Genomic DNA, 55692 nt, shown 5'->3' on the forward strand with positions numbered 1-55692 from the left:
CAGCTCCTCAGGAGCGAAATGATCCACGGCGATGACGCGCGCGGTCAGGGCTTCCGCTTCCTTGAGAAGGAGCGCCTCGCTTTCGGTAATCGTACCGGCATCTGCGGCTGCCGCAATCCAGTCGATCCCGTGATACCGGCGCACGATACCGGATCGGATCGCGCGCTCGAGCTTCTTCTCGGCCTCCTCGGCAGCGACGACCTTGGCGAGCGTCACTTCGAGCAGGCCGGTGGCATCGTCCGGATCGTCGGAAACATAGATATCGCGCGTCAAGCGGTCCCGTACCTCGCCCGGTGTGATCGCCAAACGCACGATCTTGCTGCCGAGTTCGTCGGAAGCTGGATAATAGTGGCGTCCGAAGGGGAAAACGAGAACGCGCAGAAGAATGCGTGCTGCCGGATTGGGGAAGTTCTCGATGGTGCCGCGCATGGCTACCTCGAAGCGGTTGAGCCCGTTCGCGGCGGCAAATGCAACGATGGCGCGATCTGCTTCGGGGCGCCCGTCATCTTCGAAGCGCTTCAGCACGCACGACACGAGGTAGATTTCAGACAACGCGTCGGCCAGGCGACCGGTGAGCTTCTGCTTCACCTTGAGGCCGCCGCCCAGCGTCGCGACGGTGAAGTCGGCGACGAGCGCGAAGTTGCGTGAGGCGCGCGAGAGCTGGCGATAGATGGGCTCGAGGCCCTGAACGCGCTCCGGCGCCTCAGCGAAGAGACCGAGCGTAAGGTTATGGAAGAAAGCGCCCGCGACGTTCGAAATCGAGAACGCGATGTGGCCGCAGAAGGCGTCGTCGAATGCCTCCAGCCCGCGCTTGCTGTCGGGATCCTGGACCGCCTGCACTTCCTTGTAGAGATACGGATGCGAGCGCAACGCGCCCTGCGCGAACGTGATCAGCGTGCGCGTCAGGATGTTCGCGCCCTCGACGGTGATGCCGACGGGCACGAGCTGATAGGCGGCCTGGAGATAGTTCGACGGGCCGTCGCAGATGGCGCGGCCGCCGTGAATGTCGAACGCATCATTGACCGCGCTGCGCAGGCGTTCGGTCGTCTGGTACTTCATGAGTGCCGAGATGACGGACGGGCGCTCGCCACGTGACACCATCGAGGCGGTCACGGCGCGCGCTGCCTCGTTCACGTAGGCTGTCTCGACGAGGCGCGCCAACGGCTCCTCGACGCCCTCCATACGTGCAACGGGGAGACCGAACTGGCGGCGGATGCGGCCGTAGGCGGTCGAGACGCGCAGCATTGCCTTTGCGCCTGCCGTCGCGGAGGACGGCAGCGAGATTGCGCGGCCAGCAGCCAGGCATTCCATCAGCATACGCCAACCCTGCCCGACCATTTTCTCGCCACCGATCACCCAGTCGATCGGAATGAAGACGTCCGTGCCCCAATTGGGCCCGTTCGGGAATGCAGCACCCGAAGGCAGATGACGGCGGCCGATGTTGACGCCGGGATGGTTGGCGGGGATGAGCGCGACAGTGATGCCGATGTCTTCCTTGTCGCCCAGGATCTTGTCCGGATCGAACAGGCGGAACGCGAGGCCCACGAGCGTCGCTTCGGGGCCTAGTGTGATGTAGCGCTTATCCCAGGAGAGCCGAATGCCGACGACCTCGCGGCCGTCGTGCTCGCCCTTCGTGACGTAGCCGATATCTCGCATGGTGGCTGCGTCGGACCCGGACGTCGGACCGGTCAGCGAAAAGCAGGGAACTTCGAGCCCTTTTGCGAGGCGCGGCAGATAATGGTGCTTCTGCTCGTCGGTGCCGTACTTCTCGATGAGCTCTCCGGGGCCAAGCGAGTTCGGCACCATCACGATGGTAACGACGTCGGGGGAGCGGGAGGCGATCTTACCCAGGATCAGAGACTGTGCTTGCGCCGAGAAGCCGAGACCGCCGTGCTCCTTCGAGATGAGCATACCGAGGAACCCGTGCGCCTTCACGAAATCCCAGATCTCCTTCGGCATGCGCCGCTCGGAATGGCGGATCTGCCAATGGTCGATCATGCGGCAGAGTTCGTCCGTGGGCCCGTCGAGGAACGCGCGCTCCTCGGGCGTCAGTACGATCGGCGGAATGGCGCGCAGCTTGGTCCAATCGGGGGTGCCCGAGAAAATTTCGGCGTCGAAGCCGACGGTGCCGGCGTCCAGCGCTTGCTGCTCGGTGTCGGAGACTTTCGGCAGGATGCCGCGCACCATCCTGAACGCGGGCTGCACGACGGCGCGACGACGAACTTCCGCAATCGACAGCGACCCCAGCGCAGCGAGCGCAAGCCAAGTCAAAAATCCGAAGAAGCCGATGTGGGGCCAATGGGCATGCCCGTGGAAGAACCCACACTGCCAGGCCAACGTGACGACACCCAAACCAACGGCCCACTGCCAGGGGGAAGCGCGCCACATGCCGAGCGCCAGGGAAACAGCGACCAGTGCGATCAGAAGCAGGAACAACGCCATCGATGGCTCCGCTTTCAGGTCCTTGGACTGCTCCGCGCCTACGGAGAGCCCACCCGATACAAGGGGACCGGCCTGCTTCGTGTTGCAGAGACTGCCGACCCAGGCTTAAGTTTCCGAAGGCGGACTACACACTACCTATAAAGCCCGCCCCAACAGCGGCATGGTAAGCCAAGAGTATAAAGTGTTTCTCTCTTTGCGCGCTTCCAGCGTCCGTGTGCGGTGGAAATCTCGCGCTACTCTGTCGAAAATAAGTTGTATAGCCGGGATGTTAGGCCGATAGCCGGATGGGCTCAACCGCGCTGCCCGTGAGGCAGCTTACCTGTGGCGGAAGCCGATTTTGCGAAGATGTCGTCCGTCAGCGTGCGATACCACGCGAGGCTTTCCTCATAGTTCTCCCTGCGGAGAGCCGCAGCTTCATGAGGCTGCGAGACAAAGCTGTTTTTGGGTACCAGGGCGTGCTTCCCCTTCGCGTCCCCGGGCGAATAGTCGGCGCCAATCTTGACGCTGTCGTCGGGCGCCAGCATCGACCAACAGGTGTTCCGATAAGCGGCCTGCGGGCGCTCGGCACCCGTGAGATCGGCGAGAATATTGCCCGCAACGACGCGGGCCTGGCTATTCGCCGAGAACGCGGACTTCGGCATTTCGGCCGCGATCGTCGCGTCGCCAACCACGTATACGTTGTCGATCTTCGCGGACTGGAAGTTTTCCGGCTTGATCGGGCACCAGTCCCCTTCCGCCAAACCGCTCCCGAGCGCGATTGCGCCTGCCGTCTGATCGGGAATGATGTTCGCGACCGCTGCCTTGAACGTCTCGCCTGACTTGGTGACCACCTCGCCCGTCTTCGGATCGACGCGCACGACGCTCATATCGTCGATGTCGTTGGTAAGACGAAGCTCGATGACGTCCTTGTAGTACTTCGCGAACGCCTCCTCGAACACAGGCTGCTTCGAGAAGGACATCTTGGGATCCAGAATGATGAGCTTACTCTTTGGCTTTTCCCGCTTGAGGTAGTTGGCGATGAGACAGGCGCGCTCGTAGGGTCCGGGCGGACAGCGGTAAGGGTTGCGAGGTGCCGCGATGACGACGAGGCCGCCGTTCGCCATGTCGTCAAGACGCTCGCGCAGGAGACGCGACTGGCGGCCGCCCGACCAGGCGTGCGGCATCTGATAGGCGGCGTCTTCGCTGTAGCCCTCGATCGAGCTGAACTTGAACCCGATACCGGGCGCCACCACCAGGCGATCATAGGGAACATTCGGCGCATTCTCGACGCGGACCTCACGCTTCGCTGCGTCGATGGCGCTCGCCCGCTCGTGGATGACTGTGATACCAAGCGCGAGAAGGCCGTCATATGTGTTGGTGATGCGGCTGAACGGTAAGAAGCCGCCAATGAAGTGGTTCGAGTAGAAACAAGACGAATATATGCGCTGCGGCTCGATGAGGGTGACCGAAAGGTCCGGAACGGCTCGTTTCAGCGAAACGGCGACTGTAGCGCCCGCGGGGCCTCCGCCGATGACCACAACACGCCCGCGCGCCGCGGATCTCGCATAACGCGGGCCCATCATCAGTCCCACTGAGACGGAGGCGAGGCCCGCGGTCAGCTGTCTACGGTCGATATCGTGCATTGTGACCTCGCTCAAAGGCCCGGGAAGAACCCGGCAGCCGCAAGGATGGGACGCAACTCTTCGTAGAAATAGTCCGCTCCGGGGTAGCCGGTGATCCGGCCTAGTTCTTCTCCGGATCGCATGACCACAAATGTCGGCGTGTAGACGATCGGGGCCAGTCCCTTGACCTCGGGATCTTCGCGGCGAACGCGCTTCAGCGGCGCGAACCGGCCCTCAGAGGTCTTGCGATACCCTCCGCCTATCTCCGCGTCCCATTGACGGCAGAACCGGCAGCCGGGCTCCTCAACCATGATCAGGCGGATGCCGGACGAAGACCGCACCTCGTCTCGCGACGCTGCGACTGCGCCTAGCCCAGTCAACAGCAACGCGGCCAGAAAAGCCGCGTGCCCCCACCCCAATCGCAGCAACTTAAGCTGCATATTTTGGCCACATAGTTTGCACCCTCTTTGCGGCATATGCTAGCAGTCCCTAGGATTGTCGAGAAGCACTATGGCCATGCCGGCTGTCTATTCCTATCTAGGAGTGGACGGGGCTTCGCCGCCTCAGAGGCTTCCTGTTGAAATGAATGCGAGATCGATCGTGACCTCCCGCGGCCCCCTATTCAGACGGCTGGTGGACCGGCGCACGATTCTTGCCTCTTTCGGTTTTGCGGGAGCCGCTGCGACGGGGCTGTTAGCAAAGCATGAGGCCCGCGCCGAGACTGCCCTCGACAAAGCTGCTCCCGCATCCGCGGCAGCTCCCGCTTCTCATGCTCCCACGGCTCAGTTCGAAGAGATCTTCGGGAAGATCGTCGGCAACGGAACGCCGATCGAAGGCCGCATGGTGCTTGAACTCCCGGAGGATGCCGAAAACGGCAGTATCGTTCCGTATAAGATCAGTATCGAAAGCCCGATGACCGAGGAGGACCACATCGCGCGGGTCCATCTACTTTCGACTCAGAATCCGCAGGCTTCCGTCGCGACGTTTCATTTCACGCCACTGTCCGGGAAGGCGGCTGTGTCCGGGCGCATGCGGCTGGCCAAAACGCAGGACGTGGTCGCGGTGGCATTGACCTCCAGCAACTCGCTGCTCATCGCGCGGACGAAGGTCAGCGTCGGTATCGGCGGCTGCGGAACGGAGTAAGGTTCAGATGGCCCCATCCAAGCCCCGCCTCAAATTCCCCGAGCAGGCTCAAGCCGGCGAGGTCATCGAAATCAAGGCGTTGATTACACACGTCATGGAGACGGGTAATCGCAAAGATTCGGAGGGTCACCCGATCCCCCGCAACATCATCCATACCTTTACTGCCCACTACGACGGTGCATTGGTGTTCAAAGCCGACTTGGGCTCTGGCATTTCGGCCAATCCTTACCTGTCCTTCTTTTTGAAGGTGCCGGGTCCTGGCGAGCTTATGGTGACGTGGGCCGATGACGAGGGCGGCGAAACGATCGAACGCTATCCCCTCAACGTCGTGTGATCTTCCCCAACGCGTCCTGGAACCTCTTTCGTCGGGGACTGCCCCGGCTCCTAACCCCTTGAAGGTGGCTCTCGCCCGGGGTACGCCGGAGCTGAAGGATCACACCGGAAGGTACTCATGGCCGAAGAACCCGTCGTCGCACAAACAAGCCCCTACCAAGTCGACCTCGTCGAAGGGCAAACCTATTGGTATTGCCGGTGCGGACGTTCGAAGTCTCAGCCGTTCTGCGACGGATCCCATGAAGGCACGGGACTCGAGCCCCTTGAGTTCGTGGCGCCCTCGACGGCAACGTTCAACCTTTGTGGCTGCAAGGCCACCGACGACGAGCCGTGGTGCGACGGCACCCACAACATGATCTGAGGCTCTCCGCAGCCCCTTACTCCGTGAAACCGGAGCTTCCGGCCCCTTGGACTCCCTCGGGCGCCAAAGTTTGCTCTTTTACTGCCCAAATCCACAGCAGGCTGGGCACATAGCGGCGATCATCCGGGGGCTGATGCGAAAAATCAGTTCCCTTCGCCGCCTTCCCCGCTCTAAACACCAAAGAGACGAGTGCCACCAATCGGGGGAACGGCGGCTACATGGATTATTTTGTCCAGCAGCTCATCAACGGGCTCACGCTCGGCTCGATCTACGGACTCATCGCCATCGGCTACACGATGGTCTACGGCATCATCGGCATGGTCAACTTCGCCCACGGCGACGTGTTCATGCTCGCGGCGTTCATCGCCCTCATCTTGTTCTTGATGCTGACACAGGTTCTCGGCATCGGATCGCTGGGGCTCGCGCTGATCATCGTGCTCGTGCTCGGCATGGCGCTGACCAGCCTCTGGGGATGGGCGATCGAGCGCCTCGCCTACCGGCCGCTCCGAGGATCGTTCCGGCTGGCCCCCATGATCTCCGCGATCGGCATGTCGATCTTCCTCTCGAATTTCGTCCAGCTCGTTCAAGGGCCGCGCAACAAGACGCTGGAACCTATCCTGACGAACGTACTCGTGATTCCGGTTGGTCACGGCTCGGTGACGCTGGCAGAGAAGCAACTTCTGATCATGGTCGTCACAGCGGCGCTGTTGGGCGTGCTCTGGTACGTCGTGCGCTACACCTCTTTGGGTCGCGCACAGCGTGCGTGCGAGCAGGATCGTAAAATGGCGGCGTTGCTCGGCGTCGATGTCGATCGCACGATTTCGCTGACGTTCATCATGGGAGCCGCGCTGGCTTCGGTCGCTGGCTTACTTTGGATGAGCTACTACGGGGTCATCAGCTTTTCGGACGGCTTCGTGCCCGGCGTGAAGGCGTTCACCGCCGCGGTGCTCGGCGGCATCGGCTCGCTTCCGGGCGCCGTGCTCGGAGGCCTGCTGATCGGTCTCATCGAGACGTTCTGGTCCGCCTACTTCTCGATCGACTACAAAGATGTCGCCGCCTTCTCGATCCTGGCTATCGTTCTCATCTTCCTTCCCTCGGGACTGCTGGGGCGGCCCGACGTCGAGAAGGTCTAAACGTCATGGGGATTACGGCAGAGGCAATCAAGAAGGCGCTTCTCGCCGCGCTTGTAACGTTGGGCTTGGCGTTTCCGATCGTCGCGCTCCAGACTGACGTCAATCTCTCCAATCAGCTCGTTTTGATCGGACGCTGGGGGCTCACGTTCGCGCTCGCCGGTATCGCATTCGTCGGAGTGCTTCTGTTCACGCTGGTGCGGCCGGCTGTAATCGCGCGCCGCGCGCCGTCCACGGCGGCGAAAGCCGTCAGCACTGCGCCACCCCATCCGTTTTTTCGTTTTCTGCCACGCATCGGCCTCGCGTTTCTCCTTACGTATCCTCTCCTTGCGCTCGGCATTTCATTGGCTGGGGGCCCCGGGCTTCTGAAGCTGGTCGACACGTACGGCATCCAGATCCTGATCTACGTGCTGCTCGGATTGGGGCTCAACATCATTCTTGGGCTCGCCGGCCTGCTCGATCTCGGCTATGTGGCCTTCTATGCCGTCGGCGCGTACTCCTCCGCACTGCTCACGACCACCTTCGGACTGTCGTTCTGGATCGTGTTGCCGCTTGGAGGAATTCTCGCGGCCTTGTGGGGCGTGATGATCAGCTTGCCGGTGTTGCGGCTCAAGGGGGACTACATCGCGATCGTGACCCTCGCATTCGCCGAGATCGTGCGGCTGGTCCTGGTCAATTGGGTCCCGGTGACGGGCGGATACGCGGGCGTTTCGAATATCCCGAAGCCCACTCTGTTCGGGTTGTCACTCGGGCCAGAGCCGGGATCTCTGACGTCTCTGCTGGGCATTCCCTACTCGCCGTTCTACCGGCTCGCGTTCATGTACTATCTCGTGCTCGCGCTCGCGCTCGCGGCCTATCTCGTGACGCTGCGCCTTCGGACCTTGCCCGTCGGACGTGCGTGGGAGGCGATGCGTGAAGACGAGATCGCCTGCCGCTCGCTCGGCATCAACACGACAGCAACCAAAGTCTCGGCCTTCGCGGCCGGTGCCTTCTTCGGCGGCATCGCGGGCGCCTTCTTCGCGGCTCACTACGGTTTCATCAGTCCGAAATCGTTCGAGTTCATGGAAAGCGCGATGATCGTTGCCATTGTCGTACTGGGCGGCCTCGGAAGCACCATCGGCGTCGTGATCGCGGCGACGCTCATGGTCGGGGGCACGGAACTCTTGCGCGAGCTCGGCGTGCTCAAAGCCGTATTCGGCAGCGGTTTCGATCCGGCGCAGTACCGAATGCTTCTCTTCGGTCTCGCGATGGTCGTTCTCATGCTTCTCAGACCCAAAGGTCTCATTTCCACTCGCGAGCCGACGGTGCGGCTCAAGCCACAACCGACGCGCGGCGCGCCCGCCGTCTCGGCAGCGGAGTGACCGGTCGCATGCGCTGGCACGACGAGCCCTTACTCACTGTCGATCACCTCTCGATGCGCTTCGGCGGGCTGGTGGCCGTGAACGATCTTTCGTTCACCGTGGGGCGTGGCGATATCACGGCGCTGATTGGTCCCAACGGCGCGGGGAAAACGACAGTCTTCAATTGCATTACAGGCTTTTACAAACCGACCAGCGGACGGATGGCACTCGCCCATGGCGGGAAGATGCCTGCGGAGAGCGTCGATGCGTTGACGCGTACTGACCTCCGCCGCACGCATGGCGCAAGCCCGGAGCTCTTCCTTCTGGAGCGCACGCCGGATCATGCGATCGCGTCGGAAGCCCGCGTGGCGCGCACGTTCCAGAACATTCGCCTGTTCCCCGGCATGACCGTGCTCGAGAACCTCATCGTGGCTCAGCACAAAACCCTGATGGCGGCATCGGACTACAGCCTCGGCGGACTTCTCGGCTTCGCGAAGTATCGCGCCGCCGAAAAGAAGGCCATCGATCTCGCACGTGCCTGGCTGGAAGTCGTAGGCTTGATCGACCGCGCCGACGATCCGGCGGGCGATCTCCCCTATGGCGCACAGCGGCGTCTCGAAATCGCGCGAGCCATGTGCACCAACCCCGTGCTGCTCTGCCTCGACGAACCTGCGGCAGGCCTCAACCACCGCGAAAGTGCGGAGCTGACCCGGCTTCTGCGGGGCATCCGTGCGCAGACCGGCGTCTCGATCCTGCTTATCGAGCACGATATGTCGGTCGTCATGGACATTTCCGACCACGTGGTCGTCATCGAGTATGGCGTCAAAATTGCGGACGGCACGGCCGAGGGCGTGAAGAACGATCCCAAGGTCATCGCCGCCTATCTCGGCGTGGACGACAGCGAGGTGCGTACGAACACCGGGAGCATGGCTCCATGAATACGCTCCTCTCCATCGAAGGCGTTTCGGCGTTCTACGGTAACATCCAGGCGCTCAAGGGTGTGTCGCTCGAAGTTCATCGCGGCGAGATCGTCACGCTCATCGGAGCGAACGGCGCGGGCAAGTCCACGCTGATGATGACTGTGTTCGGCAACCCGCGTGCGCGCGAAGGGCGCATCCTCTTTGAGGGGCAGCCGATCACGAACCTCTCCACGCACGCTATCGCACGGCTCAGGATCGCCCAGTCTCCCGAAGGTCGGCGCATCTTTCAGCGCATGACGGTGCTCGAGAACCTGCAGATGGGTGCGACCGTCGACGGGGGGCAAAACTTCGAGGAAGATCTGGAGCGCGTCACGCGGCTTTTTCCGCGTCTCAAGGAACGCCTCACGCAACGCGGCGGCACGCTTTCCGGCGGAGAGCAACAGATGCTCGCGATTGCCCGCGCGCTCATGAGCCGTCCAAAGCTTCTCATGCTCGACGAACCTTCGCTCGGTCTCGCACCGCTCATCGTCAAGCAGATCTTCGCGACGCTCGCCGAGCTCAACGCGCAGGGCATGACCATCTTCCTTGTCGAGCAGAACGCGTTTCATGCGCTCAAGCTCGCGCATCGCGCCTACGTGATGGTCAACGGGGCGATCACCATGAGCGGTCCCGGGCGGGAGCTGTTGGCGCGTCCCGAGATCCAGCAGGCCTACCTCGAAGGCGGCCGACACTAGCGAGAGACACGATGCTCGAAGATTTTTTGACCTCTCTCGGATATGCACCAGACGCCGCGAATGCGAGCTTTTCGTTCGTGCTGCTCACCCTGCTGATCGGGGGTGGGGCTGCCTGGCGGACAGGGCAGGCGCTCTCCGAAAGCTGGGGGCCTCTGTGGCCCGTCATCGGGTACACGGCCCTGCTCGCCGCCGCGATCCGCTTCCTCCACTACTCCCTTTTCGGCGGGGCCCTGCTCTCGTTCCCGAGCTATCTCATCGACTTCGCTGTCCTGGCTGTCATCGCACTCGTCGCGCACCGCGTGAGACGGGCGCGACAGATGGCCGAGCAGTACAAATGGCTGTTCGAGCGTGCTGGTCCGTTCTCGTGGCGGGACCGGCGCCCTTAGAGCGTGATTGTTTCTGATTGAATCGAAATCACGCTCCAGGTCTTTGATGAGACCAATGATTCACGCTTCGGACGGATAGGGTCCGAAGCGATCATGGTCTAAGGCACGTAAAGGCGTGACTTCGCCGCCATTTCGCGGGACAAACGTCATCCGGCAAACCAATTGATCGCTCGCTTCCCTCCGGGGGCCTTCTAAGGAGACACCGATGCGCTTCGTCAAGCTTGCAGCAGCCCTATTCGCCACGTTGGCGCTAGCCTCGTGTGGCGGGGAGCAGAAGCTGAAGATCGGCGTTGCCGGCCCCATTACCGGAAAGGACGCTGTGTTCGGCGCCCAGCTCAAGCATGGCGCGGAACAGGCCGTCGAGGACATCAACGCGGCCGGCGGCTTGAACGGGCAAAAGATAGAACTCGTGGTGGGCGACGACGCCGCCGATCCGAAGCAAGGGCGGTCGGTCGCCAACATGTTCGTCAGCGAGGGCGTAAGCTTCGTGATCGGACACTTCAATTCGGGCGTCAGCGAGCCTGCTTCGGATGTCTATTCCGAGAACGGCATCCTGATGATCACGCCGGGTTCGACGAATCCCAAAATCACGGAGCGTAGCCTCAAGGCCGTGTTCCGTACCTGCGGGCGCGACGACCAGCAGGGCAAAGTCGCCGGCGAATACATCGCGCAACACTTCAAGGACAAGAAGGTTGCCATCGCCCATGACAAGACGACCTACGGCAAGGGTCTCGCGGACGAGACCAAGAAGACGATGAACGGGCTCGGCGTCACCGAAGTGCTCTACGAAGGCGTAAATACGGGCGAACGCGACTTCAGCGCGCTGGTTTCAAAGATCAAGGCCTCGGGTGCCGACATCGTCTACTGGGGCGGCGTCCATACGGAAGGCGGTGCCATCCTGAGGCAGATGCGGGCTGCCGGCGTCAACGCAACGATGATGGGCGGCGACGGCATCGCCACCGACGAGTTCGCCGCTCTTGCCGGTCCCGGCACTGAAGGCACGCTCATGACGTTCGGTCCGGATCCTCAGAAGCGGCCGGAAGCGCAGGCGGTACTCGAGAAGTTCAAGGCCCGCAACTTCAAGCCGGAGGCCTATACGCTCTACAGCTACGCCTCGGTGCAGGTGATCGCGGAAGCCGCAAAGGCGATCAACTCCGTTGATCCGGCCAAGATCGCGGAAGAATTGCACAAAGGGAAAACGTACAAGACTGTTATCGGTGACCTGGCGTTCGACGCCAAGGGAGACGTAACCCGCATCGACTATGTCATGTACACATGGCAGAAGCAGCCGGACGGCACGATCGCCTACGTTCAGAATTGAGCTTGCCCGCGGGGCGACCCATGAGGCTACGCGCGCTCGCGCTTGCGGCTGCCCTCGGCATAACTGCTTCGACTCCTGCGTGGCCGGAGATCCGGGTCGGGCTCGCGGCTCCCCTGACCGGCCGCATGGCTGCAACCGGGCTCTCGATGCGGCAGGCGCTCGAGTCGGAGGTTACCGAGATCAATGCCACTGGCGGCGTTCTCGGCCAGCCACTCGTGCTCGTTGTCGAGGATGACGGCTGCGCGAGCACGACCGGAGAAGGCGCCGCACGGCAGCTCATCTCTCAGGGTGTTGCGGTGGTGATCGGGCATCCGTGCTCGAATGCCGCTGTAGCCGCTGCCTCCACATACAGCCAAGCGGGCGTGCTGCTCATCGCCGTGGGTGCACGCCATCCCGATGTCACGCGCGGACCTGCGACGGTTCCCGTGGTGCGGCTTGCAGGACGCGACGACAAGCAGGGTCATGCGGCCGCCTCCTGGCTCATCTCGCGTGCGCCTAGCCGACGCGTGGCCATCATCCACGATCGGACAGCGTATGCGCGCGGTATCGTCGATGCAGCTGTGGCAAGCCTCAAGGCAACAGGAGCGGAACCTGTCGCCATGCTGCCGATCGTGGCCGGCAAACACGAGTACGGCGACGCCGCTCTCAAGTTGCGAGACAGTCACGCCGAAGCAGCGCTGTTTGTAGGTTACCCAGAGGAGGCAGGCGTCATCGTCTCGGGTCTTGAAGCGCTCGGCGCCAGCATCCCTCTGCTCGGCTCCGATTCTTTGGCGACGCCTGAGTTCGCGAACACCGTAGAGCGGTCGCATCTCCCCATCGAGGTGCTGCTCCCCGCGGAGCCGAAAGACGAAAACACAGATGCGCCGGGCGTCCGCGTGCGCGGCGCTTTCGAAGCTTGGGTGCAGGCGGTGAAAGGAGTTGGCGAGACAAGCGGAACAGCGCTCGCAGCCCGCTTTCGGGAAGGAGCGCCATTCGCGACACGCTCACTGGGCGAGATCCGTTTCGATCTCAACGGGGATCTCGACACGCCCGGATTCCTCGCCGCATCGGCTCGCTCGGGTCGATGGGTGGTCGGGCGGTGAGGCTGCAGCCCCGATCGGGGGGCTGCAATGCTCTCGTTGAATCTACAGGGCTTAGCGGCCCTGTGACTCGATCCGGCATTCGATGGCGAGGCGACGCTCCATCAGAGCGAGCGCTTCGGGAACCTGTTGGCCTAGTTTCCGGTAGTTGCGAATGCGCTCTTGAACGAGAGCGTAAGATCGGCGCGGATCGTCGATCTCTTCCAGCCGATGATTGAGTTCGGCAATCTCGGCTTGCATCTGTTCGGTCATCACGTACCCCTAGTTCGTCGCGTTTTTGGCGAGGCTTGGCGGACTGGAACGCACCTGACCGTTTTCACGTCTCAAACTTCGGCCATTGACCCAATGCGTTCCCGAATCTCCGCCCTGATCCAAAGACGAGATTCAAGAGTATCCAATCCGCAACGACTTTGCTCTGACAATTCCGCAACAGTTAGATCATGGTTTCTACTTGCGCACCCGGCGAACAACCCTGATGAAACATCGAAATATGGCTCGATCTGGGCACTTTGCCTTCACTAATTGTTGCGTTGCCGAAATGTAACTTCGGCGGCGCAACACTGTGTAATCCTCTGGTTGATATTTGGTTTTTGAAGTTTTTTGGTTGAAAAGAACCGTGATCTCTCGCATTGCAGCGTGATCTCAACTTGAGGATGCCAACTCTCGGATTTTTGGGCTATTTCCCGGGGAACACGCCACTGTCGGCATGACACAATGTCGCAATGGCGACGCATCCACCCGCGTGCGCGCTTGGTCGCGGCGCTTTGGCGAGAATTGAAGCAACAGGCTGGGTCTGCTAGTGGCGTCGCTCGGCTCCTGCACAAGAGACTCCCATGATCCCCCGCTATTCCCGGCCTGAAATGGCGTCGATCTGGACGCCCGAAACGCGTTTTCGGATCTGGTTCGAGATCGAAGCGCACGCTGCCTCGGCGATGGCCGAGATCGGCATCATTCCCAAGGAGGCCGCGCAGGTCATCTGGGACAAGGGCTCGAAAGCGGAATTCGATACGGCTCGGATCGACGAAATCGAAGCGGTGACCAAGCATGACGTCATCGCGTTCCTGACCCACCTCGCCGAGCACGTCGGCCCTGAAGCGCGCTTCGTGCATCAGGGAATGACCTCGTCGGACGTACTCGACACGTGTCTCAACGTGCAGCTCGCGCGCGCCGCCGACATCCTGATTGCGGACATGGACCGCCTGCTTGCCGCGCTCAAGACGCGCGCTTTCGAGCACAAGGCGACAGTCACCATCGGACGCAGCCACGGCATTCACGCGGAGCCGACGACGTTCGGCGTCAAGCTGGCCTATGCCTATGCCGAGTTCACGCGGGCCCGCGAGCGGCTCGTGGCGGCGAAGCGCGAAGTGGCGACGTGCGCCATCTCCGGTGCCGTCGGAACCTTCGCAAACATCGATCCCTTCGTGGAAACCTACGTGGCCGAGAAGATGGGGCTCGTGCCGGAGCCCGTCTCGACGCAGATCATCCCGCGCGACCGGCATGCCGCCTACTTCGCAACTCTGGGCGTCGTCGCTTCGTCGCTCGAACGGCTTGCGATTGAAATCCGTCATCTGCAGCGCACCGAAGTGCTCGAAGCCGAGGAGTATTTCTCGCCGGGTCAAAAGGGCTCGTCGGCCATGCCGCACAAGCGCAACCCCGTCCTGACCGAAAACGTCACGGGTCTCGCGCGTATGGTGCGCGCCTACGCTTTGCCTGCGATGGAGAACGTCGCGCTCTGGCACGAGCGGGACATCTCGCACTCGTCCGTCGAGCGCATGATCGGACCGGATGCGACGGTGACGCTCGATTTCGCCATCAACCGCATGGCGGGCGTGATCGAGAAGCTGGTGATTTACCCGGAGACCATGAAGCGCAATCTCGACAAGCTCGGAGGGCTTCACAACTCGCAGCGCGTCCTGCTGGCTCTTACGCAGGCTGGAGCTTCGCGCGAAGAGGCCTACGCACTCGTTCAGCGCAACGCGATGAAGACCTGGGAAAAGGGGCTCGACTTCCTGACCGAACTCAAAGCCGACAAGGACGTCACCGCCAAGGTTCCTGCCAAGGACCTCGAAGCAATGTTCGATCTTGGCTATCACCTCAAGCACGCGGATACGATTTTCAAACGCGTGTTCGGCGAGGCGTAGCGCCGGGCGCCTCTATGAGTTCCTCACTCAATCGCGTCTTTGGGTACGGGTGTGCCGCGCTTGGCGCCGCCTTCTTCTCGACCAAGGCCATTTTCATCAAGCTGGCCTTCCAAGAGCAGGTCGACGCGTCGCTGATGCTGGCCTATCGCATGCTGTTCGCGACGCCGGTGTTCGTCGCCATCGGCATATGGGCCTATGCCCAGCGCCGTGCCAAGGGCTTGCCGCCACCTGACCGGAAAAGTGTCGCCTGGGCAATTCTCACGGGCTTCCTCGGCTACTATGTGGCGTCCGCGTTCGACTTCGCGGGGCTGCAGTATATCAGCGCCTCACTCGAACGCCTGGTGCTGTTCACCTATCCGCTGTTCGTCATGTTTCTCGGCGCGGCCCTCTATCGCCAGCCTATGACGGTGTTCGGGGTCGCGGCTGCGGCCGTCACCTATATCGGCCTCGCCATCGTGTTCACGGCCGACCTTCCGCACGGTGGCCGCGACACGGCGATCGGCACTTTCCTGGTGCTAGGTGCAGCGATCTCGTTCGCGTGGCATCAAATTCTCGCCAAACGTTGCCTTGCGCCGCTCGGGATCGCCCTGTTCACCAGCATCGCGCTTTCGGCGGCGGGCGTGTTCTGTGTGATGCACCATATAATCTTCGGCAGCGGCAGCTTCGCCGCATCGCCCCGCTTTCTGTGGTTGTCGTTCGGCTGCGCGATGGTGGCTACCGTGCTGCCGACGTTTCTCGTCAATGCCGGCCTTGTCCACGTCTCGCCGCAGGCCGTCTCGATGATCGCAACGGTCTCGCCGATCGTGACGATCGGGCTCGCGATCGAAATCCTCGGCGAGCCATTCACGGTTACGGATGCCATCGGCTCAGCTTTGGTGCTGGCTGGCGTTGGGCTCTTTACCTGGGGTGACAGCCGGGCGAAGCCCTCACGCGATGTGCCGCTATCGTCCGAACCCGTCCCGACGGCGGAGCGCGCGTCGCAGCCTTGAGGCTCCCGCGCGTCAGATGGCGTGTCCGGCCGGGAACAGACAACCGTTGCCAACCGCGTCCAACTCGCGGATTGCTACGAAAGCCAAAACTGCTCCCATATACGGTTTGCAATCACGATGCCTCAGACATCCGGCATGACCATTACCCATCGCCCGCTCTTACGCCGTATCGCGTGGACGCTCGCTGCGCTCGCTGTCTACCGGGCCGGCGGCTGGATCCCGCTGCCGGGCATAGACGTCAACGCATTGGCGGGGCGAGGTGACGCTCTCGGGGCAATCGATCGCATCTCGATCATGGCGCTCGGTATCATCCCGATGCTGTCGGCGATGGTCGTTGTCGAGGTGGCCCTGACCCTCATCCCGCGAGCTAGGGCTTGGGCGTCGGTGCCGCGCAACAGGGCTCGCCTCGATGGCTGGATCGTCGCCGGCGCGCTTGTGATGGCGGGGCTCCAAGCCAGCGGAATTGCGGTCGCGTTTGAAAGCCTCGACGGGCTCGTCCAGCAGCCGGGCCCGGCATTCCATGCGGGCGTTGTGGCTTCGCTCGTGGCGGGCACGGCGATTGCGATGTGGCTCGCGTCGGCGATCACGCGTCATGGCGTCGGCTACGGGGTCTGGATTCTCGTCGCGGCCCCGCATGCGATTTCGCTCCTGCAGGCGCTGATCGTGCAGGCCGCTCTATGGGGACCTGCAAGCCCCTTCACCATTGCGTTCTCCATCGGTTATCTCGCGCTGTGCATTGCGGTGCTGACGGTGCTGGCCAAAGCCGTGCCGCCGCTCGCCAGCACCGAAGACTTGCTCTGGACACCCGTAGTTGCCTACGCCGTCGCAAACTGGCTTCTTGCAGGAACTTTGCTGCTCAGGTGGCTCGTGCTTCCTGCCGGACAGACCGGCGCGTTTGACCAAATCATCATTTCCGAAGGCGCCGCACTCATGCCGATCATTGCAATCGCGCTGGTCGTCTTTCTGCGCCGGCGTAGCCTCGCCCGGCCTTGGACGCGCTTCGATAGGGCCTCAGCCGTCTTCACCGCCTTGGCGCTCATGGGGCTCGTGATCGCCGGCGGACTGCTAGCCCAGCTCCCGGCGCACCCTCTCTTCCCCTCGCCTGCAACGGCGCTCATTCTCGCGGCCGTCGGTCTTGCAATCGTTCAAGTCCTGCCGAACCGCGGGGCGAATGCCTATTCGACGCAGGCCTCCCAAATCCCTCCGGTCAAACCCATCTAATGCGCGTAAGATGGAGTGATGCTCCACCCCGCCGCCGATTTCCCCCGTCAATCCAACCTCTTTTTCGAGTTTGAGGGTTCATGCGCACGTCCGACGTCGACATCCTGATCGTTCCCGGCTGGTCGAGCTCCGGTCCGGATCACTGGCAATCGCGGTGGGAACGCACGCTCAAAACCGCCCGTCGGGTCGAGCAGGAAAATTGGGTGGAGCCGGAGTGCGAGGCCTGGGTTGGCCGCATCATCGAGTCGGCCGTGCAAAGCACCCGGCCCGTGGTGCTCGTTGCGCACAGCCTCGGCGTGGCCGCGGTCGCGCACATGGCCCAGCGCATTCCGAAGGGCTTCGTTTCAGGCGCGTTCCTGGTCGCGCCTGCCGACGTCGACAACGCGTCCGCATGGCCAGAGACGGAAGGGCTTATCCTCGATGGCGCGGCAAGCGGATTCGCCCCGGTGCCACTCGCTCGCTTGCCCTTTCCTTCAGTTCTGGTTGCCTCGTCGACGGACCCGTACTGTGGGCTCGAGCGCGCGAACGCGCTTGCAGATGCATGGGGGGCAACGCTGGTGGAAGCTGGAGACGCGGGCCACATCAACGGAGCATCGGGCCACGGCCCTTGGCCGGAAGGCGTGCTGCGCTTTGGAACGTTCCTGTCGACGCTGGCCGAGTAGTCGGCTCGTGGAAACGATTGAGGCGGCTCTTCGTGGGAGCCGCCTCAATGATGCTTACTTGCTGCTTGCCTCGATGTCGGCGACGGCCTTGGCGATGAACTCGCCCATCGTCTTGCGGATCTCCGCATCGTCGACCGCGATGCCCTTCTCGGCGAAGTCTTGCTTCACCTTGCGGAAGACATCGTCGTCGCCCTTCTCGGCGAGGTCGGCTTTGCGAACCGCCTTAATGTAGTCCTCGAGTGCAGGGCCGGTGATGCCGAGCTTCGCAGCCGCCCATTCGGCGAGCATCTTGTTGCGACGGCTCTCGGCTTTGAATTTCAGATCCTGGTCGAGCGCGAACTTCTTCTCGTAGGCCTTTTCTCTCTCGTCGAACGTTGTCATGACCGTCTCCACCAGGGTTTGTCCGACCCGGAATGTTCTATATTCGTTCCGGGTAAAAATGTGTTGTATGGGTCTCAGGAGTTGCCCCCCAGACCGGGAGCGGTAACCCGACCGGACAGACAAATCAACGACTTGTCAGCCGCATGCCCCGAGAGCACATCTGGCCCTTCGTTTAGATTGTTTCTGCCCCCTGGTTCAGCTAGTGTCCCAGGCATGATTTTTGTGCGTTTAGCCGCTCCCAACGAAGACGAGAACTCCCTAAATCTCGCTGATAGTTCAAAGGGGTCGGCTCCTCGGGACAGGCCGTCCTTCTTCAAATACAAAGTTGAGCATGAGCGTGATCGTCAAGGGACCAGGATCGATGAACAAGCGGCGCCGGATTTACGAGGGCAAAGCGAAGGTTCTGTATGAAGGACCGGAGCCCGGCACCCTCATTCAGCACTTCAAGGACGACGCGACGGCGTTCAATGCGAAGAAGCACGCGCTTATCGAAGGCAAGGGCGTGCTCAACAACCGCATCTCCGAATATGTCTTCCAGCGTCTCGGCGAAATCGGTGTGCCCACCCACTTCATGAAGCGCCTCAACATGCGCGAGCAGTTGATCCGCGAGGTCGAGATCATTCCGCTCGAGGTTGTCGTTCGCAACGTCGCCGCCGGCTCGCTTTCCACGCGCCTCGGTCTCGAAGAGGGCATGCAGCTGCCGCGCTCGATCATCGAGTTCTATTACAAGGCCGACAACCTCAACGACCCGATGGTCTCCGAGGAGCATATCACGGCGTTCGGCTGGGCTACGCCGCAGGAGATCGACGAGATCATGCAGCTCGCGCTGCGCGTGAACGACTTCCTCGTCGGCCTCTTCCTCGGCATCGGCATCCGCCTCGTCGACTTCAAGGTCGAGTTCGGCCGCCTGTGGGACAACGAGCAGATGCGCATCGTGCTCGCCGACGAGATCAGCCCGGACTGCTGCCGCCTGTGGGACATCTCGTCGGGCGACAAGCTCGACAAGGATCGTTTCCGCCGCGATCTCGGCGGTGTTCTCGAGGCCTATCAGGAAGTGGCGCGTCGCCTCGGCGTTCTGACCGAAAACCGTCCGCCCAAGGGCGTCGGGCCGGTGCTGGTGGCGTCTAACCCGACCGGAAAGCCGAACTAAGAGCTGGCAGTAGGGGTGAGGCCGTAGGCAGTGAGGATTGCTCATTGCGCTTCTGCTGTTCCTGCTGCCTTTACTGCCCATTGCCTTACTGCCTGGAGTTCCATGAAAGCCCGCATCAAAATCACGCTCAAATCCGGCGTGCTCGACCCGCAGGGGAAAGCCATCCAAAACGCGCTCGGCGCGCTTGGTTTCGAAGGCGTCAATGACGTACGCCAGGGCAAGTACATCGAGGTCGACGTGGCGGGCATGAGCGAGGAAAAGGCGCGGGCCGAAGTGGACCGCATGTGCCGAGATCTGCTCGCCAACACGGTGATCGAGAACTACAGCTACGAGCTGACGCCCTGATGATGGCGGAGGCGCGCACTGCAGCGGGGCTGATGGCGATCCTGCTTCCCGCCGCTGCGGTCGCCCAGACGCCTTCGCCTCCCACACTCGATTGCACGCTCGGATACGATGGGTTGCGCACGTATCTGCACTCGCTCCCGGGCGCGCAATGGGGCATCGAGGGTGGCTACGACATCGCATCGCTCGGCGCGGACAGCTGGCGCGTGCAGTTCGCCTTCACAGGGCCAGGACATCCGGCGCACCCGGCCGTTATGCAACGGATCTTCCGCAGACAGGTGACGGAAGTTTGGACAGCGGAGAGCAAAGGGTGCGGCTATGGCAACCCGAGCCAGTTCGCTATCCTCATGGCAGATATGAAAGCCGGGGACACGAAACTCACCAACGCGTCCCGGCAAGAAGTCGAGGCCCGGAAAGCCGAGCAATCGCCGCTCGGGCCCTGACCAGACGAAGAGAAATTTGGAGCCAAAAATGCTGCGCGCTTCCGTCATCGTGTTTCCGGGGTCGAACTGTGACCGCGACGTCAAGACGGCGCTCGAAGCCATTACCGGCTTCCCGGTCAAGATGGTCTGGCACGGCGATGCGACGGTGCCCGCGTCCGATCTCATCGTGCTGCCGGGTGGCTTTTCGTACGGCGACTACCTGCGCTGCGGTGCCATGGCGGCGCATTCGCCCATCATGCGCGATGTGATCGAGAAGGCGAAGAAGGGCACGCCGGTGCTCGGCATTTGCAATGGGTTCCAGATTCTCTGCGAGTCTGGACTGCTGCCTGGCGTTCTGATGCGCAATCGCTCGCTGCACTTCATCTGCCGCGACGTGTATCTCACGGTCGAGAGCGAGAAGACGTTCTTCACCAACTGCTATCGCAAAGGCGAAGTCATTCGTGTGCCCATCGCCCACGCCGAGGGCAATTACTTCGCCGATCCGGAGACGCTCGACCGGCTGGAAGGTGAAGGCCAGATCGTGTTCCGGTATTCGGACAAGGACGGCAACGTCTCGCCGGAGACCTGCCCGAACGGCGCTCAGCGCAATATTGCGGGAGTCGCCGATCCAACCGGGCGCATCCTCGGCATGATGCCTCATCCTGAGCGCCTCTATGAGAAAATGCTGGGCGGTACGGACGGCCGGCGCGTTTTTGAAAGCGCCATGGTGAGCGCGGTCGAGGCCTTGAGCTGACGGCCCCTCTTCGCAGTTGCGTCATCACCTGATGTAGGCAGACTTTTGCGCGGTTGCTCAATCACTCGCGCAGCCGAAGCGCGCCCTCTCGGGGTCCTATCAGACATGCTTGCCGATTTGTGAGGGACCCGCGTCCGCTCTATCGCGTTAGATCGCACAGAGCGATACGCGCTCGCGATTGCGCCCGGCGTTCAGCCCGCGCAACCGAACAGAGAACCTGAACATTGCGCAAAGTGAGTGATGTCATGGAACAGACGAAAAACATCGTCGTCATCGCCGCCGCTGCACTCATGGCGATCGTTGGTGCGGCTTCCTTCGCTGAGGCACGAGGTTTCCACGGTGGTGGTTTTCACGGTGGAGGTTTTCACGCCGGAGGCTTCCACGGTGGAGGTTTCCGCGGAGGGTTCCGCCATGCCTCGATTGGCGGCTGGCATGGAGGTCCGCGCGTAGCCGGCTGGCGCGGCAGGCGCGTCTGGCACGGAGCTGCCTGGCACGGCGGTCGCCGCGTCTGGCGCAACGGTCGTTGGGTTGCCATTGGAGCGTTCCCAGCCTTCTACGGCGGTTACTACTATGGTGGCTATGGCGGCGGATGCGGCTGGCTGTATCGCAGGGCCTCGGTGACCGGTAGTTCGTATTGGTGGCGGCGCTACCAAGCTTGCGTCGGCTCCTATTGATGTCTGAGCCGTGAATACCCTCGCCATATTGCGGCGCATCAAATGCGAATGGGGATGGACCGCTAGGTCCATCCCCATTCTGTCTCCCCGTCTAGCGGGGTGAGTATCGGGTTCGCCGGCATCTCACCGGGAGGCCGAACTCAGCGCTTCTTCGTATCCTGGCCTTCGGGGGCCCAGGTCTGAAGCAGCGCGAGCAGTACGGCTTTCATTGGAAGTTCTCTCTAGGTTTTGCTTCGCGTTGGAAAGTTTATAGCCGACCCGTTTGCCTAAAGGTAGTGCGGCACTTGCTCACCAGCAATGCAGCGGCCGCATTGCTCCCTAGGGGAATCCAGAAATATTTAAATATTCTTCTGGTTCTAAATAAAAAGAGAGCAAGTCGGAGACCTGCTCTCTTACTAGGCTGCGTAACTTGCGATTTACTTATTACGACTTGTAGGGCGCACGATCGAACACACGCGCATTCATCTCCGTGCCGTCCATCGTGCACAGGAACTCGGCAGACTGACCGGCGCTGGCATCAACCTGGATGCCCTTGCCCGGCTGGACGGGGATCACGAAGCGGGTCCCCGGGCTATCGAAGCCCGATTCGCCGCCGTTGCTGTCCGCCACGACGACAGTCAGATGGCAGGCGTCGTCCTTGACCTGGAAATAGCCGACGGCATGCTTGCCACCGAACTGCAGGCTCGTGCCGTGGCCCGGCATCATGTTCGTGTAGTCGTTCTTTGACGGGGAGTCTGCGAATACTGCACTTGCGGCCAGAACACCCATCACACCCGCTGCTGCAGCAACGGTCTTCGTCGCCTTCAACATGGTTCCACTCCTTATGAATGATGAGAAGCTCGCCGCGGCGTGGCTCTTGGTGGCCCGCATTCCGGCTTGGTGAGTATCTAACATCATGACTCTTCGAGGAGAATTCATGATGCTGCATAGCAGCGGCCGATTTTGTGCAGCGCGGTACTGTCGCATTCGGTCCGTTGTCGCGCCGGTGATCCAGGTCGCAAAAGCGTCATCCGACGTCGGTCGATTCGCGCTTCCGGAGGATGCGGTGTCACGCCCGTGGGCGAAGCGGCCGGGGTAAGCGACAAGTGCAATCACACTCGTTATAAGCACCGCGTTAGAGACCTCTTTTTTGGCGTGCTTCTTATCGGAAAACCCGCTTCCAGCCCGGCCCTCGCCGGGACAGGTTTTTCCGAAAGCACTCATGCGAGACCCGAAAGTCAGACCTGATGCAGGAAACCGCGACTTCCGCCATCACCCCCGAGATCGTTGCCCAGCACGGCCTCAAGCCCGACGAATACCAGCGCCTCCTCAAGATTCTCGGCCGGGAGCCGCGCATTACCGAGCTCGGCATCTTCTCGGTGATGTGGAGCGAACACTGCTCCTATAAGTCCTCGCGCGTATGGCTGAAGACCCTGCCCACCTCCGGCGCCAAGGTCATCCAGGGACCGGGTGAAAACGCAGGCGTCGTGGATCTGGGCGACGGCGACGCCGCCATCTTCAAGATGGAGAGCCATAATCACCCCTCGTACATCGAGCCCTATCAGGGCGCGGCGACGGGCGTTGGTGGCATCATGCGCGACGTGTTCACGATGGGTGCGCGCCCCGTGGCGAACCTCAACGCGCTGCGCTTCGGCGATCCGTCCCACCCCAAGACGCGTCACCTCGTATCAGGCGTCGTTTCCGGTATTGGCGGCTACGGCAACTGCGTCGGCGTGCCGACCGTCGGCGGCGAGGTGAACTTCGACGCGGGTTACAACGGCAACATCCTCGTCAACGCCATGTGCGTCGGCCTCGCGAAGACGGACAAGATCTTCTACTCGGCCGCCAAGGGCGTGGGCCTGCCGGTCGTCTACGTCGGCTCGAAGACCGGCCGCGACGGCATCCACGGCGCGACCATGGCGTCCGCCGAGTTCGACGACAAGAGCGAGGAGAAGCGTCCGACCGTGCAAGTCGGCGATCCCTTCACCGAGAAGCTCCTGATTGAAGCCTGCCTGGAGATGATGGCTTCGGACGCGATCATCGCCATCCAGGATATGGGTGCGGCTGGCCTTACTTCCTCCACCTCCGAGATGGCGGACAAGGGCGGCGTCGGCATCACGCTCGATCTCGACAAGGTTCCGCAGCGCGAAGAGAACATGACGGCCTACGAGATGATGCTCTCGGAGAGCCAGGAGCGCATGCTCATGATCCTGAAGCCCGGCCGCGAGGGCGAGGCGGAAGCGATCTTCAAAAAGTGGGGACTCGACTTCGCCGTCATCGGCATCACGACCGACACGGGCCGCATGATCGTGACGCACAAGGGCCAGGTGGAAGCGGACCTTCCCGTGCCGGTGCTCGCCAACTCGGCGCCGATGTACGAGCGCCCGTGGTATGCGCACGTGCCGCCGCAGCCGGTTCTGCCGCAGTGGGTGAAAGCGCCCAACGGCAATCTCGACGCCCTGAAGACGATGTTCGGCTCGCCCGCCCTCTGCTCGCGCCGTTGGGTGTGGGAGCAGTACGATCACATGGTCATGGGTGACACGGTCGGCCGTCCGGGCGGCGACGCGGCCGTCGTGCGCGTGCACGGCACGAAGAAGGGGCTGGCGGTCACGTGCGACGTCACCCCGCGCTATGTGGCTGCCGATCCCGAGATGGGCACCAAGCAGGCCGTGGTCGAAACGTGGCGCAATCTCACGGCCGTCGGCGCCGATCCCATTGCCATCACCGACAACATGAACTTCGGCAATCCCGAGCGGCCCGAGATCATGGGCCAGTTCGTGGCCTCCGTGCGCGGTATGGGCGAAGCCTGCCGCGTGCTCGACTACCCCGTCGTGTCCGGCAACGTCTCGCTCTACAATGAGACCAACGGCGTCGGCATCCCACCCACGCCTGCGATCGGCGGCGTCGGCCTCATTCCCGATACCGCGCACATGGCGGACATCAGCCTCAAACGTGAGGGCGACCTCCTCGTCGTGCTCGGCCGCGAGCAGGGTTGGCTCGGCCAGTCGCTCTACCAGCAGATCATCTGCGAAAAGCTCGAAGGCGCGCCGCCTCCTGTCGATCTCGCCGACGAGATCAAGGCGGGCCGCCTCGTGCGCGCATTGATCCGCGAAGACAAGGTGTCGGCCGTGCATGACGTTTCGGACGGCGGCTTGCTCGTCGCCGTCGCGGAGATGGCGCTTGCGTCCGGCGAGAAAGGCAGCGGCATCGGCGCCGAGCTGTTCGCCTACGAAGGCAAATTGCCCGTCCACTCGATCTGGTTCGGCGAAGACCAGGGGCGTTATGTGCTCGCCATCGATCCGGCCCGCGCCGAGGAAGTGGTCGAACGGGCTCGCCTGCTCGCGCTACCGGCCCGCATCGTCGGCCGCACGGGCGGCGACGCCATCGTGCTCAAGGGCGAGGAGCCGCTGAAGCTCGCGGAGCTTGCGGAGATCTCCGAGGGCTGGCTGCCGGGGTATATGGCAGGGGAGCTGTAGCCAGCCCGCTCCTGATGGCGACGTTTAGATTCCCCGACGAAGGGCGCGTTTGTCATCGCATGGCGGCTAAAGCTGCCTCGAAGCTACTGCCGTTCACCCTGAGCATTCCCATGCCGGGGTGGTCGAGGTCGATGGTCATCCATAGGGCGATGGCAAGGACGACCCCGTAAACTGAATCGAGGAGCGAAAAGCGGCGATTCACGCGGCCGTTGCCGAATCCTAGCAAGCCAACGCCGATGGCTATCGTTCCCAGCAAGGCCGCCAGGATCGGCAGCGGCAAGTGACGTCTTGCCATTGCGAGGTGCGTTGCATGCAAGTCGATGACGTCATTGATCGGCGGCAGGACAACGGCCATGAGCGGCGCATTATCCCGTGTCGCCTCGATTGCTGATTGCCACATACGATCGTGCAGGCCGCTCACCTTGGCAAGCAAACTGTCGATTTGCGGGTGGTCCGCGCCACCTAGCAGCTTGATCCGGTCGCGGGTGTACTCCCTGATCGCGTCCTTGAGTTCGCTTCGATAGGGTTCGGCTATGACATCGGCCCTCAAGTAGGCCGTCCCGACCGCGTTCGATTCCTTGACGATAATATCCAGCCGATCGATGAAACGGGAAGCGGCTCCAGAGAAGGTAAAGCCAATCAGAAACGCCACCAGCGCCGCCGTTGACGCTCTGACGAGCGTCACTTGCCGGTCTAGAATTTGATCGGCGGAGCGCGTCGACGATCCCAGCCTGAACCCGAGCTCATGCGCGGCCATGAGGCCGGCGATTAGCGCCGCAGCGACGAGCAACTCAGTCATGGTTGCGCCTTCCCTGCATGGTTTCGCTTCAAGCGTTGCGCTGGATGCGAGAAAGAGCCTTCGATCGTTTGGCGATGCCCTTCAGAAAATATCCGAAAAATTCTGCTCTGCGAAGCTGGCGACTTCTTTGGTCTCCGCCAGCGCGCAGCACCGCTTGCCGGCAGACGACGGAATAGGCACATTGCGGAGCGTCGCAGCAACGCTGGAGCCAGCCGTCATGAAGCGCGCGAGTTTCCTATTCTGCTTCGTCCTGATCGCATCGGCGGGACCGGTCCAGTCGGCACCCCTCGATCAGAAAAGCAAAGCGCCCGACTGGGGTCGCGCCACGCAGGCGGAAAAGGACGCTTGGATTGCGGCCTTCAAGTTCAAGCAAGCGGATGTCAAAAAGGCGGACGTCGCGGCGTGCCTCGATAAGCACGCCGGCAAGCCTCTGTTTGAGACCAACGATCTGTCGGGCGTCACCGAGATGTGCGGGACTATCGCCGCGCTTCCGTGAGATTCAGCCGCGCCGCGCGGCCTCGATGGCGGCGACGTCGATTTTCCTCATGTCCATCATGGCAGTGAACGCGCGTTTGGCCTCGTCGCCGCCGACTGCCAGCGCCTCCATCAGGACCCGCGGCGTGATTTGCCAGGAGAGGCCCCACTTGTCCTTGCACCAGCCGCACGCGCTCTCCTGGCCGCCGTTGCCGACGATGGCGTTCCAGTAGCGATCGGTTTCTTCCTGGTCGTCAGTCGCGATCTGGAACGAAAAGGCTTCGCTATGCTTGAAGGCGGTTCCGCCGTTGAGGCCAAGGCAGGGCACGCCGGCGACCGTGAACTCGACGGTGAGCACATCGCCTGCCTTGCCGGAAGGATAGTCGGTCGGGGCCCGGTGGACGGCGGTCACCGCGCTGTTCGGAAATGTCTCCGCGTAGAAGCGGGCAGCGGCTTCGGCGTCCTTGTCGTACCACAGGCAAATCGTGTTCTTAGCCATTCCGTGTCCTTTCGTAGGGCGATTCAATTCCGCTCAAGGACGGTGGGGAACGCGCCGATCCGACACTTCGATGGATCTTTTTTGGGTGGAGACCTCGACGTGAAGCTGATCACTCCCCCCAGCCACCGACGGCTTTGACTGCCCGGCCGGATATGCCATGCGACGGCACTACACCGCTCTCTGCATTCAAGCGTGCTTTCGGCGCTCAATTGTGGCGATTTTCACCGCCGCATCGTTCGGCTGATCACAGTCTTTGGCGCATCATCCGACGGGTCGCTGCGCAGCAAGGTTGCGCCCCTCGGCGAGCAGTGTCTCGACCTCTTGCTCGGTGAAGCTGCGTTCCGACCTGTTGGCTACGCCGAGCGTTCCGACCACGTCTTCGCCGTCGAAAATCGGCACGACGATCGATCCGGCAAGCCCTGTCGCACGGGCACCAGGTCGCACGTCGCCGCTGGTATCGGTTTGAATGTTGCAGGCGTCCACGGGAGCCCGCCGCTCGAAGGCAAGGCCGGCCATGCCCTTGCCGACAGGAATCTCGCGTATGATCGCTAGAACATGCGGCGGCATGCCCGCGCTCGCCGCTGCAAGATGAAGCAGCCCGTCGGGGCCGATATAATGCAGTGTTCCGCTGTCAGCCCCCACCATGCGGACGATGCGGGCCAACGCTTCCGAATGACCGGTCGGCTCGTTGTTCAGTACCATCAAGACCGCCTCCAGACTTGGAGTTGATAATGATACTTTATAGCGTTTCTTTAATGCCTTGGGAATGGGAGGCCCGTTGTCTCATCGCTCAGTGCTGCGATCATCCCCATCCAGCATCGAACAGCTACAGGTGCCGCAGCGACCGTAGCGGAAACTAATCCAACCGGAACCTCGGTCATTGCGCCATCGCGTGCCGGGCGAAGAGTGAGGTCGCTCACTCCCCCCAGCCGCCGATGGCTTTGACCTCAAGGTATTCCTCGATGCCGAAGCGGCCCCACTCGCGGCCGTTGCCCGACTGCTTGTAGCCGCCAAACGGCGCGCGGCGGTCGTTCATAGCGCCGTTCAAGTTCACGTTGCCCGCCCGAATGCGCCGTGCGACGGCGCGGGCGTGCGCGATATCACCCGAGGAGACATAGCCCGCGAGGCCATAAGGCGTGTCGTTGGCAATGCGCACGGCATCGTCCTCGTCCTTGTACGCCAGGATCGACAGCACCGGACCGAAGATCTCCTCGCGCGCGATGGTCATCTCCGGCTTCACGTCGGCGAAGACGGTGGGTCGCACGAAGAACCCCTTGTTGAGGCCCTGGGGACGTCCGGGGCCGCCTGCGGCCACTGTCGCGCCCTCCTCGACGCCGCTTGCGATGAGGCGCTGGATCTTCTCCCACTGCGTGCGGTTGGCGACGGGCCCCATGTCGGTGTCCGCGGCGCGCGGATCGCCCAAGCGGATGCTGTTGGCCATGGCAGCAGCGATCCCGGCCGCCTCCCTCATACGGGTTTCCGGCACGAGCATGCGGGTCGGCGCGTTGCAGGACTGTCCCGAGTTGGCGAAGCAATGGCGCGCGCCGCCAGTCACCGCCTTCTCGAAGTCGGCATCCGCCAGAATGATGTTGGCCGACTTGCCGCCCAGCTCCTGCGTGACGCGCTTCACGGTCGGCGCCGCCCTCGTCGCGACGTCGATGCCGGCGCGGGTCGAACCCGTAAACGAAATCATATCGAGGCCGGGATGGCCGCTCATGGCCGCGCCGACTTCCGGGCCCAACCCGTTGACGAGGTTGAAGACGCCCGGGGGCACGCCCGCATCGTGTAGAACCTCGGCGAGGATCAGTGCGGCCGTGGGTGTGTACTCCGAGGGTTTGAGCACCATCGTACAACCCGCCGCGAGGGCGGGAGCGATCTTGCACGCCATCTGGTTCATCGGCCAGTTCCAGGGCGTGATCTGCCCGGCAACGCCAATGGGCTCGCGCACCACCATCGCGGCGCCGATGCGTTCCTCGAACACATAGGTCTTGAGGGCTTCCTGGGTGGTCATGAAATGGCTGAGGCCGGCGCCCGCGTGGACGCGCTCGGCAAATGTCAGCGGCGCACCCATTTCATCCGAGATGGCGCCGCCGACGTCCTTCATGCGCTTGCTGTAGAGCTCCAGGATGCGGGCGAGCAGCGCGAGACGGTCTTCGCGCGTCGTGGCGGCGAACTTGGGCCAGGCTTCGCGCGCGGCCGCAACGGCACGATCGACGTCAGCAGCGTTGCCGAGCGCCACGTTGTAGAGCACCTCCTCGGTCGCCGGATTGACCACGGGAAGGTTGCGGTCCTCACTCGGCGCAACCCAATTGCCACCGATGTAGAATTTGTTCCGTTCCGCCATAACTCGCCGTTCCAAAAAACCGTATGCGGCCCTCTCTTCGCACGAAGGGCGCACGATGGCCAACCCCCTGAGCGCGCGCCAGATATTCGGCCTCCTCATACCGGTAGGAAAAAAATAACTTTAATTTTGAATTTCGGGATGGAGAAAAATTTTAATTTCGATTGGGACGAATCCCCAATAGATAAAATTTTAGCTTTGGGCGGCCATACTCGTACTCAGTTTTTTGGAGTGCTTGTCATGCGTACCGCACCGATCTTCGGGCTGCTTGTAGCGGCCCTTATTCCCCTGTCTCTCGACCATCATCCGGAACCGACCAAGACGATTGCTTCCGCCGCGCCAACGACGTTGAGCACGGAGGTTCACGGAGCGATCCAGTCGGTTCTCTTTACCGCACAGCGCAACGCTGAAATCGAACGTTCGATGGAAGCGTCGCACATCGCCCGCGAGCGTTCGTTCGTGATGGCGCGCAATCGCGAGATCCAGATCTCGTCTGCCGTGAGCGCGCGCATTCGGCCCGTACTTGCCGCCGCAGCGCGCGCAGAAGAACGCGCAAAGATGATTGCCAGCATCGACAGCCTGCGCACACTGGCCTTCGCCGCGGCCCGCAATGCCGAGATCAACCGCTCGGTCGCCGTCTCGAAGCGCGCGGCTGATGAGAGCTTCGTCACTGAGCGCAATCAGGAAATCGAAATTTCTCTCGCGAATGTCGCCGCAAATAATCGGCTCATTGCATTCTCAGCCCAGCGCAATCGCGAAATCGAAACAAGCTCGGCTCGTGTTGCCTATCAGCGGGCTCAGGAATTCGCTGCAGCCCGCAATGCCGAAATCGAAATTTCGATGGCCCGTGTGAAAGGTGAATCAACGCTCGCTGCGCTTGGCCGTATTGCTCCGCTGATCACCGGTACGGACATCGAAACGGGTAGCCTTCGCGACTAGTGGCTTCCGGGGCGGCGCTCTGACGCAGCCTTTTCCGGCTGGCACCATCCGTATAGACTTCTCGAGGCCGTCCCTTTCGGGCGGCCTCAAGATTTTTTGGAGTGTTCCCTATCCATGCCTATGGACCCGACCGAGATCGAGCGGCTGATCAAAGACAAGTTTCCGGACGCAACCATCCAGATCCAGGATCTGGCCGGAGACGGCGATCATTATGCCGCGCGCGTCGAAAGCCGCGCGTTCAAGGGTAAAACGCGCGTGCAGCAGCACCAGATGGTCTATGAGGCCCTTGGCGGGCGCATGGGCGGCGTTCTGCATGCCTTGGCGCTGACGACGGCCACGCCGCCAGATTGAGGCGCCGCCGCCTGCATTGGCTGTGGGTGGATTGACAACGGTCCTCCCCACGCCACATCTACCGGCACGAATTCAGGCTGGCCCCGGGGCCGGCCGAGCACACGGACACAGGAAGGTTTCGACCATGAGCGATGCGGCGGTTCACGACGCGATCAAAAAGACCATCGAAAGCAATGACGTGGTTCTTTTCATGAAGGGCACGGCCAAATTTCCGCAGTGCGGGTTCTCGGCCCAGGTCGCGCAGATCCTCAATCACATCGGCGTGCCCTACAAGGACGTGAACGTTCTCGATGACCAGGGGCTACGCGAAGGCATCAAGAGCTACACCAACTGGCCGACGATCCCGCAGCTCTACGTGAAGGGCGAGTTCATCGGCGGCTGCGATATCGTCCGCGAGATGTTCCAGGCGGGCGAGTTGCACCAGCTCATCCACGAAAAGGGCATTCCGCACACGAACCACGGCTAAGGGCCATCGTTCGTCCGCCCTTTTGTGCGCACTGCCTGACACAGTTTCGCCGTGCCCGGCCCTTCTACTCTGGGCCGTGATTGCGGTTCGGAAGGCGGGATAGCGGATCGATGCGTTTGGGCGGCCGGCGTTTCCTGTTGAGCCTCGCGATCATCGGCGCCGCCGTCTGCCTTGCGCTCGGCATCTCGCTGCCGATCATCCGCCTCACCAAGTACGTCTTCTGGACGACCGAGCATTCGCTGCTCTCGACTGTCGAAGTGCTGATTGCCGACGGCCAGACCTTCCTTGGCGGCACGATCCTCGTCTTCTCGATCGTCCTGCCGATCCTGAAGCTTCTATACCTGCTGCTTGTCTCCACGCTTCCCGCGGTGGAGCTGACGCGTCAGAACCGGCGCCTCAAAGCGCTCGAATGGCTCGGCAAATGGTCCATGCACGACGTGCTCGTGCTGGCCCTTACGATCTTCTTCATCAAGGCACAGGGTTTCTACGACGCCGCGAGCCTCAGCGGCGTCTATTTCTTCACGGCGGCCGTGGTGTTGATGATCCTCTCCTACGCGTGGCTGCGGACGGAGGGGTTGACCGCGCGGGCAGAGATCGAGCCCGTCACGCAGACGGCGATCGCGAAGCAGATCTCGCCGTTCCGGAACTTCGTGCTCTCGTTCCTCATCATCCTGGCGACGGTGTTCTTCGCCCTCGGCATCATTCTGCCGGTGATCAAATTCACAACCATCTACGTGTGGACGAACGAGCATTCGATCGCGACCATCATCTGGGCGCTGTTCGAGAACGACGAGTACTTCCTGACGGTCGTGCTGTTCCTGTTCTCGATCTTTTTCCCGTTCCTCAAACTCTTCTACCTGCTCACGCTCGTCACCTCGCCGGATATCCCGCCCGAGTTTCGCAAGAAGTCCATTTCGACGATGGAATGGCTCGGCCGCTACTCGATGACCGACGTCATGGTGCTGGCGCTCATGATCTTCTACGTGAACTCGTCGGGCTATACGGAAGCCACCGTGCTGCCGGGCGTCTATTTCTTCGCCGCGTCCGCGCTTATCACCATGCTCGCCTATGGGTGGGCGAACTCGGTGCCCGTGGCGCGTCGTGCGGCCGCGATCGAAGTGGCTTCCCCGCCTTCGCCGCCCCCAGCCGATGTACGGCCGCTGTCTGGCGGAGACACCTCACACGTCGTGACGCTGCCGACGAACCCTGGGCGGCGGCATAAGCCGGCGTGAGGGCGTTTAGTTCACTTTGAATCCGACGATGTCGTCGCCCGCTGCATCAAGCGTGCATTGGAAGGTCTTTTCGCCGTCGTCGACGTAAGCCGTGCCGCTCACGGTGTGGGTGCCGTCAGCCTCTTGCTTTTTGTATTTGGTTTCGATGTCGGGCATGCGGAGGCCCATCTTCTCGGAGGCTTCACCCCGGCAGTTTGCCTCCATGATTTCTGGCGGCGCGGCGTTGGCAATCGATGTCATCACAACAGTGATCGTCACGGCGGCGATAGCGACGAATGCGCTGCAAATTCCCTCTTTGACCATGGCACCAACCTGCTCAGGGGAGCTTCACCCTTCAGATGATAGCGCCGTTGACGGAACTTCCAAGCTCTTGCTACGCAAGCAAACGGATTGCACGGCGCGATCCGCGCCTTCGCCGTTCAGCCGGCTTCGGCGTAGTCCGGCTTCGTCCCGGCTGCTACCTGCTCCGCGACATGCCCCCGCCAGAGCGCCGCAAGAAGATCCGTCTGCGTGATGATACCTGAAATCCGGCCCTGGCCATCGGTCACAATGGCCTCGTGGACTATTCCACCCGAGAGCATCGGGAGCAGTTCGTCGATCGGTGTTTCCGGTGCCGCAAGATACGCCGATCTTCTCATCACCTCGCCCGCCGTGCGACCCTGACCGGTCAGCAATTCGGTGTGACCGACAACGCCCAGAACACGGCGCGCGGCATCGACGACCGGAAGCGCATTCAGATGCCGCGTGGTGAGCCGCTCCTGCACTTGTTGGATTCCCTCGTCGGCATAGGCAAAGATCACATCGCGCGACATGATCCTCTCGCACCGAATCTCACTGTGCAGCCGGCGATGCGCCTGGGCTTCAACCTGCTGAAAAATGGCAGCGAGGTCGTCCCGGCTGACGTCGATCAGCTCATCGTAGCGGGCCAACACGGTATCGATGTCCGCAGCCGTATACCCAACGCGATCCTGTGGCGGAGGATCTTCGGTGTCATGGGGATTGTGGGAGATCTGCGGCGCGCGATGGGGATAGCTGTGCCGCGTCGCATTGTTGAATAGCCATGCGATGGCAAGCAGGATCACCGAGTTGAGCGCAACGGGGACCAACGCGAAAGACCAGCCCGCCGCAACAATCGCCGGCCCCCCGATGACAGCCGTCAGCGCTGTCGCTCCACCCGGAGGGTGCAGGCAGCGCGCCGCGCGCATGACGAGGATGGCTGAAGAAACGGCCGCTGCACTTGCGTAGATCGGGTCATTGATGAGAAGGCCGCATGCGATTCCCGCCAATGCGGAGAGCGTGTTGCCACCGACCAGCGACCACGGCTGCGCGAGTGGACTCGCAGGGACCGCAAACACTAGAACGGCCGACGCGCCGATCGGCGCTACCAAGAGGGGCAGGCCATCGTGCGACCCCAGCCAAGCGTGGCAGATCATACCTGTCGACAAAATCCCGATCAGGGCCCCGATGGAGGATCGCAGCCAATCGACCGGACCCGCCGACCGCGACCAGCGCCGGGTGTCAAACATAGCCTTCAGCAAGCAAATTCTCCCGTCCAGGCCCCTTCAGGCGCTCGTTTTGTCGGCGAGGTCTACACGGGATGCGCGCAATGAGAATGCGACACGGTATTTCGTCGTGGCTGCGGCCCGGCGCAGGCGTTCGCCACGGGGGATTTGCGCCTATATGCAGGTGAGCGGCTCGGCGCCGCACCAAAGCGGCCAGGGGGGCCGAGCGCAAAGGAGAAGGAGGACCACGACATGCGTACTACTCCCTCACTGGCGGCACTTGGATGCCTGGTGCTGCTGACATCCTCTGGTTCGGCCCAATCACCTCCCCTAGACACCGCCGCCATCGAGCAGGCCTCGGGACTCAAAGGGACCTTCAGCAAAGAGGAAAACGTTTTCAAGATTTCCAAACCCCGTGCAGACGTGAAGATCGCGGTCGATGGCTGGCAGATGCCGCCGTTCATGGGGCTTACGTCATGGGCCGCCTTCACCCCGGCTCATGGGGGCCAGACCATGATGATGGGCGACACCGTCGTGTTCGAGGACGAGATCAATCCGGCCATGAGCGCAGCGCTGGAGGCCGGGCTCGAGGTGACTGCGCTACACAATCATTTCGTTTTCGACCAGCCGAGGGTGCTCTTCATGCACATCGGCGGCGTGGGCGATGCGGCCACGCTCGCGGCCGGGGTGAAGCGTGTCTACGACAAGATCAGTGAGATTCGCGCAGCACAACCCGAACCGCAGACGGCATTCTCCGGCACTAAGGTCGGTGCGACGAATGCGATTACCGCAGAACCGCTGGAAGCCATCCTCGGCACGAAGGGGCAAGCCAAGGACGGCATGTTCAAGGTCGTACTCGGCCGCACGGCTACCATGCACGGCACTCCGGTCGGCAAGGAGATGGGCGTCAACACCTGGGCCGCTTTCGCCGGCACGGACCGGGAGGCTGTTGTCGACGGCGATTTTGCCATGATCGAGAGTGAGCTTCAGCCCACGCTCAAGACCATGCGTAGTGGGGGGCTCAATATCGTGGCCATCCACCAGCACATGATCCACGAGCAGCCGCGTATCCTGTTCCTGCATTATTGGGGAACGGGTGAGGCCGCGAAGCTGGCGCAATCCCTGAAAACCGTTGTCGACGCGCAAACCCACTTTGCCAATTAGGACTAAAGCCGTTGCCGTCGGCTTCCCCTAGACCGGTCGCAAAAAAAGGCCGGCTCGTGAGAGCCGGCCTTTTTGATTTGCAGCGCTAGAAAGCGAATTAGCGCGAGTAGAACTCGACCACGAGGTTCGGTTCCATCGTCACCGGGTACGGCACGTCCGACAGGGTCGGTACGCGCGTCAGCTTCGCGGTGAACTTGTTCTGGTCGACGTCGACGTAGTCCGGCACGTCGCGCTCGGCGCTCTTCACCGCTTCGAGAACGAGCGGGAGCTGGCGGGACTTCTCCTTGACCTCGACCACGTCGTTGATGCGAACGCGGTAGCTCGGGATCGTCACGCGGCGGCCGTTCACCGTCACGTGGCCGTGCGAGACGAACTGGCGGGCTGCGAAAACGGTCGGCACGAACTTGGCGCGGTAGATGATGGCGTCGAGACGACGCTCGAGCAGGCCGATCAGATGCTCCGACGTCGAGCCCTTGGCGCGGCTTGCTTCAACGTAGAGGCGGTGGAACTGACGCTCGGACAGGTTGGCGTAATAGCCCTTCAGCTTCTGCTTAGCGCGGAGCTGCTGGCCGAAGTCCGACAGCTTCGAGACGCGGCGCTCACCGTGCTGGCCGGGGCGGCTCTGGCGCTTGTTGAGGGGGCTCTTCGGACGGCCCCAGATGTTCTCTGTGAGGCGACGGTCGATCTTGTGCTTGGCGCGAATGCGCTTCGTCATGGTAACAGCACTCCAAGTTGCATAGGTTTTGGATCTGGAGCGCCCCCTCCTGTGCCGATCCTTGCGGGTTTCGGCCGACAGGCAGCCCAGTACTCCAGGCTGCCGCGGGTGCGCAAATGGAACGCGGGCCTAGCACTGGGCAGGCCCGCGTCGTGAGGGCTTCAATAGTCGAGAGCGCGTTTCTCGTCAATGGGCGCAGTTAACCAAGCGCCCCGCAACGCTTATTTCTTCTTTTCCGCCGCCGGAGCGGTCGAGCCGGTTGCAGCCGGGGTGGCGCCCTGATCCGCGGAGGCCAGGGCCGGACCCGCCTTCACATAGGCCGCGATCAGGTCCTTCACCTTCTGCTTCTGCTCGTCGGTGCAGGTCTGAGTCGGGGCCTGCTTCTCATCGACAACGACTTCCTTGTCGCCGTCCTTCTCAACGAGCTTGATCTTGCCGGTGAGCAGCATGACCGTCGTGAGGTGAAGCTGGTTGATGTAGAGCGTCTGCTGGTCAGTCCACTTCTTCTTGTCCGTCTCGCGCTTCATCAGCGAGCGATGATTGAGAACCTGATCCTCGGGGAGATTGCAGACCTGGGCATGGGCAGAGATGCGACCCACGCGGACAATCTCGCGCGCGACTTCGAGGGGAATCATGGCCTCTTCGCGCTTGTTCTTATCAACGATGATGACCGTGCCGTCCTTCTTCGAGAACTGCGCCGGCGTGAGAGACCACGCGTACTCCATAATGACTTGCACGGATTTGTCGCTGAGCTCGCCCTCGGCCGCAGAGGCCGCCGAGCCGAGCACCGCCGCGCTCGCAAGAGCAACCGCACCGACTAACGCACTTTTCGCCATGATCATCGTCCGCATCATTGCCCCTGCTGCGCTCCTTATTAATTTTTCCGCCACAAGCCCACACCCGGTCGCCGCCGGGCAGTTCGTCATGCCAGGATTGCGGGCATCGCTCGACCCAAAACCTGGCAAGATCATGGCGGTCTATGTGGACGGCTTCCGGCTGTGACCTTTGCCCTTAGACAGCGTGGCAACAATACCACGAAGGGATCGTACTTCCTGCTCGGTCAGCGCCATCCGTGTAAACATAGTCCTCAAGTTTTGGACAACAGAAGGGCGTTTCTCGATCGGATTAAAGAATCCGAGTCGATCGAGCTCATTTTCCAGATGGCCCATGAAGCCAAACAGCTCTTCTTTAGTAGCCAGACGATCCGCCCCAAGATTAAGGCCTGTGGAGATCGGCTGCTCGTAAGTCGTTACGCGGCCTAGCGTTCCCTTTCCGCTTTCACGCATCCACGCATAGCCGAGGAGCAAAACCGCCTGAGCGAGATTGAGGGACGCGAAGCGTGAATTAACGGGAATCATCACGAGAGCGTCGGCGTTGGCGAGCTCTCCGGTTTCGAGACCGTTGCGCTCGCGGCCGAAGAGAATTCCACAGCGTTCGCCTCTGGAAATCCGCTCGCGCAACTCAGATATCGCCTCCTCCGGCGTCAAGACCGGCTTTTTCAGCGGGCGCTGACGGGCTGTTGTCGCAACGACGTAGGTGAGATCGCCAAGCGAAGCTTCCAGTGTCGGATAGGCGGTTGCATCGTCGATGACATAGTTGGCGCCGGACGCGGCAATGCGGGCCTTTTCGTTGGGCCAACCGTCACGCGGCGCGACCAGGCGCAGATCGTCGAGACCGAAATTCGCCATCGCGCGCGCCACCATGCCGATATTGTCGGCAAGTTGCGGCTCGACGAGAAGGACTGCGGGCGTTTCGCCAGGGCCCGCGACGGGCTCGCCCTGGATGTGCGCGCGGCGGATGCCGTGACGCAACTTGCGCAGCACGCGACGCGCCCAGAACCAATAGTTCTCGCCCGACCACGTCTTTTCCAGTGCCGCGAGTGCAGGCGTCGTCAACGTCTCCGTTCCTTGGCCGACGAGGCGCACGGCACCGTCACCGACGACGATTTCCTTATGCCGGGCGATGAACTCGTCGAGCGTATCGATGCCATGGACTTCCGTGCGGCGCTTGCAGCCGGGGCAGGTCGCGGCGTCGCCCTCGCAACGCAGCTCGGCGCAATAGGTCAGAATGTGGTCGAGGGCCCCGCGATCGAGGTCGTTTGCGCCGAGGGCTTTGAGACCTTCGTCGATAGTCTTCTCGTGGCAGGCATGGACCAAGGTCGCGATCGGCATGGCATAGCCGGACACGACGGGTACGCGCTCGCCGTTCTCGGCAGCGATTTCGACTTCACGGGTAACGGGCGAAATGACGTTCATGGCCCCGGATTAGCACCGTCCGGCGGGAAATGTCCCGTCCAAGTTGGAGGAAGTCCGTCAGAGGCTGGGGGACGGATGTCGCGCCTCCTTGTTGCGGCGCACCCCGGCGGTTAAGGTCGGGCCCAATCGACCCTCCCATCCTGAAGGCTTTCCCATGCAAAAGATCAAGGTGACCGGCACTGTCGTCGAACTCGACGGTGATGAGATGACACGCATCATCTGGAAGCTCATCAAGGACAAGCTGGTTCACCCGCACCTCGACGTTAACCTCGAGTACTACGATCTGGGCATCGAGAGCCGGGACAAGACCTCGGACCAGATCACTGTCGACGCGGCCAATGCCATCAAGAAGCACGGCGTCGGCGTCAAGTGCGCGACGATCACCCCCGACGAAGCGCGCGTCAAAGAATTCAATCTCAAGGACATGTGGAAGAGCCCGAACGGCACCATCCGCAACATCCTTGGCGGCGTCATTTTCCGCGAGCCCATCATCGCCAAAAACGTGCCGCGCCTCGTTCCGGGCTGGACGCAACCGATCGTCATCGGCCGCCATGCCTTCGGCGACCAGTACAAGGCCACCGACTTCAAGTTCCCCGGCAAGGGCAAGCTTACGATCAAATTCGAGGGCGAAGACGGCAACGTCATCGAGAAGGAAGTTTTCAAAGCGCCGGGCGCTGGCGTGGCGCTCGCCATGTACAATCTCGACGAAAGCATTCGCGAGTTCGCACGCGCCTCGTTCAACTACGGCTTGAACCGCAACTACCCGGTCTATCTCTCGACCAAGAATACGATCCTCAAGGCGTACGACGGACGCTTCAAGGACCTGTTCCAGGAGGTGTTCGACGCCGAGTTCAAGGACGAGTTCGCCAAGCGCAAGATCGTCTACGAGCACCGCCTGATCGACGACATGGTGGCGTCGGCCCTCAAGTGGTCGGGCGGCTATGTGTGGGCGTGCAAGAACTACGACGGCGACGTGCAGTCCGACACGGTGGCACAGGGCTTCGGCTCGCTCGGTCTCATGACGAGCGTGCTCATGACACCCGACGGCAAGACGGTCGAAGCCGAAGCGGCGCACGGCACTGTGACGCGTCACTACCGCGAGCACGAAAAAGGCAAGGACACCTCGACCAACTCGATCGCGTCCATCTTCGCCTGGACTCGCGGCCTCGCGCATCGCGCGAAGCTCGACAACAATGCGGAACTGGCGAAGTTTGCCGCGACGCTCGAGAAGGTCTGCGTCGACACGGTGGAAGCGGGCTTCATGACGAAGGATCTGGCGCTGCTCGTTGGGCCTGATCAGAAGTGGCTGTCGACGACCGGCTTCCTCGACAAGATCGACGCTAACCTCAAGGCTGCGATGTCGAAGGCAGCCTAGTGCTGCGGAAAGCGATTTCTGCCTTCGCTGCGGCCCTAGGGCTTCTTTCTCCAGCGCGCGCGATCGCCGCGCCGGGCGAGGCGCCGCCCTATGCGGCGGCGTTCGACAAGGCGTTTGTACCCGGCTCGCCGAAGAAGGACGAGATCTTCGGATACGGCGTCGATGCCGGCACGGGCTCGTTCTTCGATCCCGTGGCCGGGCGCGCGGCCGCGGATCTCTTGAAGGCCGATCCGGACGCGTGGGAGTCTTGGCAGACGGACGGCGAGGTCAACGGTCCGAAAGCGATTGCCCCCTATTCCTTCCTGCTGGATCTGCCGCTCGGCGAGGCCAACGCGATCATGTTCCACAGCGGCTGGGGCGACGGATTTTACGCGTCCTGGTTCGGCTATGACGCCAAGGGCAACGTGGCGGCGCTGGTGACGGACTTCCAGACCATCGACTGGGCCACGGCGAAGTGGTGACGAGACCCAGCCGCCGACGTCAATCAGCACACGCACGTCTCACTCCCGCCCCACAAAGGCCCTGCTCGCTTGCGAGGACCCCACGCTCAATTGCGTGAGGTGCCATGAAACGATTTCTGCTGCGCGCGGCCGTTGTCGCACTCGCGATTTCCATTGGGCTCTATCTCGCGAACACCAGCCTGCTCGGCCCGGCCATGACCGGGAAGCCAACGCTGCTCGCGCATCGCGGGCTGGCACAGACGTTCCCCTCCGAGGGTGTCGAGAACGACACCTGCACGGCGTCGCGCATGCGCCCGCCCGAGCATCCCTATCTCGAAAACACCATTGCCTCTATGCATGCCGCCTTCGCGGCTGGTGCCGACATCGTCGAATTCGACGTGCATCCGACCACCGACGGCAAGTTCGCCGTCTTTCACGATTGGACCATCGATTGCCGCACGAACGGCAAGGGCGTGACGCGCGAGAAGTCGCTCGCGGAGCTCAAGGCATTGGATATCGGCTACGGGTACACGGCGGATGGCGGGAAAACGTATCCGTTCCGCGGAACGGGCGTCGGCCTGATGCCGTCGCTCGACGAGGTGCTGACGGCGTTCCCGGACAAACGCTTTCTCGTGCACGTGAAGAGCCGCGACGCGGAGGAAGGCAAGAAGCTCGCGGCGCGTCTTTCCGAGTTGCCGGAGGGCGATCGCGCACGTCTCATGGTCTATGGCGATGACACGCCGCTTGCTGCGCTCCGCGAAACGCTACCTGAAGTGCGTATGATGGGACGCGGAACATTCCTGCGCTGCCTCACGCGCTACATTGGCTTAGGCTGGAGCAGCTACGTGCCTGCCGATTGCCGCGGCACGATGCTGCTCGTGCCAGCGAACTACGCGGGCATTCTGTGGGGTTGGCCCAATCGGTTCCTGTCCCGCATGCGCGCGGCCGGAACGGATGTGTTCTTGATCGGGCCGTACACAGGCGGCGAATTCACGACCGGCATCGATACGGCGACGGATGTCGGATTGCTGCCCGGGGGCTATGACGGCGGTATCTGGACCAATCGCATTCACGCGATCGCGCCGCTCGTCGCGGGGCGGGACTGATCCGCCCGTGTGGTTGCGTTAATGAAGACGGGCGCCGGGACGCGGTCCTGCGAGACGAGCGTGGCGGCGTTGATAGTCGGCGCAGGCCCAGCCCTTGCCGTAGATCAATCGGAGAATGCTGCACCGGATAGCTCCGGCTAAGCGTTCAAGGCGCGTAATCGCGCCCACGTTTGTTTGCATGGTTCTTTCAGTTGTTTTTCTGACTTCCCCCAACAGGTGCCAATTTTAGCAGAGTCGAGAGGCACCTGAGGACATCGGAAAACTACCTATGCCCTCGTACGATGGGGGGACGGCGGCGATCTAGAGATCAGCCGACCTTCCGTCAATGGGACGCTTGTCGCGTTGGTTCCCAAACCACGGAGTGGGGTTGCGTAAGGCTTTGGATATCCCCAACCTTTCCTCTATGCAAAAAAGTTGCATATCCGACATGCACTGGAAGACGGTTCCCAGCCGCACCTGTACTTTAGAGGGGTAGATAGGCGCCGAAACTTGAGCGCAGGTTGCGGGCGTGACCCAGGCCGGCGTTCGTAATTTCGTACATACCGGCGCTGCCGAGGGGCTGGCGGATCAGCTCGAGCTTCTTCAGGCGATGAAGCTGCGAGACGACAGCTGAGGGCGTTTCGTCGCCGAATCCGCGCTGGCCCAACGCCCCCATGAGTTGCTGGAGCGAATATGCCTTCGCCTCTCGGGCCAGCGTTTCCAAGAGGACCAGCTCGCGCACGCGGCTTTTCTGGTTGCGGCCGATTTCGTCCAGCGCAGACGCGTCCGTGTCTTGTGCGTCGTGCTCAGGAGCCATCGGCGATTGGGCAGCTGCTCCCGTTTGCGCAGGAGGATACGCGCCGGCCTCCGACGTCGCGATCACCTGCTCGACGACGTCCAGCCGATTGCGGATCTCCTCAAGGAGGCGGCGGCGCTCGGAAGCTGGCACGCCGGTCATTGCCACCATCGGGTTGAAGACCTCGCGGGCAAAAGCCGCGAAAATTTGCGTGACCTTGTCGTTGAAAGGCCCGCCGGAGGTGCCATCGGCAGCCATTACCGCTACCCCATACGAATGAAATTGAATGGCTTCGCATTCGCAGGCGTGCCATCCGCATGCGTCGCGTTCTTTCTATTGCATTTCATCCGATACGTCGCAAGCGAGCGGTTCCGCATGCGATTTATTCTTTGTATTCTACTCTAAATAACTTTTATAATACCCTGTTATCATTTATTATTTTACGCACTTTTTGCGGGTAAATTCGTTTGATTGCGATGCATTCGAGCTGACCCTGCGCTGCATGAGCCGAATTCGGCACTCCACCATTCAAGCCGTTCGGAGCGCTCACTCTTTTCAGCTTCGCGCTTGGCCATCTTAAGCATGATCCGAAGCTCCTCTCCGACGGGACACAGGGAGGGCTGCCATGGCGTCATCAACACAGGATTTGCTGTTCGATCTCATTCTCGATCCGACGCTGCTCGATCTGGTGCTCGCCATGCCGGATCTGACATGGCGCGAGATCGGCACGACGGCGGCGACGCTGATGATCTGGGACGTGCTGTCGAAGCCGCTGATCGCCCTTTTCTGGAAACACTCGCGGCGGGGCGTCTCGTGGGGACTGCTTAAGCTGGCGGTGGCAATCGATCCGGCGGTCGTGATCGGCAGCGAACCACGTGCCGCCGGCAGCGCGGGTGCGCTGGCGACGGCGTGAGCCTCTGTAAGACAGTAAGCAGCAGGGTGCTGCTGCTTACTCCCGACTAAGCGCCGGCGCCAAGACGGGCTTCGATTGCGGCAAGCGCATCGCCGGCCTTGGCGCCATCGGGCCCACCGGCCTGAGCCATGTCGGGACGGCCGCCGCCGCCCTTGCCGCCAAGCGCTTCGGCGCCCGCCTTGACGAGCTCCACGGCGCTCCAGGTCTTGATGAGATCATCCGTCACGCCGACCGCAAGGCCCGCTTTTCCATCCTCGGTGACACCCACGATGGCGACGACGCCGGAGCCGACCTGCTTCTTGCCGTCATCGACGAGACCGCGGAGATCTTTCGGGTTGAGGCCTTGAACGGACCGGGCGAGCAGCTTGACGCTGCCGATCGTGCGCACGAGATCGGCTGCTGGAGCGCCATTGCCAACGGTTGTTCCGCCACTCAGCGCGATCTGTTTCTTGGCGTCGGCCAACTGGCGCTCGAGCGTCTTGCGCTCTTCGACCAGCGTCTTCAGGCGCTCGACCAGATCCTCGGGGCGCGTCTTCAGAACGGCAGCAGCTTCCTTGAGGCGCGCGTCGGCGTCGGCCAGATAGGCGCGTGCGCCATCGCCCGTCAGCGCCTCGATGCGGCGGACACCAGCCGAACTCGCGCTTTCCGCAATCACCTTCACGAGGCCGATATCGCCCGTGCGGCGCGCATGCGTGCCGCCGCACAGCTCGACCGACCACGCCTTGTTCGATCCCGGTTTGAGCTTCGCTTGCTCGCCTTCGGCAAGACCACCCATCGAAACGACGCGAACCTCGTCGCCGTACTTCTCGCCGAACAGCGCCATGGCACCGGACGCTTTCGCGTCTTCGAGCGCCATCAGGCGCGTTTCGACCGGGCTGTTCTGCAGCACGATCTCGTTGGCGAGCTTTTCGACGGCGGCGATCTCGTCGCCGCTCATGGGTTTCTGGTGCACGAAGTCGAAGCGCAGGCGCTCGGGCGAAACGAGCGAGCCCTTCTGGGCGACGTGCGTGCCAAGGACCTGACGCAGTGCCTCATGCAGCAAGTGCGTTGCCGAGTGATTGGCGCGCGTCGCGGTGCGACGCGCATGGTCGACCTCAAGCTCGACCGCCTCGCCAGCCTTGAAACTCCCCGTCTCGACCTTGCCGATGTGTACAAACAGGTCGCCAAGCTTCTTCTGCGTATCGGTGACGCGGAAGAGCGCACCCTTCGCACCCTTGATGACGCCCTCGTCGCCGACCTGGCCGCCGCTCTCGCCATAGAACGGCGTTTGATTGAGAATGAGCACGCCTTCGTCGCCCGCCTTGAGCGACTTCACGGGCTTGCCGCCCTGCACGAGCGCGCGGATCTCGCCTTCGGCTTTCTCCGTGTCGTAACCGAGGAACTCGGTGGCGCCGGTCTCTTCCTTGATCTCGAACCAGATCTCTTCGGTGGCGGCTTCGCCCGAGCCCTTCCAGGCGCGGCGCGCTTCATCCTTCTGCTTTGCCATGGCGGCGTCGAAGGTTTTCGTGTCGACGACGATGTCGCGGGCGCGGAGCGCGTCTTCCGTGAGGTCGAGCGGGAAGCCGTAGGTGTCGTAGAGCTTGAAGGCGACGTCGCCCGGGAAAGTGGCTCCCTTGCCGAGACCAGCGGAGGCTTCGCCAAGAAGCTTCAAGCCGTTGCCGAGCGTCTTCTTGAACTTCGTCTCTTCGAGCTTCAGCGTCTCAGTGATGAGAGCTTCGGCGCGGCCGAGCTCGGGATAGGCGGCGCCCATCTCGCGCACGAGCGCGGGCACGAGGCGGTACATGAGCGGATCGGCGCAACCGATCTGGTGAGCGTAGCGCATGGCGCGGCGCATGATGCGGCGGAGCACGTAGCCACGCCCCTCGTTCGACGGCAGCACGCCGTCGGCAATCAAGAAGCTGGTCGCGCGCAAGTGATCGGCGATAACGCGTCGGGCGGGCTTCACGTCCACGCCGTCGGGATTGTCGGAGGCGCCGAGTTTGCGGCTTTCCTCGCGGATCGCAGCGATCAGGTTCTTGAAGAGATCGATCTCGTAATTGTCATGCGTGCCCTGGAGCACGGCAGCGATACGCTCGAGGCCCATGCCGGTGTCGACCGACGCCTTCGGCAGGTTGATGCGCTCGCCAGAGGGGAGCTGCTCGAACTGCATGAAGACGAGATTCCAGATCTCGATGAAGCGGTCGCCGTCGGCATCCGGCGAGCCCGGAGGGCCGCCCGGAATCTTGTCGCCGTGATCGTAGAAGATTTCGGTGCAGGGACCGCAGGGGCCGGTGTCGCCCATCTGCCAGAAGTTGTCCTTGGTGGCGATGCGGATGATGCGGTCGTCGCCGAAGCCCGTGAGCTTCTTCCAGATGGCGTAGGCCTCATCGTCCTCGTGGTAGACGGTGACTGAGAGGCGCTTCTTATCGATGCCGAATTCTTTCGTGATCAGGCGCCAGGCGAACTCGATCGCGGCGTCCTTGAAATAGTCGCCGAACGAGAAGTTGCCGAGCATCTCGAAGAACGTGTGGTGGCGGGCCGTGTAGCCGACGTTGTCGAGGTCGTTGTGCTTGCCACCGGCGCGGACGCACTTCTGCGAGGACGCAGCGCGAACGTAGGGGCGCGTCTCCTGCCCGGTGAAGACGTTCTTGAACTGCACCATGCCGGCGTTCGTGAACATCAGCGACGGGTCGTTGCGCGGGACAAGCGGCGACGACGGCACGGCTTCGTGACCCTCCGCCTTGAAGTAATCGAGGAACGCCCGTCTGATCTCGTTGACGCCAGTCATATGTGGTCCCGAAGTCTTGATCCGCTGGGTCCGTTTCCGGCGGCGCCGAAGGCGCTCAAGCAGCCGGAATGACGGATTATTGAAGCCTCTCAGGGCTGCGCCGCTTTTAGCGGGCTGCCTAGGGGGTTGTCCAGAAACGCTATCGGCGCAGCCCCGGGGTCTCCCCAGGCCTGCGCCGCTATTTGGCTCCTTGCGCCTCCGAATAGAAGGCGCCGCCCTTTGCGCTCAGCGCTTTCCAGCGCCCCGCCCCGCCCCCTTCTTGGCCGAGGAGGCTTCGACATCCGGCAGTACGCCGTCCTCGTCGGGCTGCTCGCCGTCCCCCGAGGCTTCGGATTCAGGCTCGGCCAGCATCTTGTCGACGATCAGGCCGGCGCTGGCGCGGATCGCCTTCTCGATCTGATTGGCGATTTTCGGGTTTTCTTTGAGGAACAGCTTGGCGTTCTCGCGGCCCTGACCGATGCGCTCGCCCTCATACGACAGCCAGGCGCCGGACTTCTCCACGATCCCGGCCTTGACGCCGAGATCGATCAGCTCACCTGTCTTGGAGATGCCTTCGCCGTACATGATGTCGAACTCGACCTGCTTAAAGGGCGGTGCGACCTTGTTCTTCACGACCTTGACGCGGGTCTGGTTGCCGACGGTCTCCTCGCGCTCCTTGATCTGGCCGATGCGGCGGATATCGAGGCGCACGGACGAATAGAACTTCAGCGCGTTGCCGCCCGTCGTCGTCTCGGGATTGCCGAACATGACGCCAATCTTCATGCGGATCTGGTTGATGAAGATCACCATGCACTTCGATCTGGATATCGAAGCGGTGAGCTTGCGCAGCGCCTGGCTCATGAGACGCGCCTGAGCACCCATCGTCACTTCGCCCATTTCGCCTTCAAGCTCGGCTTTAGGCGTCAGCGCGGCGACACTGTCGACGACGACGACATCAATCGCGCCCGAACTCACTAGGGTATTCGTGATCTCAAGCGCCTGTTCGCCCGCGTCGGGCTGAGACACCAGCAGGTCTTCAATTTTCACGCCGAGCTTTTTGGCGTAGGTCGGGTCGAGCGCATGCTCCGCGTCGACGAAGGCGCAAATGCCGCCCTTCTTCTGGGCTTCGGCGATGACCTGCAGCGTCAGCGTCGTCTTGCCGGAAGACTCAGGTCCGTAAATCTCAATGACGCGGCCTTTCGGAAGGCCACCAATCCCCAGCGCGATGTCGAGCCCCAGCGAACCCGTCGAAACGGCCTCGATGTCCATCGAGCGCTCGTTGGCGCCGAGGCGCATGATCGACCCCTTACCGAAATTCCGGTCGATCATCTCCAACGCTTGCGCGAGTGCCTGCGCCTTGTTCTTGTCCATACTTCCCCCTTCGACGACCCGCAGCTCCGGCTTTGTCATGTGGCACCTTATGGCATGTTAACAATTGATGGGCGACTCGACGCGTGGATAAGTTGTACTTGTTTTGTTCTCATCTGTCTACACAGTGCGCGGAGTTCTTAACGCGGCTTTAGCTCCGGCTCGGCGACTGTAGGGATCGATCATTCGGTCAAGGTCGTTCCCGCGCCCATGTTTCCCGCTCTCACAATCGCTTCGAATGCGCTGCAGGTGCAAAGCCGGCGGGCGGAAGAGATTGCGGCCTCGGTTGCGTCCATGGGTGCAACGCAGACGGTCGGGAATGGCAGGAATACAGCGAGTGCCGGCGGCATCTCCCCGGTCCGCGTCGGCGCGCTGCCCATCGGCGACGAGGTCGAGACTATGGTCTCGCTGAAGGAGGTCGAACTGGCCTACCGAATGAACGCCGCCGTCATTGCCACGGCGAGCGAGATGCTCGACAGTCTTCTCGACGTGATCAACCCCGAGAAGCGCTAACCCGGGCTCGCAACACTCTTCAGCATGCGCCGGTGCTCCTCGGGCTGGAGATGACCGCCATGGAAAACGAACATTTCAATCTTTCTCTCCGCCGCTTCCTGAAGGAGGTCGGCATTTCCTCTCAGCAGGAGGTCGAGCGACTCGTGCGCGAGCGAGACCTCGCAGGCAAGGGGCAACTTAAGGTCAAGATGGTGCTGACGGCGGAGGGAACGGACCTTCACCACGTGGTCGACGGCAAAATCGATTTGAGCTGACCCTCTCAAGCCGCCGGATACGCGCTAAAGATCCCTCGTTCAGCTTAGACAGTTTTGTCTCCGGCGAGAAAGCACAGAAACAATGTGGGCGCGCCGATGCACCAGACGGCAACGAGCGCTGTGGTCAGGTAGTATTCCATTTGCGGCTCCGAGCAGCAGGCGAATTGAGGCTGAAATCCCGCACAAGCGCCCAGGTTCCTGAGTCTTTGGGTTTTTTTGTGGTCTACAGGCAAAAGGTTACAACAGTGCAACACCGCAAGCGAAACCGCCGCGCGCTCCGCTTGACTGCCTGCCAACTGATCGATGCGTAGCCTGACTTGTAGGTCGTTCCTTAGCTTGACGCGGAGGGCCCTGCGGCTTTCAAGCGCGCGAGTATCTCCTCCGCCAGCGCCTCCAACTCCGGCAAGAGAACGACGCTCTCCTGCTCGTTGGGATCGGTGCGCGCGATGACGGCAGACGCGGGCTTGCTGCTCAAGTTGATCGGGAGATGAGGCACTCCGGCTGGGATATAGACGAGCTCGCCTGCTTTGTTGATCATCTGGTGCTGCAGCCGATCGCCAAACAGCGTCAGCGTCTCGCCGTCGAGAATGTAGATGGCGGTCTCGTGGTTCTCGTGCAGATGCGCCTTCGCTCTTGCTCCCGGCGGAATGGTGAGCAAGTGCATGCAGATGCCCTTCGAGCCGACCGTCTCGGCGGCGATACCGCAGAAGTACGTCAGACCTTGCTTCCCGTCATAGGTGTCAGTGGCACGTATGACCCGGCATGTGGGGGTTTCAGGATCGCTCATGTTGTGAGGCTCCATGCAACCGCGTTGGCCCAGAGCGTAGCGCATCGGTGCGGTGGCGGCGGCGAAAAATCTGGTGGCAGACTAGCGGGGCCGGTCGTCCATCACCGCCCCAGCTGCTCCTTCACCTTGGCAGCGAGCTGTGGAAGCGAGAACGGCTTCGGCAGGAAGGCGAACTGCTCGTTCTTGTCGAGGCTCGTTTCAAAGGCTTCGTGCGGGTAGCCCGAGACGAAGATGATCTTCAAATCCGGCTTCGTCTTGCGCAGCTCTTTCAGAAGCGTGGGGCCGTCCATTTCCGGCATCACAACGTCGGAAACGACGATATCGACCTTGCCTTCGTTCGCTTCCATGACCTCGAGCGCTTCGACACCTGTCGAGGCTTCGAGCACTTCGTAACCCTGACGCTTCAGAGCGCGGACAGCGAAGGAGCGCACGACGTCCTCGTCCTCGACGAGTAGCACGCGACCGCTGCCGGTCAGATCCTGGGGACGTTCCTTCTTTACCGCCTTCTGGGCAACAGGCGCATCCTCGTTCGCCGGGAGATAACGCGGGAAGTAGAGCCGGAACGTGGTGCCGCGACCGAGTGTGCTTTCCGGATAGATGAAGCCGCCGGACTGCTTGACGATACCGTAGACGGTCGACAGGCCAAGCCCGGTGCCCTTGCCTACGCCCTTCGTCGTGAAGAACGGCTCGAAGATCTTGCTCATCACGTCCGGCGGCATGCCGGAACCGGTGTCGGTCACCTCGATGAGTACGTACTCGCCCACCGACATCCCGTGATGATTGAGGCGCTGGCTCTCACGCTCCGTCACGTTGCGGGTCGTGATGGAAAGCGTGCCGCCGTTGGGCATGGCATCGCGGGCGTTGTTGGCGAGGTTCAGAACGACGTGCTCGAGCTGAGTGCGGTCGGTCTTCACGAACCAGAGGTCGCGGGCCGGAGGAATTCGCAACTCGATCTTCTCGCCGAGCGAGCGCTTCACGACGGCCGCCCACTCCGCCAACTCCTCGCTCAAATGCAGCGGCTCGGCCTGCAGCGTCTGACGGCGTGAGAATGCAAGCAGCTTGGCCACCAACCCCGCCGCGCGCGTCGCGCTCGAGCGGATGTTCATGATGTCCTTGTGTGCAGGGTCGGTCGGACGGTGCGTCTGGAGAAGGAGATCCGAGAAGCCGATGATTGCCGTCAGGACGTTGTTGAAGTCGTGTGCGATGCCACCGGCGAGCTTGCCGACTGCTTCCATCTTCGACGACTGCGCAAACTTGGCTTCGAGCGCTTTCTGCTCGGTCGCGTCGATCAGGTACAGGATCGCAGCTTCGCGGGCATCCTTGGCCTGAGTGAGCGGCGCCAGATAGAGGCGGCGCGAGAACTCGTTCTTCGGACCGACAGTAATCTCGATTGGCGTTGGCGTCAGCGTGCCAGCCAAAGCCTGACGAATGGCGGCATCGACGGCAGCGCGCGTGTCGGCGTCCGAGAAACGGCACAGAACGTCGGCCGCAGCGGAGCCGGTCGAGGACGATCCGTCAGGGATCATGCGCGCGAACGCGGCGTTCGTGCTCATCAGACGGCCATCTGTACCCAAGGTGGCAATGCCGAACGGCGAGGACTGGAAAAAGCGGGCGAAGCGGATCTCGGCGGCGCCAGCCTCACTCTCTGTGGCGGAGGCTTCACGGCGGAAAGCCGCGATCAGGAGGCCGCCTTGGTTGTCGCGGCGCGCGAAGAAGCGCAACGGGATCTTCGTTGTCTTATCGACCGCGACCTCAAGGTCGACGCTCTCGCCGGTCGTGTAGAAAGCCGCGGCGGCGTTGGCGATCAACTCCGCGCCTTCCGGAGCGACGAGGTCTTTGAGTTGCAACTGGCGCTCCGCGAGGGACTGCGGCTCAAGGCCGAGCCAGCGCAGCAGCGTCGCATTGAGGCGGCGGATCACGCCGCGCTGATCGACCTCCATCAGACCCGCCGGAACACTGTCCAACCGCTCGAGGGTGGACTCCAGGGTGGCTACGGCGCTGATCTGGTGTGCGCGCTCTGCCGTGATGTCGGTCACGGTCCAAAGCGACATCGGTCCAAGCTCGCGGTCATGGCCAGGAACCGAACACGGCCTCTGCGCGACACGGAACAGGCGGGATGGGCGCCCATGGGACGCGACCTCGATTTCCTCACGCCAGGGTTCGCGCCGAGACGCGGCACGTTCGAGGCGGAAGTAGGCCGCAGCTGCGCGCGGGTCCCCTGCGAACAGACTTTCGAGGGCGTTGACCTCGCCGGCCTCCGTGAGACCGACCATTCCAGCGAGCGTCGCGTTGGCGTAGAGCGGACGGCCATCGCGGCGTGTCACCAGGAGGCCGTCGTCGAGATTGTTTGCGAAGGCGCGGATCAGATCGTCATCGCGCACGCGCTCGCCGATGCGAATGTGACCGGCGACGAAACCGAAGATCGCGAAGAGCCCGAGCATCGCCAGGACCGCGAGGAGCGTGAGCAGCAGGGGCTCACCGGCGGGCGAAGCAACAAGGGCAAGCACGAGCGCGCCGGCGGCCAAGGACGCGGCAATGATCGGAAGGAACCCGGGCTCGTGAATGCCGCCAGCCATGGCTTGGGCGGCCGCCGCGGATTTGGGTTGGCGGACCTCGCTATCGCTCATAAAGGCGAAAGCTATCTGATTCTCAGCCGCAAACGCCTCAGAAGGCTGCCTCGGGACTTTGATACTCATACGCTACGCTACTTCCGTGTCGTGTGGTGCTGTTCATGCTCGCCGGAACCCGACGTAATTTTCCGGGAACATGCGGGCCGGTGACCGTTCTGGGTGCGTTTGTGAGCTCCCAGCCGTCTTGTGCGGCCGCCATCCACAGTTCGATCATCGGGGTTAAAATGCCATAAATTCCGCGCTATACGGGCAGGCGACACCGGCAGCGCAGCGCACTCGCGATTTGTCATGCGGCTTCAAGATTCTGTGCTGTCGACTGACGACGCGGTGTGAAAAATGACGCCAGACTTTATTCCACAAGTGTCGTCGGATTGATCAAGCTCGTGCCGGAGAATCGCATTTCCGGTAACACCGGTTGGAATGGGCCAGGCTTCGTGCCGTAAGACCTTGGCGCTGGTCCGAAGCCACTTGAGAGGACGCACGGGGAAGCCCGGCGAGCAGCACTATGTGGGACATGCTCTACTATCTCGCGATCGTGCTGTTTTTGGCCGTCGCGATGATCGGCGGTGCTTTCGCCGTGCGCACCTATCTAGGTGGCGGCGGCCCCATGCAGGCTGTCAGCTCGCTGTTCGGGCCAAAGCCGGACCGGCGCCTCTCGGTCGTTGAACAATTCAATCTCGACAACCGCCGCCGCCTCATTCTCATCCGCCGCGACGATGTCGAGCATCTGATCATGACTGGCGGCCCAGTCGACATCATTGTCGAGACCGGTATCGGTCCGGCGGCACCCCAGACCAAACCCGAAGCCCTTCCAGGAAACGCCGTTTCCCCGCGCGCTTCGCTGCGGACTTGAGGCGCGGGCAAGCGGGCCGCACCGTGCGTCTGCATAGCCGCGCAACGCACTCCGTCACTGACGAGGACGATTGATGTTTTTCGAACGCACTTTATCGCGCTTCTCAGCGGTTCTTCTTCAGGCCCTGGTGGTTGGGTCCGGAGCGGCAGCGTTCACCGCTTCCTCTGCCCTTGCCCAACCGCCGCCTGCGGTCCAGCAGAAGGCACCTGCGCCGCCGACCGCGCCGACTCAAGCTCCCAATGCCACAGCGCAGCCCCCGGCTGGCGCCGAGGCGCAGCCCCCGGCCGAACCACCTCCACCACCTCCTCCGCCGCCGCTCTCTCAAGCGGAGCAGCAGGAAATCGCAGACGTCCAGCGCCCCGTAGACGACCTCAAGACCACAATCGATGGCCTCGAGAAGGCCGTCGAGCGCAACAAGGAGAACGTCGAGGAGCTGTCACGTCTCCGCGGCGAGGTGCTTGTGGTCTTCGACAAGGCTCGGTTGATTACCACTGCGCTCGCGCCGAAGGCGGAGGCCTTGCGCCAGCAAATAGAGAAACTTGGACCGGCTCCCGCCAAGGACGCCCCGCCGGAAACGGAACAGGTTGCCGCCGAACGAGCGCGTCTGAGCGCGCTGGCTGCAGGCTATGACGGCGCTATCAAGAATACAGAGCTTGTGCTGGTCCGGGCGCGACAGCTGCGCGATACCGTGCAGGTTGCACGACAGAACCTGTTCGCAACGCAGCTCCTGAAGCGTAGCCCCTCGCCGCTCGCGCCGTCGACATGGCAAAAGCTCGTGACCGACGTGCCCGGCGCCTGGCGGCAGATCGGGTACACACTCTCCGACTGGGGAGCACTGGCATCGCGAAAGGCTACTGACCTCACCGGACTCCTTGCGGGCGTCGTGGCGCTGTTCCTGATCCTGACCGCGCTCGTCAATCGCTTCCTGGCCTATCGCCTCGATGCCCCGCGTCAGCAGCCACCGAGCTTCTTCGTTCAGGCCACAACCATCGGCTGGGTTGCTCCTCTCAAAGCGCTACCGGCGTTTGCCGCTGTGGCAGCGCTCTGGATTGGCCTTGATACCCTCCACCTCCTCACGCTCGAAGTCGGACAGATCGCGGACAAGTCGTTTCCCGCGCTCTATGTCTTTGTGGGTGTTTCGGCGCTTACACGCGCCATTCTGCAACCGGGCCGGCCCAGTTGGAGACTGGTCGATCTTTCTACGGCGGCCGCGCGCCGTTTGACGCGCATCATCACCGGCATCGCCGCCGTTTTCGCAGGCGACCTCATCCTGCAAGAGGCGATTGCGCGGCTCTATTTGCCGTTTTCGATCAGCGTGATGGAAACGGCTCTGGCTTGCATCGCGATCGCCCTGCTGATGCTGCAGCTTGTCCGCACGCCGTTTGAGTCGAAGCCCGTTGCCGCACCTCCCCCGGCACCCGAGACGCCCCCCGAGGCTGCGCAAACGCCGGCGCGCGCGGTGGGTCCAGTTCCACCCCTCAGTCCCTATGCCATCAAGCTGCCGCTACTGCTTGTCGCGGTGTCGATCCTCACGCTTTCGCTGTCCGGATACATCGGTCTCGGCCGCTTCATCACGCAGCAAGTCGTAGTGACCGGCAGCGTCGTCGCCGTGCTGCTCGTGTTCCATTTGGCGATCCGTGCGATGCTCGGAGCGCCGGGCACGGGCATCAAGCCGTTCGCAACAGTGCTGGAAGAAAAGACCGGGCTCGATCCGGCGCAGAGCGGCGCGCTCACGCGGGCGCTTTCCCTGCTTCTCAACGGCGGCCTCGCACTCGCTGCCGTTCCGCTCATCCTGATCACCTGGGGTGCTTCGGCCAGCGAAGCGCTTGCTTGGCTGCGCGCCGCCGTCTTCGGGTTCCAAATCGGCGAATTCCGCATCTCGCTCGCGCGTATCCTCTTTGCGGCCGTTCTCTTCCTTGCGCTCGTCTTCGCCACGCGCCTCGTACAACGCTGGCTCGATCGAGGACTTCTGAAATCCCAGCGCATCGACCAAGGCATTGCAGACTCGATCCACACGGCGGTCGGCTACGCGGGCTTCATCCTTGCGGTGCTGGCTGCGATCTCATACGGCGGCCTCGACATCACCAACTTCGCCATCGTGGCCGGCGCCCTTTCCGTCGGTATCGGTTTCGGTCTCCAGTCGATCATCAATAATTTCGTCTCCGGACTCATCCTGCTGGTCGAAAGGCCAATCAAGGTCGGTGACCGCGTTGCCGTCAAAGGGCAGGAAGGCTTCGTACGCCGGATCTCTGTGCGTTCGACGGAGATCGAGACCGCCGACAAGGCGAGCCTCATCGTTCCAAACTCGGACCTGATCACATCGACGGTCACGAACTGGACGCATCGCAATGCGCTCGGGGCGGTCTCCGTGAAAGTCGCCGTCGCGACCCAGTCCGATGCCGAGCAGGTGCGGGACATTCTGCAGAAGGTTGGCGCGGAGAGCCCGCTCGTCCTACAGCATCCGCCGCCAAGCGTTACATTGGACAATTTCGGTTTGAATGGGCTCGAGTTCACCCTGGCCGCCGTTGTCCCGGACGTCACCAAGGCGGGGGCCGTGCAATCGGACCTACGCTTCCGAATTTTGAAGGCCTTCCGCCAAGCCCGCATCGAAATCCCGAACGCACAGCACGACGTCCATCTGAGGGACCTCGATACCGTGCGTACGGTGCTCACGCGCCTCGCCGAGGAGCGAATGCGGCAGTCCGGCGTCGCGACGCCGGACCCCAAAAAGGCCTGAAGACGCGTACTCTCGCGTCAGTCTTCGCGATAGACGCGCTCGCGGCGCTCGTGACGCTCCTGCGCCTCGACGGAGAGCGTTGCGATAGGACGTGCGTCGAGGCGCTTGAGGCCGATCGGCTCCCCGGTCTCCTCGCAATAGCCGTACGTGCCATCCTCGATCCGCGCGAGGGCCGCGTCGATCTTGGCAAGGAGCTTGCGCTGGCGATCGCGTGCACGGAGCTCCTGCGCTCGATCGGTCTCCGACGTGGCCCGGTCGGCAAGATCCGCGTGCTGGGCGGAGTCTTCGTGCAAACCGACCAGCGTTTCCTTCGTCTGCCGGACGATTTCCTCGCGCCAGTTCACCAGCTTCTGGCGGAAGTACATGCGATGCCGTTCGTTCATGAACGGCTCGTCCTCCGACGGACGGTAATCGGGCGGAAGAACGATGGTGGAAGTTCCGGCTTTCGCCGTCAGCTTCTTGTCCTGAGCCTTCTCGATGGCACGAGTCCTCGATTTGGGTTTGGTCTCGGTGGCTTTGGGCGGCGCCTTGGCTACAGGCTTCGCAGCAACGCGTGCGGGCTTTGCCCTCGCAGCTGGCTTGGTATCCGTCGCCTTAGCCTTAACGGGCTTCGCCGGGGCCTTGGATTTTGCCGGCTTCGACGTGGCTCGCTTGCTCATATGGGCCTCCAGTGAAGGGCCTGCCTCAAGCACTTGTGCCGCCATCGCTCCGACGCATCCCACGGGAACTTCGGCAGCCCACGCGTTTGGCGACGCTCTATTGGAGGGCGGGGCCGCTTCTGTCAAGGAAATCCGCCGTTTAACTCTAAATAGCTGTGCGGGAATCAAGGCGCCAAGTGACGGATATTGCGGAATATTTAGGCAGGCCTTTTCTGATCCCCTAAAATGCGAACGCGTACATAGACATAGCTCACGACCTAAAGTTGCATATGGGCCTAAACTAGCCGTCGTCTCTGCGACCTTCCCCATTCTTGCCGGCATCCTGGCCGCCGCCTAAGAGGGTTTATCGGACTCACCAGAAAGGCTCCCCACCTATGACCGCATCCGGCCCCGCGCGATTCGATGGCACTTCGAGCTATGTGGCCACGCGCGACCTGACGGTTGCCGTCAATGCAGCAGTCACCCTGGAGCGGCCTCTCTTGGTCAAAGGCGAGCCCGGAACGGGCAAGACTGTCCTTGCACTCGAGGTCGCCCGCGCGCTCGGTGCGCCCCTGATCGAGTGGCATATCAAATCGACAACGAAGGCCCAGCAGGGCCTTTACGAGTACGATGCCGTCTCGCGGCTGCGGGATGGCCAGCTCGGTGACGAGCGCGTGAAGGACATCCGAAACTACATCAAGCGCGGCAAGCTCTGGGATGCCTTCGTGGCCGAGACGCGCCCTGTCCTGCTCATCGACGAAATCGACAAGGCCGACATCGAGTTTCCGAACGACTTGCTGCAGGAACTCGATCGCATGGAGTTCTTCGTCTACGAGACC

The 55692-nt window shown here is 62.3% G+C and carries 57 protein-coding genes (2 of these 57 only partly in view); 36 read left to right on the forward strand and 21 right to left on the reverse strand.

Features of this window, described 5'->3' with window-relative positions; translation table 11 throughout:
- The 3 genes from VHO05_RS17965 to VHO05_RS17975 form a co-directional block, all read right to left on the reverse strand.
- A protein-coding gene (locus VHO05_RS17965; protein WP_329647984.1) for an acyl-CoA dehydrogenase crosses the window boundary here: on the reverse strand, window positions 1-2442 show its 5' portion. Its footprint begins 78 nt before the window's first position; the window shows 2442 of its 2520 coding nt (coding positions 1-2442); the start codon lies at window positions 2440-2442; its stop codon lies off the left edge, out of view.
- 290 nt (window positions 2443-2732) lie between these two features.
- Window positions 2733-4064 (reverse strand): NAD(P)/FAD-dependent oxidoreductase, encoded by a 1332-nt coding sequence (locus VHO05_RS17970; protein ID WP_329647985.1) that lies wholly within the window; start codon window positions 4062-4064, stop codon window positions 2733-2735.
- 11 nt (window positions 4065-4075) lie between these two features.
- Window positions 4076-4483, reverse strand: coding sequence for a hypothetical protein (locus VHO05_RS17975; protein WP_329647986.1), 408 nt, complete (start codon window positions 4481-4483; stop codon window positions 4076-4078).
- A 160-nt stretch (window positions 4484-4643) separates the two neighbouring features.
- Between VHO05_RS17975 and VHO05_RS17980 the strand changes: the two genes are divergently transcribed.
- From VHO05_RS17980 to VHO05_RS18025, 10 genes are all read left to right on the forward strand, one after another.
- Window positions 4644-5186 (forward strand): thiosulfate oxidation carrier protein SoxY, encoded by a 543-nt coding sequence (locus tag VHO05_RS17980; RefSeq protein ID WP_329647987.1) that lies wholly within the window; start codon window positions 4644-4646, stop codon window positions 5184-5186.
- Window positions 5187-5193: 7 nt separating this feature from the next.
- Window positions 5194-5520: a thiosulfate oxidation carrier complex protein SoxZ gene (gene soxZ / locus VHO05_RS17985; protein ID WP_329647988.1), complete on the forward strand. Its 327-nt coding sequence runs from the start codon at window positions 5194-5196 to the stop codon at window positions 5518-5520.
- Window positions 5521-5637: 117 nt separating this feature from the next.
- Window positions 5638-5880, forward strand: a complete 243-nt coding sequence (locus VHO05_RS17990; RefSeq protein WP_329647989.1) for a CDGSH iron-sulfur domain-containing protein — start codon at window positions 5638-5640, stop codon at window positions 5878-5880.
- Between the two features lie 218 nt (window positions 5881-6098).
- Entirely contained in the window at window positions 6099-7013 is a 915-nt protein-coding gene (locus VHO05_RS17995) for a branched-chain amino acid ABC transporter permease (RefSeq protein WP_329647990.1), read from the forward strand.
- Window positions 7014-7018: 5 nt separating this feature from the next.
- Window positions 7019-8371 carry a high-affinity branched-chain amino acid ABC transporter permease LivM gene (gene livM / locus VHO05_RS18000; protein WP_329647991.1) on the forward strand — a complete coding sequence of 451 codons (1353 nt, stop codon included), beginning with the start codon at window positions 7019-7021 and terminating at the stop codon, window positions 8369-8371.
- A gap of 8 nt (window positions 8372-8379) precedes the next feature.
- Entirely contained in the window at window positions 8380-9288 is a 909-nt protein-coding gene (locus tag VHO05_RS18005) for an ABC transporter ATP-binding protein (RefSeq protein ID WP_329647992.1), read from the forward strand.
- Window positions 9285-10004: an ABC transporter ATP-binding protein gene (locus tag VHO05_RS18010; protein WP_329647993.1), complete on the forward strand. Its 720-nt coding sequence runs from the start codon at window positions 9285-9287 to the stop codon at window positions 10002-10004. Before VHO05_RS18005 ends, VHO05_RS18010 begins: the two co-directional genes overlap by 4 nt.
- Before the next feature lie 11 nt (window positions 10005-10015).
- Window positions 10016-10390, forward strand: a complete 375-nt coding sequence (locus VHO05_RS18015; RefSeq protein ID WP_329647994.1) for a DUF6867 family protein — start codon at window positions 10016-10018, stop codon at window positions 10388-10390.
- Between the two features lie 205 nt (window positions 10391-10595).
- Complete coding sequence (locus VHO05_RS18020) at window positions 10596-11711, forward strand: branched-chain amino acid ABC transporter substrate-binding protein (protein WP_329647995.1); 1116 nt, start codon at window positions 10596-10598, stop codon at window positions 11709-11711.
- Window positions 11712-11731: 20 nt separating this feature from the next.
- Complete coding sequence (locus VHO05_RS18025; RefSeq protein ID WP_329647996.1) at window positions 11732-12793, forward strand: branched-chain amino acid ABC transporter substrate-binding protein; 1062 nt, start codon at window positions 11732-11734, stop codon at window positions 12791-12793.
- A gap of 51 nt (window positions 12794-12844) precedes the next feature.
- Here the strand turns inward: VHO05_RS18025 and VHO05_RS18030 are convergent, their stop codons facing one another.
- Window positions 12845-13042, reverse strand: coding sequence for a hypothetical protein (locus VHO05_RS18030; RefSeq protein ID WP_329647997.1), 198 nt, complete (start codon window positions 13040-13042; stop codon window positions 12845-12847).
- A 581-nt stretch (window positions 13043-13623) separates the two neighbouring features.
- Between VHO05_RS18030 and purB the strand changes: the two genes are divergently transcribed.
- From purB to VHO05_RS18050, 4 genes are all read left to right on the forward strand, one after another.
- Window positions 13624-14931: an adenylosuccinate lyase gene (gene purB / locus VHO05_RS18035; protein ID WP_329647998.1), complete on the forward strand. Its 1308-nt coding sequence runs from the start codon at window positions 13624-13626 to the stop codon at window positions 14929-14931.
- 14 nt (window positions 14932-14945) lie between these two features.
- Window positions 14946-15920 carry a DMT family transporter gene (locus VHO05_RS18040; protein ID WP_329647999.1) on the forward strand — a complete coding sequence of 325 codons (975 nt, stop codon included), beginning with the start codon at window positions 14946-14948 and terminating at the stop codon, window positions 15918-15920.
- Window positions 15921-16055: 135 nt separating this feature from the next.
- Complete coding sequence (locus tag VHO05_RS18045) at window positions 16056-17141, forward strand: hypothetical protein (RefSeq protein ID WP_329648000.1); 1086 nt, start codon at window positions 16056-16058, stop codon at window positions 17139-17141.
- Window positions 17142-17221: 80 nt separating this feature from the next.
- Window positions 17222-17803, forward strand: a complete 582-nt coding sequence (locus tag VHO05_RS18050) for an alpha/beta hydrolase (RefSeq protein WP_329648001.1) — start codon at window positions 17222-17224, stop codon at window positions 17801-17803.
- 54 nt (window positions 17804-17857) lie between these two features.
- Here the strand turns inward: VHO05_RS18050 and VHO05_RS18055 are convergent, their stop codons facing one another.
- Complete coding sequence (locus VHO05_RS18055) at window positions 17858-18184, reverse strand: DUF1476 domain-containing protein (RefSeq protein ID WP_329648002.1); 327 nt, start codon at window positions 18182-18184, stop codon at window positions 17858-17860.
- A gap of 361 nt (window positions 18185-18545) precedes the next feature.
- On the opposite strand from VHO05_RS18055, the gene purC reads away from it, so the two are divergent.
- The 5 genes from purC to VHO05_RS18080 all read left to right on the forward strand — a co-directional run bounded on the left by purC (window position 18546) and on the right by VHO05_RS18080 (window position 21526).
- Complete coding sequence (purC, locus tag VHO05_RS18060; RefSeq protein WP_329648199.1) at window positions 18546-19334, forward strand: phosphoribosylaminoimidazolesuccinocarboxamide synthase; 789 nt, start codon at window positions 18546-18548, stop codon at window positions 19332-19334.
- Window positions 19335-19436: 102 nt separating this feature from the next.
- Window positions 19437-19679 carry a phosphoribosylformylglycinamidine synthase subunit PurS gene (gene purS / locus VHO05_RS18065; protein WP_329648003.1) on the forward strand — a complete coding sequence of 81 codons (243 nt, stop codon included), beginning with the start codon at window positions 19437-19439 and terminating at the stop codon, window positions 19677-19679.
- Window positions 19679-20119, forward strand: a complete 441-nt coding sequence (locus tag VHO05_RS18070) for a hypothetical protein (protein WP_329648004.1) — start codon at window positions 19679-19681, stop codon at window positions 20117-20119. Before purS ends, VHO05_RS18070 begins: the two co-directional genes overlap by 1 nt.
- 28 nt (window positions 20120-20147) lie before the next feature.
- A complete protein-coding gene (purQ, locus tag VHO05_RS18075) occupies window positions 20148-20852 on the forward strand; it encodes a phosphoribosylformylglycinamidine synthase subunit PurQ (RefSeq protein ID WP_329648005.1) in 705 nt (234 codons plus the stop codon).
- A gap of 245 nt (window positions 20853-21097) precedes the next feature.
- Window positions 21098-21526 (forward strand): hypothetical protein, encoded by a 429-nt coding sequence (locus tag VHO05_RS18080; RefSeq protein WP_329648006.1) that lies wholly within the window; start codon window positions 21098-21100, stop codon window positions 21524-21526.
- 423 nt (window positions 21527-21949) lie between these two features.
- Here VHO05_RS18080 and VHO05_RS18085 read toward each other — a convergent pair whose 3' ends face one another.
- Window positions 21950-22336, reverse strand: a complete 387-nt coding sequence (locus tag VHO05_RS18085) for a hypothetical protein (protein ID WP_329648007.1) — start codon at window positions 22334-22336, stop codon at window positions 21950-21952.
- A 416-nt stretch (window positions 22337-22752) separates the two neighbouring features.
- Here VHO05_RS18085 and purL point away from each other — a divergent pair, with 416 nt between their 5' ends.
- Window positions 22753-24981 (forward strand): phosphoribosylformylglycinamidine synthase subunit PurL, encoded by a 2229-nt coding sequence (purL, locus tag VHO05_RS18090; protein ID WP_329648008.1) that lies wholly within the window; start codon window positions 22753-22755, stop codon window positions 24979-24981.
- Between the two features lie 52 nt (window positions 24982-25033).
- On the opposite strand, the gene VHO05_RS18095 is transcribed toward purL, so the two are convergent.
- Window positions 25034-25771, reverse strand: coding sequence for a hypothetical protein (locus VHO05_RS18095; RefSeq protein WP_329648009.1), 738 nt, complete (start codon window positions 25769-25771; stop codon window positions 25034-25036).
- 226 nt (window positions 25772-25997) lie between these two features.
- On the opposite strand from VHO05_RS18095, the gene VHO05_RS18100 reads away from it, so the two are divergent.
- Window positions 25998-26276: a hypothetical protein gene (locus tag VHO05_RS18100; protein WP_329648010.1), complete on the forward strand. Its 279-nt coding sequence runs from the start codon at window positions 25998-26000 to the stop codon at window positions 26274-26276.
- A gap of 3 nt (window positions 26277-26279) precedes the next feature.
- Here VHO05_RS18100 and VHO05_RS18105 read toward each other — a convergent pair whose 3' ends face one another.
- The 3 genes from VHO05_RS18105 to VHO05_RS18115 all read right to left on the reverse strand — a co-directional run bounded on the left by VHO05_RS18105 (window position 26280) and on the right by VHO05_RS18115 (window position 29097).
- On the reverse strand, window positions 26280-26753 hold the full coding sequence (locus VHO05_RS18105) for a VOC family protein (RefSeq protein WP_329648011.1): 474 nt from the start codon (window positions 26751-26753) through the stop codon (window positions 26280-26282).
- A gap of 261 nt (window positions 26754-27014) precedes the next feature.
- Window positions 27015-27455, reverse strand: a complete 441-nt coding sequence (locus VHO05_RS18110; protein WP_329648012.1) for a GAF domain-containing protein — start codon at window positions 27453-27455, stop codon at window positions 27015-27017.
- A 214-nt stretch (window positions 27456-27669) separates the two neighbouring features.
- Window positions 27670-29097 (reverse strand): aldehyde dehydrogenase family protein, encoded by a 1428-nt coding sequence (locus tag VHO05_RS18115; protein WP_329648013.1) that lies wholly within the window; start codon window positions 29095-29097, stop codon window positions 27670-27672.
- Between the two features lie 237 nt (window positions 29098-29334).
- Between VHO05_RS18115 and VHO05_RS18120 the strand changes: the two genes are divergently transcribed.
- The 4 genes from VHO05_RS18120 (at window position 29335) to VHO05_RS18135 (ending at window position 32082) form a co-directional block, all read left to right on the forward strand.
- Complete coding sequence (locus VHO05_RS18120; protein ID WP_329648014.1) at window positions 29335-30033, forward strand: hypothetical protein; 699 nt, start codon at window positions 29335-29337, stop codon at window positions 30031-30033.
- Window positions 30034-30147: 114 nt separating this feature from the next.
- Window positions 30148-30384, forward strand: coding sequence for a BolA family transcriptional regulator (locus VHO05_RS18125; RefSeq protein WP_329648015.1), 237 nt, complete (start codon window positions 30148-30150; stop codon window positions 30382-30384).
- Window positions 30385-30508: 124 nt separating this feature from the next.
- The gene (gene grxD / locus VHO05_RS18130) at window positions 30509-30850 is read left to right on the forward strand and encodes a Grx4 family monothiol glutaredoxin (protein ID WP_329648016.1); all 342 of its coding nucleotides are present in this window, start codon (window positions 30509-30511) and stop codon (window positions 30848-30850) included.
- A gap of 110 nt (window positions 30851-30960) precedes the next feature.
- Entirely contained in the window at window positions 30961-32082 is a 1122-nt protein-coding gene (locus VHO05_RS18135) for a paraquat-inducible protein A (protein WP_329648017.1), read from the forward strand.
- A gap of 6 nt (window positions 32083-32088) precedes the next feature.
- On the opposite strand, the gene VHO05_RS18140 is transcribed toward VHO05_RS18135, so the two are convergent.
- Window positions 32089-32385 (reverse strand): hypothetical protein, encoded by a 297-nt coding sequence (locus VHO05_RS18140; protein WP_329648018.1) that lies wholly within the window; start codon window positions 32383-32385, stop codon window positions 32089-32091.
- A gap of 116 nt (window positions 32386-32501) precedes the next feature.
- The gene (locus tag VHO05_RS18145) at window positions 32502-33620 is read right to left on the reverse strand and encodes an HPP family protein (protein WP_329648019.1); all 1119 of its coding nucleotides are present in this window, start codon (window positions 33618-33620) and stop codon (window positions 32502-32504) included.
- 216 nt (window positions 33621-33836) lie between these two features.
- On the opposite strand from VHO05_RS18145, the gene VHO05_RS18150 reads away from it, so the two are divergent.
- Complete coding sequence (locus VHO05_RS18150; RefSeq protein ID WP_329648020.1) at window positions 33837-34748, forward strand: DUF1259 domain-containing protein; 912 nt, start codon at window positions 33837-33839, stop codon at window positions 34746-34748.
- 97 nt (window positions 34749-34845) lie between these two features.
- Here VHO05_RS18150 and rpsD read toward each other — a convergent pair whose 3' ends face one another.
- Window positions 34846-35463, reverse strand: a complete 618-nt coding sequence (gene rpsD / locus VHO05_RS18155; protein WP_329648021.1) for a 30S ribosomal protein S4 — start codon at window positions 35461-35463, stop codon at window positions 34846-34848.
- A 221-nt stretch (window positions 35464-35684) separates the two neighbouring features.
- Window positions 35685-36299 (reverse strand): hypothetical protein, encoded by a 615-nt coding sequence (locus tag VHO05_RS18160; protein ID WP_329648022.1) that lies wholly within the window; start codon window positions 36297-36299, stop codon window positions 35685-35687.
- Here VHO05_RS18160 and VHO05_RS18165 point away from each other — a divergent pair.
- The gene (locus tag VHO05_RS18165) at window positions 36298-36465 is read left to right on the forward strand and encodes a hypothetical protein (protein WP_329648023.1); all 168 of its coding nucleotides are present in this window, start codon (window positions 36298-36300) and stop codon (window positions 36463-36465) included. The genes VHO05_RS18160 and VHO05_RS18165 overlap by 2 nt on opposite strands.
- Here VHO05_RS18165 and VHO05_RS18170 read toward each other — a convergent pair.
- Window positions 36441-37718: an RNA methyltransferase gene (locus VHO05_RS18170; RefSeq protein WP_329648024.1), complete on the reverse strand. Its 1278-nt coding sequence runs from the start codon at window positions 37716-37718 to the stop codon at window positions 36441-36443. The two genes, VHO05_RS18165 and VHO05_RS18170, sit on opposite strands and share 25 nt — an antisense overlap.
- Window positions 37719-37872: 154 nt before the next feature.
- On the opposite strand from VHO05_RS18170, the gene VHO05_RS18175 reads away from it, so the two are divergent.
- From VHO05_RS18175 to VHO05_RS18185, 3 genes are all read left to right on the forward strand, one after another.
- Complete coding sequence (locus VHO05_RS18175; protein WP_329648025.1) at window positions 37873-39093, forward strand: NADP-dependent isocitrate dehydrogenase; 1221 nt, start codon at window positions 37873-37875, stop codon at window positions 39091-39093.
- A complete protein-coding gene (locus VHO05_RS18180; RefSeq protein WP_329648026.1) occupies window positions 39093-39554 on the forward strand; it encodes a DUF4241 domain-containing protein in 462 nt (153 codons plus the stop codon). Before VHO05_RS18175 ends, VHO05_RS18180 begins: the two co-directional genes overlap by 1 nt.
- Before the next feature lie 104 nt (window positions 39555-39658).
- Entirely contained in the window at window positions 39659-40639 is a 981-nt protein-coding gene (locus VHO05_RS18185; RefSeq protein ID WP_329648027.1) for a glycerophosphodiester phosphodiesterase family protein, read from the forward strand.
- A 463-nt stretch (window positions 40640-41102) separates the two neighbouring features.
- Here VHO05_RS18185 and VHO05_RS18190 read toward each other — a convergent pair whose 3' ends face one another.
- Window positions 41103-41672, reverse strand: a complete 570-nt coding sequence (locus tag VHO05_RS18190; protein ID WP_329648028.1) for a hypothetical protein — start codon at window positions 41670-41672, stop codon at window positions 41103-41105.
- A 367-nt stretch (window positions 41673-42039) separates the two neighbouring features.
- On the opposite strand from VHO05_RS18190, the gene VHO05_RS18195 reads away from it, so the two are divergent.
- Window positions 42040-42327: a hypothetical protein gene (locus VHO05_RS18195; protein WP_329648029.1), complete on the forward strand. Its 288-nt coding sequence runs from the start codon at window positions 42040-42042 to the stop codon at window positions 42325-42327.
- 46 nt (window positions 42328-42373) lie between these two features.
- Here the strand turns inward: VHO05_RS18195 and alaS are convergent, their stop codons facing one another.
- Both alaS and recA read right to left on the reverse strand, forming a co-directional pair.
- Window positions 42374-45094, reverse strand: a complete 2721-nt coding sequence (gene alaS, locus VHO05_RS18200; protein ID WP_329648030.1) for an alanine--tRNA ligase — start codon at window positions 45092-45094, stop codon at window positions 42374-42376.
- 225 nt (window positions 45095-45319) lie between these two features.
- Window positions 45320-46483, reverse strand: a complete 1164-nt coding sequence (gene recA / locus VHO05_RS18205) for a recombinase RecA (RefSeq protein WP_329648031.1) — start codon at window positions 46481-46483, stop codon at window positions 45320-45322.
- 168 nt (window positions 46484-46651) lie between these two features.
- On the opposite strand from recA, the gene VHO05_RS18210 reads away from it, so the two are divergent.
- The gene (locus VHO05_RS18210; RefSeq protein ID WP_329648032.1) at window positions 46652-46954 is read left to right on the forward strand and encodes a flagellar basal body rod C-terminal domain-containing protein; all 303 of its coding nucleotides are present in this window, start codon (window positions 46652-46654) and stop codon (window positions 46952-46954) included.
- Between the two features lie 59 nt (window positions 46955-47013).
- Window positions 47014-47208, forward strand: coding sequence for a DUF6494 family protein (locus tag VHO05_RS18215; protein ID WP_329648033.1), 195 nt, complete (start codon window positions 47014-47016; stop codon window positions 47206-47208).
- 331 nt (window positions 47209-47539) lie between these two features.
- On the opposite strand, the gene VHO05_RS18220 is transcribed toward VHO05_RS18215, so the two are convergent.
- A complete protein-coding gene (locus VHO05_RS18220) occupies window positions 47540-47995 on the reverse strand; it encodes a cupin domain-containing protein (protein ID WP_329648034.1) in 456 nt (151 codons plus the stop codon).
- Between the two features lie 101 nt (window positions 47996-48096).
- Window positions 48097-50622 carry an ATP-binding protein gene (locus VHO05_RS18225; RefSeq protein WP_329648035.1) on the reverse strand — a complete coding sequence of 842 codons (2526 nt, stop codon included), beginning with the start codon at window positions 50620-50622 and terminating at the stop codon, window positions 48097-48099.
- A gap of 508 nt (window positions 50623-51130) precedes the next feature.
- Here VHO05_RS18225 and VHO05_RS18230 point away from each other — a divergent pair.
- Both VHO05_RS18230 and VHO05_RS18235 read left to right on the forward strand, forming a co-directional pair.
- Window positions 51131-51478, forward strand: coding sequence for a hypothetical protein (locus VHO05_RS18230; RefSeq protein ID WP_329648036.1), 348 nt, complete (start codon window positions 51131-51133; stop codon window positions 51476-51478).
- 73 nt (window positions 51479-51551) lie between these two features.
- Window positions 51552-54215: a DUF3772 domain-containing protein gene (locus tag VHO05_RS18235; protein ID WP_329648037.1), complete on the forward strand. Its 2664-nt coding sequence runs from the start codon at window positions 51552-51554 to the stop codon at window positions 54213-54215.
- Window positions 54216-54232: 17 nt separating this feature from the next.
- Here the strand turns inward: VHO05_RS18235 and dksA are convergent, their stop codons facing one another.
- Entirely contained in the window at window positions 54233-54598 is a 366-nt protein-coding gene (gene dksA / locus VHO05_RS18240; protein ID WP_329648200.1) for an RNA polymerase-binding protein DksA, read from the reverse strand.
- Window positions 54599-55248: 650 nt separating this feature from the next.
- On the opposite strand from dksA, the gene VHO05_RS18245 reads away from it, so the two are divergent.
- A protein-coding gene (locus VHO05_RS18245; protein WP_329648038.1) for a MoxR family ATPase crosses the window boundary here: on the forward strand, window positions 55249-55692 show its 5' portion. The gene runs 420 nt beyond the window's last position; the window shows 444 of its 864 coding nt (coding positions 1-444); it begins with the start codon at window positions 55249-55251; its stop codon lies off the right edge, out of view.

The sequence above is a fragment of the Hyphomicrobium sp. genome (assembly GCF_036262015.1).
Classification (GTDB): Bacteria; Pseudomonadota; Alphaproteobacteria; order Rhizobiales; family Hyphomicrobiaceae; genus Hyphomicrobium_C.

Bases quoted from the DNA above. Each gene is read 5' to 3' on its own strand.
- VHO05_RS17970 (WP_329647985.1), bottom strand. From the start codon at position 4,064: ATGCACGATATCGACCGTAGACAGCTGACCGCGGGCCTCGCCTCCGTC.
- VHO05_RS17975 (WP_329647986.1), bottom strand. From the start codon at position 4,483: ATGCAGCTTAAGTTGCTGCGATTGGGGTGGGGGCACGCGGCTTTTCTG.
- soxZ (WP_329647988.1), top strand. From the start codon at position 5,194: ATGGCCCCATCCAAGCCCCGCCTCAAATTCCCCGAGCAGGCTCAAGCC.
- VHO05_RS17990 (WP_329647989.1), top strand. From the start codon at position 5,638: ATGGCCGAAGAACCCGTCGTCGCACAAACAAGCCCCTACCAAGTCGAC.
- VHO05_RS17995 (WP_329647990.1), top strand. From the start codon at position 6,099: ATGGATTATTTTGTCCAGCAGCTCATCAACGGGCTCACGCTCGGCTCG.
- livM (WP_329647991.1), top strand. From the start codon at position 7,019: ATGGGGATTACGGCAGAGGCAATCAAGAAGGCGCTTCTCGCCGCGCTT.
- VHO05_RS18005 (WP_329647992.1), top strand. From the start codon at position 8,380: ATGCGCTGGCACGACGAGCCCTTACTCACTGTCGATCACCTCTCGATG.
- VHO05_RS18010 (WP_329647993.1), top strand. From the start codon at position 9,285: ATGAATACGCTCCTCTCCATCGAAGGCGTTTCGGCGTTCTACGGTAAC.
- VHO05_RS18015 (WP_329647994.1), top strand. From the start codon at position 10,016: ATGCTCGAAGATTTTTTGACCTCTCTCGGATATGCACCAGACGCCGCG.
- VHO05_RS18020 (WP_329647995.1), top strand. From the start codon at position 10,596: ATGCGCTTCGTCAAGCTTGCAGCAGCCCTATTCGCCACGTTGGCGCTA.
- VHO05_RS18025 (WP_329647996.1), top strand. From the start codon at position 11,732: ATGAGGCTACGCGCGCTCGCGCTTGCGGCTGCCCTCGGCATAACTGCT.
- VHO05_RS18030 (WP_329647997.1), bottom strand. From the start codon at position 13,042: ATGACCGAACAGATGCAAGCCGAGATTGCCGAACTCAATCATCGGCTG.
- purB (WP_329647998.1), top strand. From the start codon at position 13,624: ATGATCCCCCGCTATTCCCGGCCTGAAATGGCGTCGATCTGGACGCCC.
- VHO05_RS18040 (WP_329647999.1), top strand. From the start codon at position 14,946: ATGAGTTCCTCACTCAATCGCGTCTTTGGGTACGGGTGTGCCGCGCTT.
- VHO05_RS18045 (WP_329648000.1), top strand. From the start codon at position 16,056: ATGACCATTACCCATCGCCCGCTCTTACGCCGTATCGCGTGGACGCTC.
- VHO05_RS18050 (WP_329648001.1), top strand. From the start codon at position 17,222: ATGCGCACGTCCGACGTCGACATCCTGATCGTTCCCGGCTGGTCGAGC.
- VHO05_RS18055 (WP_329648002.1), bottom strand. From the start codon at position 18,184: ATGACAACGTTCGACGAGAGAGAAAAGGCCTACGAGAAGAAGTTCGCG.
- purC (WP_329648199.1), top strand. From the start codon at position 18,546: ATGAACAAGCGGCGCCGGATTTACGAGGGCAAAGCGAAGGTTCTGTAT.
- purS (WP_329648003.1), top strand. From the start codon at position 19,437: ATGAAAGCCCGCATCAAAATCACGCTCAAATCCGGCGTGCTCGACCCG.
- VHO05_RS18070 (WP_329648004.1), top strand. From the start codon at position 19,679: ATGATGGCGGAGGCGCGCACTGCAGCGGGGCTGATGGCGATCCTGCTT.
- purQ (WP_329648005.1), top strand. From the start codon at position 20,148: ATGCTGCGCGCTTCCGTCATCGTGTTTCCGGGGTCGAACTGTGACCGC.
- VHO05_RS18080 (WP_329648006.1), top strand. From the start codon at position 21,098: ATGGAACAGACGAAAAACATCGTCGTCATCGCCGCCGCTGCACTCATG.
- VHO05_RS18085 (WP_329648007.1), bottom strand. From the start codon at position 22,336: ATGTTGAAGGCGACGAAGACCGTTGCTGCAGCAGCGGGTGTGATGGGT.
- purL (WP_329648008.1), top strand. From the start codon at position 22,753: ATGCAGGAAACCGCGACTTCCGCCATCACCCCCGAGATCGTTGCCCAG.
- VHO05_RS18100 (WP_329648010.1), top strand. From the start codon at position 25,998: ATGAAGCGCGCGAGTTTCCTATTCTGCTTCGTCCTGATCGCATCGGCG.
- VHO05_RS18105 (WP_329648011.1), bottom strand. From the start codon at position 26,753: ATGGCTAAGAACACGATTTGCCTGTGGTACGACAAGGACGCCGAAGCC.
- VHO05_RS18110 (WP_329648012.1), bottom strand. From the start codon at position 27,455: ATGGTACTGAACAACGAGCCGACCGGTCATTCGGAAGCGTTGGCCCGC.
- VHO05_RS18115 (WP_329648013.1), bottom strand. From the start codon at position 29,097: ATGGCGGAACGGAACAAATTCTACATCGGTGGCAATTGGGTTGCGCCG.
- VHO05_RS18120 (WP_329648014.1), top strand. From the start codon at position 29,335: ATGCGTACCGCACCGATCTTCGGGCTGCTTGTAGCGGCCCTTATTCCC.
- VHO05_RS18125 (WP_329648015.1), top strand. From the start codon at position 30,148: ATGCCTATGGACCCGACCGAGATCGAGCGGCTGATCAAAGACAAGTTT.
- grxD (WP_329648016.1), top strand. From the start codon at position 30,509: ATGAGCGATGCGGCGGTTCACGACGCGATCAAAAAGACCATCGAAAGC.
- VHO05_RS18135 (WP_329648017.1), top strand. From the start codon at position 30,961: ATGCGTTTGGGCGGCCGGCGTTTCCTGTTGAGCCTCGCGATCATCGGC.
- VHO05_RS18140 (WP_329648018.1), bottom strand. From the start codon at position 32,385: ATGGTCAAAGAGGGAATTTGCAGCGCATTCGTCGCTATCGCCGCCGTG.
- VHO05_RS18150 (WP_329648020.1), top strand. From the start codon at position 33,837: ATGCGTACTACTCCCTCACTGGCGGCACTTGGATGCCTGGTGCTGCTG.
- rpsD (WP_329648021.1), bottom strand. From the start codon at position 35,463: ATGACGAAGCGCATTCGCGCCAAGCACAAGATCGACCGTCGCCTCACA.
- VHO05_RS18165 (WP_329648023.1), top strand. From the start codon at position 36,298: ATGATCATCGTCCGCATCATTGCCCCTGCTGCGCTCCTTATTAATTTT.
- VHO05_RS18160 (WP_329648022.1), bottom strand. From the start codon at position 36,299: ATGGCGAAAAGTGCGTTAGTCGGTGCGGTTGCTCTTGCGAGCGCGGCG.
- VHO05_RS18170 (WP_329648024.1), bottom strand. From the start codon at position 37,718: ATGAACGTCATTTCGCCCGTTACCCGTGAAGTCGAAATCGCTGCCGAG.
- VHO05_RS18175 (WP_329648025.1), top strand. From the start codon at position 37,873: ATGCAAAAGATCAAGGTGACCGGCACTGTCGTCGAACTCGACGGTGAT.
- VHO05_RS18185 (WP_329648027.1), top strand. From the start codon at position 39,659: ATGAAACGATTTCTGCTGCGCGCGGCCGTTGTCGCACTCGCGATTTCC.
- VHO05_RS18190 (WP_329648028.1), bottom strand. From the start codon at position 41,672: ATGGCTGCCGATGGCACCTCCGGCGGGCCTTTCAACGACAAGGTCACG.
- VHO05_RS18195 (WP_329648029.1), top strand. From the start codon at position 42,040: ATGGCGTCATCAACACAGGATTTGCTGTTCGATCTCATTCTCGATCCG.
- alaS (WP_329648030.1), bottom strand. From the start codon at position 45,094: ATGACTGGCGTCAACGAGATCAGACGGGCGTTCCTCGATTACTTCAAG.
- recA (WP_329648031.1), bottom strand. From the start codon at position 46,483: ATGACAAAGCCGGAGCTGCGGGTCGTCGAAGGGGGAAGTATGGACAAG.
- VHO05_RS18210 (WP_329648032.1), top strand. From the start codon at position 46,652: ATGTTTCCCGCTCTCACAATCGCTTCGAATGCGCTGCAGGTGCAAAGC.
- VHO05_RS18215 (WP_329648033.1), top strand. From the start codon at position 47,014: ATGGAAAACGAACATTTCAATCTTTCTCTCCGCCGCTTCCTGAAGGAG.
- VHO05_RS18220 (WP_329648034.1), bottom strand. From the start codon at position 47,995: ATGAGCGATCCTGAAACCCCCACATGCCGGGTCATACGTGCCACTGAC.
- VHO05_RS18225 (WP_329648035.1), bottom strand. From the start codon at position 50,622: ATGAGCGATAGCGAGGTCCGCCAACCCAAATCCGCGGCGGCCGCCCAA.
- VHO05_RS18230 (WP_329648036.1), top strand. From the start codon at position 51,131: ATGTGGGACATGCTCTACTATCTCGCGATCGTGCTGTTTTTGGCCGTC.
- VHO05_RS18235 (WP_329648037.1), top strand. From the start codon at position 51,552: ATGTTTTTCGAACGCACTTTATCGCGCTTCTCAGCGGTTCTTCTTCAG.
- dksA (WP_329648200.1), bottom strand. From the start codon at position 54,598: ATGAACGAACGGCATCGCATGTACTTCCGCCAGAAGCTGGTGAACTGG.